This window comes from Algoriphagus sp. AK58, assembly GCF_014324365.1.
Lineage (GTDB): Bacteria > Bacteroidota > Bacteroidia > Cytophagales > Cyclobacteriaceae > Algoriphagus.
Genome location: NZ_QEIG01000027.1, coordinates 1 through 42072 on the forward strand (window position 1 = coordinate 1; position 42072 = coordinate 42072).

Below are 42072 nucleotides of genomic sequence, written 5' to 3' on the forward strand. Positions count from 1 at the left end.
TTAGCTCTTTTAGAACTTCATTCCTTTATTCTTCGATTGAGCTTTTCAAGGTCGCAAAGAAAAAAAGCTGAAGCTTTTTTTGAGTAATAAGGATCAGAGGTTGTCATGTTGTCACGCTGTCGGGTTGTTGTAGGATAGGGTCCGGCTTCTGGAGAAGCAGAACAACTGTGACTTACGCCAAATCGGGCATACGACCCAGCGAAGGTAGTTTGCCGTGAGTGAGGACACTCACGGAGGCGAAGGACAACAGGAATACCGTGCTCAGTACCACCGTATTGGAAAAGAGGCATGGAGGTATGGGGGTTGGGGAGTATGGGAGTTAGGAAGTATGGAGGTTTTCGGGTTGTCCAGTTGTCGACAGATAGGGTCCAGCTTCTGGAGAAGCAGGACAACTGTGACTTGCGCCAAATCGGGAATACGACCCAGCGAAGGTAGTTTGCCGTAAGTGAGGACACTCACGGCGGCGAAGAGACAAACAGGTATGGGGGTAGGGAAGTATGGGAGTTAGGAAGTATGAAGGTTTTCGGGTTGTCCAGTTGTCGAAAGATAGGGTCCAGCTTCTGGAGAGGCGGGACAACTGGCGCCAAATCGGCACACTTGCGCCAAACCAGGAAGGTAGTTTGCCATGAGTGAGGACACTCACGGAGGCGAAGAGACAAACAGGTATGGGGGTTGGGAAGTATGGGAGTTAGGAAGTATGGAGGTTGTCGGGTTGTCGGAATGTCGAAAGATAGGGTCCGGCTTCTGGAGAAGCAGGACAACTTGCGCCAAATCGGGAATACGACCCGGCGAAGGTAGTTTGCCGTGAGTGAGGACACTCATGGAGGCGAAACTTCTGGAGAAGCACTCCGGTTAAAAATTATATCTCGCTGACAACAGAATGATTCGGGTTTCTTGCTTGGAATAAAATTCCTGTGAAAACCGGTTGGTTAAGGCATTTCCCGCAAAACGTCGGGTATCGAAAATATCCCGAACTGACAGAGAGAAATTCGCCCGATCTTCCAAGAAGCTTTTCTGAATCGTCCCGTCGATAAAATACTGCGAAAGATCTCTTCCCTGAGCTTCCACTTCCGGTGAGTCATAGTTGGCGGCCAACTGGAAATTAAACCCAAACGGCAACTTAAAATCCTGTGTTACCTTAGCATTCCAAGAAAATCCGGAATTGGTAAACTCCTCAGAAATATTCGATCCATCTACCGCAATCCGGAATACCGTCACGCTACCATTAAGCGAATACCACTCGTTTACCTCGCCGGTTCCAATCCACTCTACCCCATACGATTGGGCAGATAGCAAATTATCGGGCTGGGAATACGAAATCCCGTCTTCCACGATGGTAATAAAATCCAACTGCCCATTGACTTTTCTATAAAACAGGTTGGTGGTCAAACTCGCCTTTTCAAAATTGGCCAAGTGCCCAAACTCAAAGGAATTAATCAATTCGGGCTGCAAATTGGGATTTCCACGACGTACATTCAGGCTATCGGTGATGTCCGGGAATGGATTCAATCTCCAAGCCGTTGGCCGATCGATTCGTCGGCTGTAGGTGAATTTGAGTGAATGCTTATCTTTCAGGTGATATAGTCCCTGTACGCTGGGGAAAAGGTTGAAATAATCCTGACGGTTGGCTTCATCCGTATTGGCCAGGTAAGTATCTACGATCGTGTATTCCCCACGAAGGCCAAGTCCGTACTCAAACTTGGGTTTGGTCTGGGAAAACACCACATAGCCCGCATGAATCTGATCTTCGTAGATAAAGCGATTGCTGATTCGTGGATCCTCGACAAATCCCTGTTCCGTCTCGCTGAACCGCTCGTAGCGGTAGTCATTGTCAAACTTTCTGATATTGGACTTGAGTCCGGTTTCAAATTTTCCGCTTTCCAAAGGACGAATGTAATCGACTTGGACTACGGAAATGTTCCTCACTTCATCGGTAAAAGCCCGCTCACGTCCAGTTTGATTTTCGGGTTGTGGATCGAGCGTACCGTTGAAAATGGAGATGTTTTGGGTCTTGAACTGGTTTCGATAGGAATGACTCGCAGTAGCTCGAAGGAGATGGCCTTTATCTTTGAAATTGTGCTCAAAAATCAAGGCGTTATCCAGTCCGTCATCACTTTCGGTCTCATTGTTTCTTCGCACGTAATTGGAAGCTTCTGACGCCAATCCCGGACGGTCTATTTCTGCAAAAAGCGTATTGGTTTGGCGGTCCAAACTGGACTGAAACACCCCCTCATAGCTCAATATATTGTTTCCAAAATAGTAATCCGCTCCGTAATTCAGGTTATGCCCAGCATTTCGTCTGGAATTGGAGGTGTTTTGCCGCAGTGTTTCTTCCTCCTCGAAAAGCACCCGGGTAGATCGTCGATTTCCTACATCTTTCCAGTCCCTATAATTGTATCCTGCATAGGTGTTCCATTGGGCAGTCCGTCGATTGATTCTTCCTCCCAGGTTCATTCGATCCCGGGTGCCATAGGTTGCCTCAAGGCCTCCATGTGTTCCAAGTTCTTGACCTTTTTTCAGAATAATATCAATCACTCCGCCTTCTGCCTCGGCATCAAATCGAGCATTGGGGTTATTGATCACTCGAATTTCTTCCACCGCACTCGCCGGAAGCTGATCCAGATTTTGAGTCAAAGAAGAATTCCGCCCATTGATCAGCACATTGGTGCCTGTACTTCCTCGAAGCGCAATCGCTCCGTCTTCGGAAACGGAAATAGAAGGAGTATTTCGGAGAATGTCCAAAAGTGTACCTCCCAAATTGGCGAGGTTGTTTTCCGGAGTAATGGTAATGCCCTCCATCGTCGTCCTGACGGGGAGTTTGGAGGTGGTTACGACCACTTCTTCTAGATTCTGGTTTTCACTTTTCAAGGAAAGCGTCCCCAGGTCTTTCGGCCCTTCAACTTTCAGAGGGTTGATTTCAAAATCTTTGTAACCAATGAAAAAGGCTCGAAACACATAAGTTCCAGGTTTGACTTTAAGGAGGAAATTTCCCTTGTCATCTGAATCTGAATAGGTAATCGGACTAGTGGTATTCCCGGTTTCAAAGATCGCTACCTGCACAAAACCCAGAGGAGTATTGGTTTCCTCATCGATTAGTTTCCCGCTGACTTGGGCTTCCTGGGCCGTAGATTTGAAAATAATGAAGGAAAAACAAAATAAAATCAATGCTGCACGGATCATCACAATAGTTTGGTTTACTAGCTTTCCCCACAAGAATAAGCGGACAATCTGAATCAATTTTGAAGTAAAAAATCAAAATCGTATCCGCATCACATGCACCTGGGATTCGCTTTCATAACTAAAGTCAAACCCATAAGTTTTGCAAATCTGTTGCACAATGGCCAGACCAAGGCCAACCGAGTCCGGATTTTGAGATTCCTTTTGGAATCTTTCCAGCAAGTCATTTGGTTTTGATTGCAGGGTTTTGCCGGAGTTTTTAACCACCAATTCTTTTTCAGTTAACTCCACCTTGATCCATCCATTGGCTTGATTGTGTTTGATGGCATTGCTGAGGATGTTATTGATCATGATCTCAGCCACATGGGGGTGCATGGGCACGGTGATCGGTTTGCTGATTGCAGACTGAAGCTCGATCCCGCGCAGCTGAATGAGTTCCTGAAGCATCTCTAGGTTGCTTTTGATCAGCTGAGTTAGATTGACGGGTTCAGGCTGTTCAAACTCTTCATTTTCCAATTTGGCAAGCAAAGCAAGGGATTTGACAATCCGATGGATTTTCTCATTGTTTTGGTAGGCAGAATGGATCAGATGTGCTTGTTCTTCGGTAATTTCAAGATTCATCAGATGTTCCAATTTCCCCCGAATCACTGCCGAAGGGGTATGGATTTCATGGGAGATATTTTCCGAAAACTCCTTGATCTGCCGGTAATCTTTTAGCAGTTTGGCTGACATCCGCTCCAGAAATTGATTGAGCTGTGCAAATTCCCGAATGTTGGTTTGCTCTAGGACCAAGGGTTGATTTTTTTGGAAACTGAACTGTTGGATTTTTCCCAAGGTATGTTGAAAAGGTCTAAGGATGCGGTTGGAGATGCTTCGAAAGAAAAAGACTACTGCCAAAAGCTGGACAAGCAATACAATCAGCATGGTATAAACCACCGTTTCGGTGATGTCCTCCGTTTCGACAACAAGGTTGAAATAGGAGATTCGGTAATGCCTTCCGTCGATTTTTACCGATTTGCTGGCTTTAAGCTGCTTTTCCGCCCGATTCATGGGATCATGGTAGGCAATAGTGTCCCGAAGGCTGAGACTTTCCTCTTCCATCTCGGAGGGTAAGACTTTGATCTCCAATCGCTCGCTTTGTAAGGCTTCCGGATCGATCCCTTGGGCAATCCTTCCTGCAAAGGCATCGATTTGTCTCTCCAGCTCCATGCCCAGCTCAAAGTCAATTTCAGATTCAAGCTTTTGGTAAATAAATACTCCACCTACCAGCAGGGTGGCAAGGGTCAGCAGGAGGTAAAGTGTAGTCAGTAGGTTCAGCAGCTTCATGAGGCATTGGAGTCAAATTTGTAACCCAACCCATATACCGTGGTCAGGTAATCCTTCCCTCCTGCGGCACAGATTTTTTTCCGTAGGTTTTTGATATGCTGATAGACAAAGTCAAAATTGGCCAAATCATCGGTGTAGTCACCCCAAAGGTGGGTGGCAATGGCCTGCTTGCTGAGTACTTTGTTTTTATTGGTCAGGAGGAAAACCAACAGGTCAAATTCCTTTTTGGTCAGATCCAGAAGTTTGCCGAGTACGGTCACTTCAAGACTTTGATGGTTGATCTGAATCTCATTAAACTCCAACATATCCGATCCTCCGAGTTTGGAACGCCTAAAAATTGCCCGGATACGAGCCAGCAACTCTGCCAAGTGGAAGGGTTTGGGTAAGTAATCGTCAGCTCCCAAATCCAAGCCTTTCAGCCTGTCGTCGAGTGCATCTTTGGCAGAGATGATCAGCACATTCCATTGGGGATGAGCGGTTTTGATAGTCTGAAGGAGTTGAAGCCCATTGCCATCCGGCAGCATCAAATCCAATAGGATACAGTCATAATCAAAGGAGAGAATCCGGTCCTCGGCCTCATAAAGCGTGGCTACCGCCTCACAGAGAAGGCCCTGCTGGGATAGGTATTGACAGATGTTTTGGGTGAGTTCGGGATTGTCTTCGACTAGAAGGATTTTCATAGGATTCAATTTCCTTTTATTCCTGTAAAAATGTAGGTGTTTAGCGCTAAAAATACCGGTTAACCTTGAAGCAAGTTTGAAGACTACTTGAAAAGGGGAAGTTGGGGGGGGGTCAGCTTCGCGTTGTCCGGTTGCCTGTGCTGAGCCTAGTCGAAGCATCGGGTTGTCAGGTTGTCCTGTTGTCGAGTTGTCCAGTTGTCGAGTTGTCCAGTTGTCCAGTTGTCGGGTTGGCGACAGATGGGGTCCAGCTTTTGGAGAAATAGGACAACTTGGTAGTTTGCCGTGAGTGGTGACACTCACGGAGGCGAGGCTTCTGAAGAAGCAGGATAACCGTTGTCTGCTGTGAGTGGTGAAACTCATAGCGGCGAAAAATCCGTCCCGGCAATTGGGGTAGGCCTGAAGTCCAATTAATTGATAATTAAAAAGTTTGATAATGAGTAGATATCCACGGCACAATGCCCCCCATACAATGGTTGCCATTGGGTTTTCACTCCTTTCGAAACTGCCAGGTTGGCCAGCGCTTCGGAACCCTCGTAGTTGCCAAATTTATCATAAAGTCCACAAGACAGGTAGAGTTCGGGGTATTGACTATTGGCTTTTTTGATTAATTCAATCGGTGAAATTTTCTTCCATTCTTCCTCATTTGATATATATTTTTTAGCCATCAAGTAAATTCCAAGTGCCACTTTGGGGTCTGCTCCTGTACGTTTCATTGCTGCCATTATTTTATCTAAATCTGAAAATGGAGAGTCTACATAAACACCCGGACATAATGATGCCACTCTGGAAAACAATTCGGGATGACTAAGTCCTAAGATTAAAACATTGAGTCCGCCCATGGACTCGCCGATTAAAATTCTGTTTCTGGGTTTACCGATTTTGGACTCAATAAACGGTAGATTGGAAATGAAGTCATCCATTAAGCCACTTTCTTCTTTAGAATTTTTAGCTGTAAGTAACCATTCAGGACCATAGGAAATTAAAACAACTGTGGGAGGTTTTAATTCTGTTTTTTGCCAATGGGACTGAATTAAAGCCGTAAAATACGTGTCATCATTCCAGATTGTATGATCCAGGTTTCTTCCGTGAAAATGGTAAATGACATCTTGATTAACCCCATTGCTTGCTCTGTATATAGAAAAATTCAATTTTCCTTTTGTAAACGTTTCCGATTTTGATGGAATGAAGCTGACTTTCTGCACTCCATAAGGACTTGTTAGTTTTCCCCAAACAAAATATCCAATCAAAAAAGCAGCTAGGAAAACGCAAAGGATTTTAATTTTTCTTATGGATATTATCATTGATTTGAATATTGATTTTAAGCTATCCTGATTATTCGTTATTCTGCCCGCAGACGAATACCCCCTAATTATGGGCTAGAAGACCGAAGAAGTCCAAGAATTGGCTTTTACTAGTCCTTTTACCCTTGAAGTAAGCTACTTTCAAAGTACCGTGCATCCTTTCCGCAATTACAACACCATCCAAATATTCATTGAATTAAGGGCTGGATGCTTCGAACTTCCCGACTCTCGTCGGTGAGGTGTTCAGCACAGGCTACCGATAACGGATACATTGACAAGCTAATTACAGTCCCTCATCAAAAGTGGTTTGGCCGAAAGTAAGGAGTGCCGGAAATATAGGCAAAGATTTGCCATAGCGTTAATTCAATTGCTATTTTGAGAAAAAGGGTTTTCAGTCAAAAGGAGTTTCCAAACTATATCCGACTGGATCTTTCAAAGGAATCCTCTCGAACAAGGGATAATCAAAGATGTCGTCTAGATGTCATAGTCTTGGCGTTTTAATCGAAGTCTGTACTAGTCAAATTTGTCCAGTGAACTACACCACTCAAATCAAGTCCCGTCGTATTGCCATGGGATGGACCCAAAGTGAACTCGCAGATCGATGCGGGGTAACCTTAAGGACCATTCAGCGCATTGAAAAAGGAGAAGTGCAACCCAGTCTATATACCAAGACCAGACTGATGGAAGTGCTCCAGATTGAAGTTGGAGATTTTGAGTCAAGTGTGGAAATCACGGAAAAAGAATCCCTTAAATCCAAACCTTTGACAGTTATGCAGACCTTCTTTGCCCTTCTTCATTCCAAGAAATTTCTCTGGATTGCCACTTCCCTGATTTTGATTACAACCTCCGTATGGAAAGGCAGCGGGCTTTTTTCAGAGCCAGAATTTTCACGGTCCTCCCCTCCCAAAGGATTTGAAATCCAAACGATCAATTGCGGGTCGAATACAGAATGCGACATTGAATTGACCCGAAAAGATGATAACGGAACGATCCTTTGGCAGAAAACCTATGGGGGAAGCAGTTATGACAAGGCAGCCGGTGTGATCGCTGTACCTGGTGGTGGATTTCTCATTTTGGGTTCAACGAGTTCCTTTGGAAATGGTAATTATGACATTTTATTGATCCGTACCGACGAAATGGGCGAGGTCATCTGGCAAAAAACATACGGAGGATTTTTCAATGAATACGGTGAGTCTATTTCACTGGATGAGAACAAATCACTTTTCAGGATTTCCGGGGTTCAACAGGTGTGCACCACTCCCAATGTTTCCCAGGATTGCCATTTGAAAGATTGGAGTTTTTTGGTAGATCTTGAAGGTCAGGAACTTGGTCAATCCTAAAGGAAAAGAGTCAATTGACCTTGTGACAAATCGGGTTGTCGGGTTGTCCTGTTGTCGAGTTGTCTGGTTATCCAGTTGTCCTGTTGTCGAGTTGTCGGCTTCGCGTTGTCCGGTTGCCAGTGCTGAGCCTAGTCGAAGCATCGGGTTGTCAGGTTGTCCTGTTGTCGAGTTGTCTGGTTATCCAGTTGTCCTGTTGTCGAGTTGTCAGCTTCGCGCTGTCCGGTTGCCAGTGCTGAGCCTAGTCGAAGCATCGGGTTGTCAGGTTGTCGGGTTGTCTAGTTGTCTGGTTATCCAGTTGTCGGGTTGGCAGCTTCGCGCCTGCCTGCCGAAGGTAGGTTGTCCTGTTGTCTGTGCTGAGCCTAGTCGAAGCATCGGGTTGTCGGGATGGCGGCTGATGGGGTCCAGCTTCTGGAGAAGCAGGAAAACAGGAGTATGGGAGTTGGGGGGTATGGGAGCAATGAGGTATGGGAGTTGGGGAGCAATGAGGCTGGGAAGTTTGGGAGTGGTAAGCTGTAAAGAGTAAGTGGTTGTCCTGTTGTCGAGTTGTCGGGTTATCCAGTTGTCCAGTTGTCGGGTTGTCAGCTTCGCGCTGTCCGGTTGCCAGTGCTGAGCCTAGTCGAAGCATCGGGTTGTCAGGTTGTCCTGTTGTCGAATTGTCTGGTTATCCAGTTATCCAGTTGTCTGGATGTCGACAGATAGGGTCCAGCTTCTGGAGAAGGAGGACAACTTGGTAGGTTGCCGTGAGTGGTGACACTCACGGCGGCGAAGCTTCTGGAGAAGCAGGACAACTGGCGCCAAATCGGCAGAATTGCGCCGAGTTAGGTCTTGATCCAATCCGGAAAATGAAAAAACCCGAACAGGAAGCCTGTCCGGGTTAATGATTTACTAAACATTTTGACTAGTTCTTGATGCCCGAGAGGAGCTTATCCTCGAGTCGGGATTCATCCACGGTCAACTGACAAATGCTGACCAGGATGGTTCCTGCCGTGATGGCGTAGCCTGCGATGGACTGCACCAGCTCGGGAACGAATCCCGGAGCAGTGACCACGGCTATTCCTACGGCCGCGATTATCAATCCCACTCTCTTCAACTTTTGGAAGAAAGGAGGCGTGGGCGCAACGGCCCGGTATTGGAGTTCTTGAAGTGTGTTCATTGTTTTGATTTGAAATTACTAGTTTGAAATTAGAGGCTAGAGACAAGAAACAAGAGATTAGACAGAACCTTATGAATCCTTCATTCTTGGCTCTTGTATCTCGCTTCTTGCTTCTTGCATCTAGATTATAAATACTAGCTACCAGCCGTATAAGAGACAAGAGATTAGAAACAAGAGACTAGACAGAACATTATGAATCTTCATTCTTGGCTCTTGTATCTCGCTTCTTGCTTATTGCATCTAGATAATAGATACTAGCTACCAGTCGTATAAGAGACAAGAGATTAGAAACAAGAGACTAGACAGAACATTATGAATCTTCATTCCTAGCTCTTGTCTCTTGCTTCTTGCATCTTGTTTTTAGCTACCCGGTTACCACTCTTTTAGACTGGCTGGCAACTCGTCACCTATTTTGCTTACTCGGGCCACGGGGGGATTTTTCGGGTTTTGCTGCCGGCGGCTTGTTGGAGCAGTGTTTTGATCAGCGCTTGTTCGCTTTGTAGGCGAACGACCACTTCCTTGAGTTTGCCCAATTCTTTACCCATCTGCCTTAGGTCCTCGATCAGGAGCTTAAGGAAATAAGCGATGGTAGAAAGGAGGAGCGCGATGACTCCTCCCCCAACTGCCCAAACGTTTAATCCATCCATGCGATTTGGCAACAGGCCAGGTTCAGGGCTTTGTCCGGACAGCTCCTTATCTCCAGACGAAAGGTATCCTGAGGCTGATTCGCATTTGTCAAGGCCTGCATCAGTTTGTAGAAGGCCTTCGGGGAACAGGTTCCCACGCCTTCAGACTGAATTTTTTGGACAGGAATAATCATTTGGGGCATATCCACCCTAACCACACCTTTAGGACACAGGATACTGAGAAAGTCTCCTTTATGGTCTTTTTTTAAGGATAGAAAGGGCATCTGATCCTCCTTCAGGAGAAGGTATGAACCTTCGGGAAGGCAGGAGTTTTTTGGATCTCCGGGAATTTTGGGGCTTTCCAGGGTATGGCAGATGAGTTTATCATTGATCAAGAGGCTGCCATGTGTGCTGGTGGGCCAATATTCCCTTTCCAGGATGATCTTCATGGCTTTATCAGGAAACCACCAGGATTGTGGCGGGGTTCTGAGTAAGGTCGTAGAGGTCATACTTTGATCCATTTTCCAGCACTTGGAGGTACTCCAATGCGAGTGCAAAGAAGTGGTGTGTATCCGGAGCGGCGGGCTTTGGCAGTGTGAGTGTCAATGCCGGTTGTTCTTCGACCGAGATTGGAAGTTCGCCCGATGTCACTGCATCTGCGGAGTAGGTTGCCTCCACGAAGTTGATGCTGGCCCGGATCAGAGAAATCCTGTAATGGGTCGTATTGACCAATGTGCGCAGGAAAGTTGCCGGTACCATTGCCGGGAAGGAAACGGTCACCTGATCAGGTCCATCCACAATTGCCGGTTGCTTGAATATTGTGTTTTCGATGGTGGACTGCTTGGAAAACTGGAACCCTTTCATGAGTTGCATGTTTCCGAGTTCGAATTTGCGTTCTCCCCTATTGCTTTGGGCATCGGAGTAGATCACCTTGGTAGCCATGGAGTACAGTCTGTTGTGCAGACTGCCGTCGCTGGATTTGAGGGCGATGACGCGGAACGCATCTTTGAGGAATTTGGCAGCGTTTGCAGCCCGTGAGAATTCCTGGAGGTTTTCGCGGGTACGTCTGAACCGAGGGTCATTCAGGATTTTGTTTTTGGAGACACCGCCTTTTTGGCGGGCTTTGAAACCGTTTCGTCCTTTATAGAAGGTCACATCACCGATGGTCCCTTCGAGTTTTAGAAAACTTGATTGTCTTGCCATTGCATGTTTGTTTTAGCGTGAAACATGTCCAAATCTGAAGGCAAGGGACTGAAAATCAAACTGAATGTAGAATTGGTGGAATCTGTGGATTCTATGAAAAAATGGAGAAAATATAGACTATATGGACTCTGTACATTCTGTGGACTTGACACCTATCGCGGGCCATCCTAAAAGTCAGCTTTACTGCAGCTTTGATGTAGCTTTGATGCAGCTTTGATATGGCTTTGGTAGTGGGTAAGTGGGAAGAAAGGGGGTATCGGAGTTTGGAGGTTTGGGAGATTGGAAGTATGGAGGTTGGCGGGTTGTCCGGTTGTCCGGTTGTCGGGGTTCCAGGATAGTTTAGAGACTGTGGGCACAAGCAGGCGGAGTGTTTTTTACCGCAAAGAACTCCAAGATTTAAGTTGATCAGAGGTTTAGCTCTTTCGGAACTTCATTCCTTGATTCTTTGATTGAGCTTTTCAAGGCCGCAAAGAAAAAAGCTGAAGCTTTTTTGAGTAACAGATAGCGGAGGTTGTCGGGTTGTCCAGTTGTCGAAAGATCCAGTCCAGCTTTTGGAGAAGCAGGACAACTTGGTGGGTTGCCGTTAGTGGTGACACTCACGGAGACGAAAAGTGTCTGGAAGTCAATGTTTTCGCGTTGTCAAGTTGTCGGGTTGTCGACAGATTGAGTCCAGCTTCTGGAGAAGTAGGACAACTTGGTGAGTTGCTGTGGGTGGTGACACTCACGGAGGCGAAAAAGTGTCTGGAAGTCAATGTTGTCGCGTTGTCAGGTTGTCGGGTTGTCGACAGATTGAGTCCAGCTTCTGGAGAAGTAGGACAACTTGGTGGGTTGCCGTGAGTGATGACACTCCCGGCGGCGAAAAAGTGTCTGGTAGTCAATGTTGTCGGGTTGTCGACAGATAGGGTCCAGCTTCTGGAGAAGCAGGACAACCGTTGCTGATAAAAGCTGTGAGTGGTGACACTCACAGCGGCGAAGTGTGGACAATCACGGAGGCGAAGCCACTAATTTTCCTCAAGTTTTTATGGGACAAAGTGGGACTGGTTGGGACAAACTATCAGGGGAAATGGGGTTGGCAAGGAGTATGGAGGTTTGGGAGTTTGGAGGTTGTCGGGTTGTCCAGTTGTCGGGTTTTCAAGTTGTTCTGGTGTCCAGTTGCCGACAGATAGGGTCCAGCTTCTGGAGAAGCAGGACAACTAGGTGAGTTGCCGTGAGTGATGACACTCACGGAGGCGAAGAAGCAGGACAACTGGCATTCCAAATGTCGAGGAACGGAAAATCGTTATGACCCTGTAGGGGTCCAACATTTCAATAGCCGGGGGTTTTAACCCCCGGATTTTAGAATGCGATTGATTTCAGCGCTGGTATAAGGTCATGATTTGGAAAACAATGCATGGTACCAGCGCAATGGAAAAGAGGTATGGGAGTTAGGAAGAATGGGAGTTAGGAAGTATGGAGGTTGTCGGGTTGTCGAGTTGTCCAGTTGTCGGGTTGTAGACGGATAGGGTCCAGCTTCTGGAGAAGCAGGACAACTTGGTGAGTTGCCATGAGTGGTGACACTCACGGAGGCGAAAAGTGTCTGGAAGTCAATGTTGTCGCGTTGTCAGGTTGTCGGGTTGTCGACAGATAGGGTCCAGCTTCTGGAGAAGCAGGACAACCGTTGCTGATAAAAGCTGTGAGTGGTGACACTCACAGCGGCGAAGTGTGGACAATCACGGAGGCGAAGTGTGGACAATCACGGAGGCGAAGCCACTAATTTTCCTCAAGTTCTTATGGGACAAAGTGGGACTGGTTGGGACAAACTATCAGGGGAAATGGGATTGGCAAGGAGTATGGAGGTTTGGGAGTTTGGAGGTTGTCGGGTTGTCCAGTTGTCGGGTTGTAGACGGATAGGGTCCAGCTTCTGGAGAAGTAGGACAACTTGGTGGGTTGCCGTGAGTGATGTCACTCCCGGCGGCGAAAAAGTGTCTGGTAGTCAATGTTGTCGGGTTGTCGACAGATAGGGTCCAGCTTCTGGAGAAGCAGGACAAGCGTTGCTGATAAAAGCTGTGAGTGGTGACACTCACAGCGGCGAAGTGTGGACAATCACGGAGGCGAAGCCACTAATTTTCCTCAAGTTTTTATGGGACAAAGTGGGACTGGTTGGGACAAACTATCATGGGAAATGGGGTTGGCAAGGAGTATGGAGGTTTGGGAGTTTGGAGGTTGTCGGGTTGTCCAGTTGTCGGGTTGGCGACAGATGGGGTCCAGCTTCTGGAGAAGTAGGACAACTTGGTGAGTTGCCGTGAGTGATGACACTCACGGAGGCGAAAAGTGTCTGGAAGTCAATGTTGTCGCGTTGTCAGGTTGTCGGGTTGTCGACAGATAGGGTCCAGCTTCTGGAGAAGCAGGACAACCGTTGCTGATAAAAGCTGTGAGTGGTGACACTCACGGAGGTGAAAAGTGTCTGGAAGTCAATGTTTTCGCGTTGTCAGGTTGTCGGGTTGTCGACAGATTGAGTCCAGCTTCTGGAGAAGCAGGACAACAGTGACTTACGGCAAATGGCGCAAAACGGTGGACTTGCTCCAAAACGGGCAACAAGCATTCGTTTACCACCTACTTCAAAAAAATCAACTCCAGGAATCAGTTCATCCAGATAGAATTGATGTTGGTCATTTTTCTTGGCAGAAGAGAATTTATCCTGTTAGGATTCGGAAAAAAAGCTATGGGATTTCTTGTTCGCCTTCCGCTAGTTCAATTCTCTATAAGTGATGAATCTGATATTTATTCAAATTGGAATTATATCCTAGAAGCAATTTCATTATCCAGCGATTCATTTTACAAATCAATTAGGAATAAATATCCCGATCAATTGAGCAAGCGGGAAAGAATCACCTTATACAAATACCTTTTACGAGGAAAGTATAGACCCACTCCATTCGGCCTATGGGCAGGAACTGGAATTGGCAAATGGGAAGAGGGAAAACTTGAATCCCTATATGAAAATAAAACCCTGATCCAGAAAGAGATCAAAAAAGAAAGTATAAGTGAAACTGAACTCAAGGTTTGTCTAAATCCAAGTTTGGAAAAATGGGGGGATGGATGGAAATTCTGGAATTTTGATTTTGAAAAGGAAGTATGGAGGTACTCTAAAGTTATTGACAACCTATTAGTTCAACGAATCAGAGAATTATCTCTAAAGGAAATATTTTTTGAGAAAATAGATTTCAAGAAAGCTTTTCCTGAATTAGCATGTAATCAGGTTGATGAACTTTGGGAATACATAGTTAATACACAACTTGTCATACCATGCAAGGGGAATGTCCATATCTTAAGGAAACAGCAAAATAAGATTAGCCATAAAGATGTTTTTATTACTAATAGGTTCAAGCTTGAAAAACAGATAAAAAATCAGCTAGATAATTTCTTAGATGAAATTGACAGTATCGCTGTATTTCAAAAGCGTGAATTGTTGGAAGAACTTAAAGCACTACTTTTTGAATACTTTGATGACAGGTTTGTCCCTCTTCAATTCTTATGGACTATTATTCCTTATCTTAATTTAGATGGAAATAATCCGAAAACAAAAAATGAAAATAATATACCTAAAAAGAACTGGAATGGGATTTCTCATATTGATTTGAAGAAGGAATATTTTAACCTAGAAATTAAAAATAAAGAAATCCAGCATAAGCAGGTCTTATTTCGATGTTTGAAGGATGGGAGGATTCTGATCGACAATATTGTGTACAACAGACCTTTTGTGTATTCGGGAAGATTTAGCTATCAAAAAGAAATACAATCCTTTTTTCAAGAACAAAAATCAAAAGCCGATGGTGTAATCTATGCAGACGTGCTACTATTTGAAGGAGAAAAGGAAAATTTTATCAGTAATCATATCAATCTATTCTCCTATTGTATTAATGTACTGTCGGAATCTAGTTCTGAATATGAATTTGATTTAAAAAACCTCCACATAGGGATCGTAGATGACCAAATAAAGTTATACTCTTCAAGATTAGAGAAAGAGGTAATCCCAGTAATTCAACATCCCCTAAATCCGGATTTTATCAGTCATCCCCTTTGTAGAATCTTATGGGAAGTTTCGCATCAATACTCCTATAAACCCATTTTCTATGTTGATTCCATGTATGTTACTGCTGACTATTTGCCACAGATCAATTGGGGGCAAATTATCATTCAGCCGAAAAGGTGGCTTATCCGAAAAACAGAAAATGACAAAAGCCAGCCAAGCCTCAGGGAATATCTTGAGCAAAAGAAAGTCCCAAATCGGGTACTTATCGGTAACCTGGATCAAGAGCTTCTTTTGGATTTAGGTAATCCTACTGATTTTGAGATATTGGAAAAAGAATTGGAGAAAAAAAGAGTATTAACCCTAACGGAATGCTTATGGATAAATGATGAAGATAAAACTTCAGAAAACCTTGAAAAAATTTTTCCCCAATATATTTGGGGCAAGCCGTCTGGTGAAAATAAAGAAATTGAAACTTTAAAATTGCCTGTTAACCTAGCCTGTATCGATGAGGGAGGAAACTGGGTCTATTTCAGGATCTTTTTAATCCCTGATTTCCATAGGAAAAGGCTAACTGTATTCCTTCAATCTCTTTCTAAGGTATTAGAGAAAGACGCACTTGATTTTTTTTACCTGTACTATTTCTGTGATAGACCAGAAATAAGACTTCGAATCAAATGTTTAAGAGTTTTAGACAAGGAGAAAATCCGCAAAATTATTTATGAAATATTTTTTGATTTCTCAGAAAGTACCGGGATTAAGGAGTCCCAGTATTTTCCGGAAATAGGAAAATTCAGTTCAGAAGGATTAGAAATTTCTGAACACCTATTTTGCCTTGAATCAAAATTAGTTGCCAACTTAATACCCGAGGGTATAAACGAAAAACTAAGCTTGGTTGTGGGAATTGGGCTTGAGATTTTCCGTGGATTGAAAATTGAAAGGACATTACTTAAAAAATCAAAAACCTCAAGTTTAAAGGAAAATAGGTTCCCTGTTTTTAAAGAGGGAAATAAATTCAATATGAATTACTTCGAGACGCATGTCTCTGAGGAATGGAGATTTCATTATTATTCCAAAATAAAAACCCACCCTTGGTCAGCGAATACCGATAAGGCTTCCTTTTTGGGCGGAAACCACTTTCATCTATTGATTAACCGGGTATTTTTAGATCAGGCTTCTGAATTTGAAGAATTGGCTTTTGACCTCTTAAGCAAGCAGCTTAGGAAAACGATTTTTAAGTTAAGAGAAGATCTGTAATCAAAGTAATGACCTCCCTTTCAAAATTTTATTCAGGTCATTATAGAAAGTCCTACCAATGGGAATTGGAGTGCCCGATTTCAACACTACTCTATCGGTAAACATGCTTTTTAATTCATTAATGTTGACGGCATAAGATTTATGCGTGCGCTGAAAGTCTAAGGCGGGAAGTACTTCTAAAAGAGATTTCAAGGAAACTTGGTATAGGTATTTTCTATCCGCAGTATGAATTTCGGAGTAATTTCCCTCCTGTTTGATGAATTGAATGTCATAAATATCTACAATTGAGAAAGAGTTACTTCCATTTTCAGGAATGAATAATAGGTTCTTCTTGATTACAATTTCATTTACCGCAGCAATTGCCACATTGGAATCTCTTGTTTTATTCAATGCTGTAATTAATTCGGGATAATTCACGGGCTTTCTAACAAAATCGATGGCATTTACTTTAAAGCTCTCATAACCATATTTATCATGGGCAGAGCAAATAATTACCGGAATGCCCAATGATTCTACCAGTGACGCCAATTGTAACCCATTCATTTTATCCATAATGATATCCGTGATTAAAATATCGGCGGATTTATTTCTAAGAAGATCCAAGCCTTTGATGGGATCAGTTTCTGCGAAACCCACATCAAAAAATTCCGTCATTTCTATCCAAAATTTTAGAACATTCAACCCATCCGGGTCATCGTCGATTATTCCAACTTTAATTCTTTCCATAGTATATTATTAAAAAGGTTGAAAATTCATGATTTGAGCTGGAATAGGTTAAACTTGCTTTATCGCCATATTTATGTTTTAGGATTTTCAATAGTGTTGATAATCCATGGCCTGATCTTGGCAAGTTTTTAGCTAAATCAATTTTATTAACCGTATAGCAGACTAAAATTTTTTCTCCCCCAGGTGATTCTTCAAGATTGACATGAAACACAGGTTGTTCATTTTTTGAATTACATACCCCGTATTTCAGGATGTTTTCCATCAGGGTTCCAAGTAAAAGCCTTGGAACTTCCACGAGTTCAAAAGGGAGGTTTTGCTTTAGTTCGAGGTTGATGAAACATTTCTTTTTGCTTCGGTGAAGGCATGCCAAAAAGTTTTTAAGGAATTCGATCTCATCGGAGAGAAAATGGGGTTCTTCCACATTTTTGTAGGATTGTTTCATCAAATTTGAAAATGCACCTATTTGATGAAATAGATCGGTAGAAAAAAGGATAGACTGGCCGGCGATACTATTTAGGGTATTCAATACAAAATGTGGACTTAAGGTAAGCTGTTCATGAGCAATTTTCAGATGTGACAAAGACATATCCGTCTCATGAATTTTTTTCATGGCTATTACTATTTCACGTAACATCCATAAAATAAAAATGAAGAATCCAAACTGGAGGGTTCGAAGGATCTCGAATATTATTTCTTCACGAAAACCACTATAAATCGACCCCCAAAAGAAAATGATCAACAAATGTTTGATTGACGCAATCATTACAAAGATGGTGATCAATTCGACCTGAACCTCAAAAAATGAACCTCTTGATTTTATTCCCGGGAAATATCGGAAAAACAAAAAAGTAATGAGCGGAACTCCCCCTATAAAATTAAAAACAGGAAAGAAGAAATCGGATATTTCCTGAAATAAGAAAAGGGTAGCAATCAGATCGAACAGGAAATAAACTGACCAAAAGATAAAAATATACCATCTGGGTTTCTCAAAAATCAACTGGATCAGATCAGAAATCCTTTCAAACTTGTAGTTGGTCAATCTTTTTTGAAATGGGGTGATGCTTATCATAGCTTTAAAAGAAAAAAAAGAACATGGCACAGGTACAAACGATGAAGCCGGATATCGAGCACTTTGAGGTAAAAAGAAGTGTCAATCCGGACCAGAAGAGGGGAAAAACCACCACAAGTTTTTTCCGAGAGTGCTTACCTCCTTTTACCAGAGTCAGGTAAGCTAAAATTGGATGATGGCTAACCATCAAGGTACAGACGGCACAGTCTGTTTTTAAAAGACTAGATTAAGAAACACTTATACCGGATCGACATTCCGGTGGGCAAAAACCCAAAATCAAAACGGATTCAATCCTTGGATCCGTTTTCATTTTTGAATCCAAATACAGATGATTTCACATCTGCCACCTTAATACCATGAAATTCGGCATATTCTTCTATTGTGATCATATGGTGTTTTGATTTGCCTAACCACACCCTAATTTTCTGAAGAATCTTGTAAGCATATGATTTACTTCTGCCAGTAACAATCATGATATCCTGGGCATAGATAATTCTACGTTCCATCTTTATCATAGCATTTCCAACAAGTAAACTAAAACTATTGCACAAACTAAAATTAAGTCTAAATAACTCCTTTGCTATAGCGATTCTAAAATATCATTTTTTAATTCAAATCAACTACCTTTTTTATAAAATCATAATTTAGTAGTTTAAACTGTCGAAATTCAAGGAGGAATTAGTTTTTTATTTTGATCCAAAAAATGGTCAAAATTCACATCCATTTGAAAAGGTGATTTTGAAACCACCGCCTTCTAATCCCCTACCAAACGAAAATCATTAAACAACTGACACATCTCCTTTTGAATCTGTCGTTCGTCATTTTTTTTAGGTTTTTGAAGATGTATCAAAGAACTTCCCCATCAAGATATCGGAACACAAATAACTGAAAACCTAACATTTATAATCTATTTAGTAAAAAACAAGGTATCAAATGAAGGATTTTAAAGGACAGATAATGAGTGGACCATCCGTATTGGTGGATCATGGCAGCAGGACAGATCGGTCAAAATCCGAATGGACGACATTTATTTTAGGTTTAATCTTAATGATCATGTGGTTTTATGTCGGCATTGATAAATACTTTGATTGGGAGACGCACTACAGAGCATTTTTAAATCAACCCTTACCTAAGGATTGGGCTATCTATTTAGCTTATTCGCTCCCCTTCTTTGAGCTTCTTTTGGGGCTTTTACTCTTTTTCCCAAAGTCAAGATGGTTTGGATTCCTATGTTCATCCATCTTATTAAGTTCATTCAGCACTTATGTGGGATTAGTTTGGATTGGGGCATTTCCCGTTGTGCCTTGCAGTTGTGCAGGATTATTCAGACGACTGCTGTGGGGAGAACATCTACTCCTCAACCTTGCCTTTCTTTTGATTTCGATGGTAGGTCTCTATCAGGGATATCCCACCAATGAATTTAAGCATTTAAAAAAGTAAAGGACTATCCGACCCAGAAGTAAGCTGATGTTGTTTGGGTCCAGAAGCTTACAGGTGGCCTTTGCCGGGGGAAACTGAAAACCCGAAATAGAGTAAGTCAACAACCAAAACGGTTTTGCCGACTTTTTTGAAATGTTAAAAAAAGTGGCCAAGAATGAGACGAACACAATTTAGTATTTCCCTTTTGGTATTGGGCTTGGTTGCCTTTGCGACTTTTGCCTTTACTCCAGCCAAGGTGCAAACAGGGATGTTTGCTCAGGATCCTCAGAATCCTTCGATTTGGTATGATTTGACGGAAGTGGAACCGGGAGATGATACCTACCGCTGTATCAATACCGGAAACTGTCTGAGATCAGAACCAAACTCCGGGGCACAAGTGATTCAAGTCGGAACCTTTGTGAAATATGCAGAGGAACTGCCAATTGCAGATTGAGAAAAGTTGCCTAACCCTAAGCCCATCGGTTTTGCCGATGGGTTTTATTTTTTTATGATTGTCAGCTATTGCACCACCAGCCAAATTCTCTTTGTTTAATGGGTCGGAAGACCGAGGACCGATACTTCGACAAGCTCAGTACAAGTGACCGAAGGATTCTTGATTTCTGCCTTTTTGAGAAATTTCATAAGCCAGCTAAGGCTACTGGTATAAAAGCGGAAATACAGAATAAAAATATAGGCCACAATTCGAAGGCTGGATCATATAGCTCAAATCTTGCTTTACCAACAAAACCATTCGGGAAATCACTCCCTTAGATGAAAGAAATCCAGATCTTTTTTATCGGATAAAATGATCATTCAATATGTGTATCCGGAACAATGCACGTAGGTCTTGAACAGCAAATCTTCCTATATGAAAAAACTCCTTAGCCCCCTTGGTAAGGGAATCCGCCTATTTGGAACATCAACACTTAACTTAAATCGGTTAGGTGCAACCATGCGGATACCCATATCATTCAAATTGGAATAGGGATCATGATTGGGAAAATTGAAAAAACAGGGGCAGGAGCTGTGCCACTCCCACCCCCAAAAAATGTACTTCAGATAAGAAGAAGGGTTTAAACCCAAAATATGCATTAGCAATTCTATTGCGGCCCGTAATTGCCTCATAACGAAACCTACTGCATAATCCGGGTTTTAAAATATCCGGACCCTTTCCTTTGATCGGGCCCGGAGGGGGTGATCCGCAACTCTCCTATCTATTATTGGGCTGAAGTCCATTCAGTTTTAACTCATCTTCCGGTATAGGGAATACATATCTCGGTGAATTGGGAAGCAAGGTGTAGGATTCACCTGCCACAGTTCTGGTAAGCGTAGTTGCAGTTGTGGGATTTAGGTTCAACCTTCTAAGGTCTGACCATCTGAGTCCCCGAAAAGCCAGTTCCTTTCTTCGCTCTTTCAAGATTAGGTCCAGTGCCTGTGCTTGGGATAGTCCTGAATAAGGTGTAAACGTACCAGACTTGTATCTGAATTTCAGAAGGGAATTGAGGTATTCTACCCCTTGAGAAGGCCTGCCCAATCTCACCTCAGTTTCTGCTGCTATCAAGTATAATTCTCCTGTGGTAAGTCCTGAAAAAAGTGCAAAGTCTCCAGAATAGCTTCCTCTAAACACGAATCCAGGGGCTGTGGCGGTAGGCCTTCGGTAGAAGAGCGTTTTTCTTAAATCATTCGCTTCATAGGAGTTATAGAGCTGGGGATCTACAAAGGTCAAGTTACTGAAATGAAAAATCTGCGAGGTCATAACTGAGTAAAAGAGCGTTTCCCTATTGAATACCGTAAATGAGAAGTTTCCTGTAGACGTGGTCTGATTGAAGTCCAGGGGAGGGTTTGCCGCATTCAATGCGATTTTTGCCCAACGGTTCGCATTTTCAAAATCAGACATCGACAGGTAAATCCGGGCAAGTAATGCCTGTGCGGCTGTTCTGGTGGGCCTGGTTGGGAATATCTCCGAATCAGGAAGGTTAGGCTCAGCTGCCTCCACATCTGAAATAATCCGCTGATATGTTTCCCTCAAGGTTGCTCTCCCCTGCTTATCGGTGATTTTGGGTATTGTCCTGATCACCAGACCTAACTCTTGGTCTGCTGTGGAAGCCTGGTAAACCGGGGCAAACTGGCCCGCCAAATCAAATAAGGATTTGCCTCTTAAGAAAAGAGCTCTGGCTTTCAGCTCTTCCAGCTTTTTCAAGGAGACTGAAGACTCAGGTGTGATTCGGGACGCCTCATCCAAGACCACATTGGCATAGAAAATCTGACGGTATGAAACCACCCAGTCCGATGCCTCTGGGGTATCATAGATTTCTTCTTTCCACAAGTAGGCATTTTGATCAGGAATGGAGTTGAAGGCGACAAATCCGGGATCTGTTGTCCAAAAGTCATCCGTTCCGGTAAAAATCAGGGAAGGAGAATTGTTCATTTGGAAATTCACATTATCGAGCAATCCTTCCAGTTCGGACACCGTCTGGGGTATCACCAACGACTTGGTTGGCTTTTGATCCAGAAAACCTTCACATCCGTAGATCGTGAGCAAGAGTGCCAGCATGGGTATTGACAGTTTTTTCATGTTTAGTGTATGTTTTGGAAAACCCGGCAGATCAGATGGTCAGTCTAAACCAAACCAATATGAGTATTACCACCCGACTGCCGGGAAGATTTAAAGATTATTACTATCAGAAGTCTGCTTTGAAACCTATCGAAAGAGAGGTCAAAGCCTGAACTGTTCTAAAGTCCGGGTCTTTGAATTCATCGGTTTTCTTCCAAAGGATTCCCAGGTTGTTGGCATAGGCATACATTTCCAAGCCTGCGAACGGCAATCCCAGAAGCCTTTGGCCCTGAAGCGTGTATGAAACCCTGATATCCTGAAGACGGATGTGGTCTCCTTTGACTACCATGATTTCTGAGCGGTTGTAGAAATTATCCCGGTTGGACACCTGGCTCATCGGAAATGAAGGCACTTGGGTAATGAGTTCGTCTCCGGGCTTCTGCCAGCGTCGGGAATAATCTTCGTGGACCGTACCCCCTTGGTACAAACTGTTGTAGATCAAGGGTTGTCTCCTTACAAAATATCCCAGTCGATAAGAGATATTGGCAGAGAAAGACCAGCCCTTCCAGCTTATCGTATTCATCCACGATCCGAACACATTAGGACGGGCAGGACCCATGTACACCAATTCTTCTATCGGCGTTGAGTTGATAATAGCATTATAGTTTGTCGTTGGCTGCCCCTCGACCAGTCCTAATGGATTTCCATTGGCTGGGTCCAGACCTGCCCAAGGGTAAGCAAAAACAGAAAAAAGCGGGTACCCTTTCAGTGGGGCTGGAAATGTTCCCGACCCTCCAAAGCCATAGTTGGTATATTGGACCGGCAGTGCCTGAACCTCATAGGAAGTCACCTCTTCCTTCAACCAATTGAACAACAGGGTCTGGTTCCAGCGGACTCCTCTGTTGATTACCCTGTATCTAAGCAGGAGATCCAATCCTTGGGTCCGGGTATTGGCAAAGTTTCCGCGAAACAGTGTCACTCCGGTAGAGGATGGAAAGGGCTGGTCGCCGATGAGATCGAGTCCCTGCTTGAAGTAATAATCCATGCTTCCGGAAAGTCCACCGTCTTTGGTTTCAAAATCAAGTGCAAAGTTGACTGTCTTCACCCTCTCCCATCTCAGTTCGGGGTTTGGGGGATTTTGGATCGCATAGCTAGACAGCCGGGTAAGGTTATTGGATGAACCCGGCAGCAGATATGCCGTGGTATAGGCAGAGACACCTCTGTCCACGTTTCCGTTGTATCCAAAGGTAGTTCTCAACCTCAGGTAAGGCAGTGCCCCTGAACTATAAAAGGATTCTTCACTCAAGGTCCAACTGCCTCCAATTGACCATAGGGGCACGCCCTTTTGGTTGGATTCTACCCCAAATAAGTTAGAAGCATCCTTTCGGGCACTGGCCGAGAGGGTGTACTTTTTATCCAAAGTATAGGAGGCATTGGCATAGTAAGAGAGGAACCTGTCGGATAAACCGGTGTGATTGTTTCGATAGGGTATATTGACCAGAGAAGCATTGTGGTACCTTCTAAACCGGGTCACGTAGTCCACGCCCAGGGAGGCCCCCAATTCCTCATCATATCCATAAAATCTGGACGAATTCGTTTCGGTATCCAGACTTTTGATTTCCAATCCTGCTATTGCTGCCCAATCGTGACGCTGATTGACCGTGCGGTTGAATGAGGTCTGAATTCGCAGATGGTCACTTTGGGATCGGGACTCACCAAGATCTGCAATGGAGCCTCGTGGGATGGCCAGTGTCTGGGCCCCATTTGCGGCTACTTGGGTAAATGTATTGATCAGGTCCCGGGTATAGAAGGAATTTTCAGTCTGCAATTCCCAAGTTCTCCCTGTATTCGTCCAATATTGGTAAAGGGCATCCATGGTCCATCCTTCCAGAATCTTGAAACTCAGGTTGAAATTCGCTCTCAGGTCCAGAAATTCCCGCTCGTTGGTTTCCTGACCCAACTCAGCCAGGGGGTAATATTTCCAGTCCAATAATCCATTGGATTCGGCCTGGTTCAAAAACGGCTCTCGGTAAGATCTCGCCAAAGCAGCCGGATTCCCATTCAGGTCGGCCAATCGGACATAGGGAGCGGAAAGCCCTTGAGGCAGACTGGTCCGCTGGTTGTTTTTTCCATTGGCCAGGTATAGGCCCGTCTTGATTTGCAGTCTGTTTTGGATGAGGTTCCAGTCATTTTTCAGATTTGCCGTCCAGCGGGAATTGTCATTGCCTTCGATGCCACTCAGGTTTTTGTCGTATCCCAACGAGATGGAATACCGATGCCGATCCGCTCCACCACGTATTCCAAGAGCGTATTGCTGCTGGAATGCCGGGCGGTAGTAATACTTGGCCAGTTCATCGCGATAGTTGTGGGACGAATAGGCTGCCAGCCGGCTATCTGCCTCCTGTTGGGTGATTTTCCCATCTCTGAGCAGGATCAGCGTCTCGATGGCCGGGGATAGCAAAGGGAGATTTCTCGAGTTTTCCCTTGCGGTGTAGATTCCTCTGGAGAACATCTCCTTTTCGACAGCTACGAGATCCTTTGAGGAGATTTCGGGAAGGTAGTAGGGGTCTGTTTCCTGAATTCCGGTGAAGTTGGACGTGAAGGATACTCTCGGCCTCTCTCCTGCCCTGCCAGACTTGGTGGTAATGACGATCACTCCATTTCCGGCTCTGGCGCCCCAGATCGAGGCAGCGGCGGCATCTTTAAGCACTGTGATGGATTCCACATCGTTGGGATTGATACTTTCGATGGGGCCGTCATAGGGAAACTGATCAACGACGATGAGCGGGCGGGATTCGGCAAAGATGGTGGAAGTCCCCCGGATAGAAATGTCATTGGGGGTGGTGCGGTCCCTGTTGAATATCAGGCCCGGCGTGATATCTTCCAGTCTATCGAGGATCCCCGTACTTACTCTTCGGGTGATGATGGGCTCATCCAGGTAGGCAAAGGAGCCTGTGGCCCGCTCTCGGGGAAGTTGCTGATATCCCGTGGAAAGCACCTCTACTCCGTCCAGCTGAATGTTGTCCGGGCTGAGCCTCAGGGTAATCAAATCCGCGTTGAGGCTTTCGGTACGAAGCTCCTGTAAGACAAAGCCCACAAAGCTGACCATCAACACCTGATCTCCAACTACTGGAACTGTAATGGAAAACATTCCATCTGCATCGGTGACAGTACCTTTGGTGGTTCCTTTCAGGACAATGGCCGCACCCGGCAGGGGGCTTTGATCTTCCGCTGAGATGATCTGCCCTCGGATGGTCTTTTCCTGAGCGATTTGGGCATGGAGGCTTTCTGCTATCCAAAGCAGGAAAAGCCCGATAAGTAAGGTTTTCTTCATGGTTAAGGAATATTTGGGTTGGAATGGTTAGAAGTGGGATGGAGCTGTGAAGCGATGAGGTCAATCAGTCCCTCTGCCTGGGATGGCATTTTAAGCGAGCGGATCAGATTCCCCTCTGCGTCGATGAGCATCAGGGCCGGATAGGCCTGAATATCATAATGGGTCAAAAAGGGATGCACATCTCTCCCACCCAAAAACAGGTGCAGGTTGCCAAAGGAATAACCCGGGTTTTCTTTCAGATAGGTTTTCCAGAGCTCCGGGTCCGGGTCGGTGTTTACGGAGATGAGTCTGAAATCCGGATGATCCCTGAAGCGGTCCATGACTTTGGTCAGCTGGCGTTCGTGCATGAGCTTGCTGGGGGTGCAGCCCGGGAACCAGAAAGCCAGAAGCAGGGTCTTGCCTTTGAAGTTTTGGAGTGAAACCGGATTGCCCTGCAGGTCTGTCATATTCAAGGCCTCCGCGGGCAATCCCGGCTGATGGGCCTGTGCCAGTGCCTGAAGTCTAATCTTCAGGTAATCTGCCTGCATTCTTTCCAAGGCCGACGCTACAGCACCTCTGAAGTCCGGCAGTCTTTGGTAATTGGCAAAGAGAAATCGTGCTGCCAGTTCGTCGAAGAGTAACTGCCCGTAATTGGATTCCAGTCTGGAAAAAAGACTTTCTTTAGTCTGTAGGGCCAAAAGGCTTTCCTTATCGATCAGGAATTGGGGGAAGTATGCGGATTTGACCGCGATGGAATCAGGAACCGAAAGCTCTCCTACACGCTGAAGGTATTCCCTGATCAGCAAGTTGGTCTGCTCAGGAGAATCCAGCGGCAAATTTTTGATGAGTGACAGGGACCTGGAGGCAGCTTCACCCAGTATATCAGCCTGAAGGATTTGCAAAAACTCCCCGGAAATGCCTGAGGAAGGGTCAGGAGTCCACTTTTCCAATTCTCGTAATCTGGGATCCTGCCGGGGAAGGGACTGAAGCTGCCGGATCATCCACCGGTAGCGAGGTTCGCCAGGCTGGACAAAGACCATGTTTCTCGGGGAAAAGGTGAAGGAAGGAGGGGATTTGAGCAAGAACTCCTGTTGCTGAGCTTGGGGGTCTTGTCCTGCTCTCAGGTGAAAGGAAGGAGTCTCGGCGCTCATTTCTGCGGCCCGAATCAGTGCCAGCCGATGCTGGAGGGTGAACTTGTCAGCCTGTGGACCGAGGAAGATCAGTTTTCCCAACCTGAGGTCCAGGGAAAAGAGGAGTGAATCTCCCGGCTCCACCAGGAATCGGTCGAGGTAGAAGTCGCCCAAGATGGAGGAAATGGAGAGGTAGGCTGGCTGGGATATCGGAGCTGTAGACAGCTGGATTACCCCACTTTCCGAATTACCCTGAAGGATAGAGCCGGGCAGGATGGGGACATAGGTCATGGACTTGCCAGCAAAAGAGACGAACTGGCCTAAATAATGATCCCAAAAGATCAGACGGAGTGAATCCTGAGGGATGGCTTGTCGGATTTCGCCATGGACGAAAACGGGCTTCTCTGGAGGGCTTTGAGCCTTGAGGAAAAGGCATGGCAGTGCCAGGAAGCATGTGAGTAGGATTTTTTGCATGCTTGTAATGAGTTGGAAGACCGGCACTTCGACTACGCTCAGTGCAAGCGACGGAAGACGGGAGAGAAGTCAGAAGTATAAATTCTGAATTCTGAAATCAGGAGCCTGAAATACTCCATTGAGCTTACCAATTGATTGTAGACGTGAAGCCTGAACTTGTATTCTCAATGGGCATAGCTTTCCCGTTCTGCCGAAAATCGGTCAGTAAGTGGTTAATAATTAAAGGATTTGGTGATAAGCGAAAATTTCCCTGCAGTGGAAAGGGCTTATCGGTTTTCGTCACTCCCGAAATTCTTCGGGATAGGTGCGAGCGGAGGCACGGAGCGAAGCAGTCACACCAATCGGAGACGTCACTGCGAGGAGGAACGACGAAGCAGTCTCATCCTATGCAGTACTCCCTTCTGTGAGATTGCTTCGGCGGTCTTAGTCCTTATTAGATCTTTTGGCCATAAAGAGACCTCCTCGCAATGACGGTAACATCACTCCCGGATCATCGGTGGTATGCCAACCGGAGGGTACAAAGTCCTGGTCGGGCAATCGGGGAGAAAAAGTGTACGCTGTACTGAATCTTCAAATCGGGTTTTTCGGCTTTAGGGGATAGAGCCAATCAGAGGCGATGATCCCGGCTGGAGCCATAGGCGGACTGAGGAAATGTGGTCTAATAGGTCCGGGGTGAACCCGGCAAGAGCGGAATGACCCGTAATACCTGAGCGGATGCATAGGGAGGCACAGGGATACTGAGATCCCCCACTCCCTTAGGGCTAGATAAAGCAACTTTTTCCAAACGCTCGCTTTCATAATGAAAAGTGGTAAAACGAGTCTTTTTCGATAAAAATGGAGCACCATAGCCTGGGCACCAATCTACCGCACTGCAGGTTCCGACGCCTTTAGGAACGGAATTACGATAGGGCCCAAGAGCTATAGTGCATACGAAAGTACGCATAATAATCTCTTGAGCATTAACCTACCGTCTCGTCCTAGTACAAATTGTCGGAATTGCAGTCGAGACTCTTTTTGATTAATGCTAAGAAGATGGACTTCATCAGTCCATATTTTCAACTGGTTAAATGTAAATAGAAGTAAGATTAATTCAAAAATATTTGACCACTTTTTAGACTATTTTATTTGATCCATTTGGTCATGGAAGAGAATTTAAATCAGACCCTTGACCAAAGATCCGCTCAAAGATTTAAAGAATTTTTAACTTTTCTAGAGCTAACTCCTCTTGGGATGGCTGCTTTTCTAGAATTGTCTTCTGACCATATCTATTCTTTACGAAGAGGGAGAAGATCAATAAGTGATGCTATAGCTGCTTCACTCTCGGAAAAACTTGGAATTACCACCGCAGATGTATACAACCCAAATTTTAAACTTCGAAAGACCAAAAAGGGGATTCAACACATGAACCAGTTTAAAGATGCCAACAGAAACAATCCAAGTTTTTTCATAAATCTTAAGAATGAAAACAGTCTCACATTCAGGATTCGAATATTACTGGTGGAAAATGGGTACTTCGAATCTGAAAAACAAGTAAACCAGGTAGTCAAAGAACTGGCCAAATATCAAATTAAAGTCATTAGCGAAAAAGCAACGAAAAGCCTTCTATATCTTGTCGATACTGGATATTTAACTTTCCAAAAAAAGACATTCATGAAAAAAGATGGTACAGAAAGTAAACAAAAAATAAACCATTATTATGAACCATAAATCGCTATCAAAAAAAGCCCTTCCAAAACGGGTCTGGAAGGGCTGTAAATGCTTTGATTAGATGACTTTTTAACCGCCACGAACAATTCTGAGGAGACATTTTCAGCTGTAAGAAAATACAAATCCAACTGAAATTCCGACTCAATCCCCATAGGCACCTCACCGGTTTTCCCGAAATAATCGGGACAGGCAGTGCAACAGTGGTTTCATGCGTGGCTTTGCAAGCAGCACGAAAACCTAGTTGTTACCTGTAGTTTTTTATTTATTTCGTCTTAAGAAGTCGTCGAACAAAGGAACAGTAAAGTCTATATATCCAAATTCAGGTGTATATATGAAACCTTTACTTATCAATGTCGCTCTTGTTGGACTTAATGAACTTACTTTTATTCCAACTTTTTTTGCAACATCAGCCATTAAATATGGACCTTGTCCTAATTCAGCCATTCCATACATTAGTCTTTTCTCACGTCCTGCTGCCCTATCTAATCTTACTTTGAAAAAACTATTGTCTAATTCCTTTAACGTTGTTGCCGTTGCATTTTTCACATCGTCAACTGTTATTGGTGAACTATGTGCTAAGTCCCAAGTGTGTTTTCCTAATTCTTGAATAAAGTATGGATAACCCCTTGTTACCTTTATAAATTCTAGTACAGCATCGCTTTCATATGTTACATTTTTTTTCTTGGCTGGTTCTGTAATTGCAAGCGCGTCCTGTGGTGATTCCAAATATTTGATTGGGATAAACTCAAAAAGCCTCTCTGCATATGATTTAGCGTCTCCAGATAATGCAGCAATAGAAGGAAGTCCGGCACATACAACAACTAATGGAAGTTCTTTTTGGGAAATCTTATGGCAAGAGGCAATAAGTGCCGCCATATCCTTTTCTTTTAAATATTGTGTCTCATCAATTAATATACAAACACATTTTCCTTCTTCTTTTGCAGCTTGTCCAATGTTTACGAATAGGTCAGTTAAGTCTGATTCAAAATCACCAGAGTCCGCTTCACCTGAAATAGCATCAACGTCAATTTTAAATTCTGGTCCATCTGGCATTGATATTGAAAACGCCTTAAACACGCCTAATGCTTTCAATAGTTTCTCTTTTGCATTTTCTATGCGATTAATTTTTAGTAGTATTTTTCGAATAAATCCTGCAATTACTTTTCTGAAATCGTCATTTTCAGACATTTCAATTTGTTCAACAATATAATTTTCTGTTTCAGCAAGTTCACTTATTTTGTTAAGCAAAACAGTCTTGCCAACACCACGTAGACCGTATAACATAAGTGAACGTTGAGGGTTACCAATTTTTACTCGTTTTATTAAAGTGTCAGCTTTACTAATAATTTCATCACGACCTGCCAAGAAAACTGGTTTTGTTCCTGCGCCTGGTCTGTATGGATTTTCAATTGGATTCATATTTCCTAATTAGATTTTATTGTCAGTTTTTAAAATTACAGGTAACAATTGGCGGTATGGCCAGTAAGGGATTGCGGGCGATTTCCTATCAAGCTACACGAAAAGTTGAAGCGGGCTACAACCCTTTGCATACCATCGAAACCCTTATTGGCTATACCGCGTGTTGGCAATAGTTATTTTATCAAATCAATTACGTCAATCGGAATTAGTCCATGTTTTTCAGTTTCATGTGCTTTAGACATTCTTTCCGCTCCTGTAACTGCAATCCCAACCACTAAATTGTCTTTATTAATTGCAGGTCCTCCGCTATTTCCTGAAATCAATGGAGTGTTAACTAATATATGTCTAATTCCAGAATAAACTCTAAATCCCACAATTAATCCAGGTGAAAAAATTCCGTTATCACCATAATTATAATTAGGAAATCCTGAAATTGCAACATGTTCCATTTGTTTCAAGTTATCAGTAGACCCTCGTTCAAGTCCATCATTTAAAAAATCTTTATCAACATCAAGTAGAGCTATATCAATACTAGAATTTGAGGATTTTACCTTAACATCTATTTTCTTTGAAATATCATGTCCTCTGTAAAGTTTTAAATCCTTTAAAATCTCATTAGTGTCTTCATTACGTACACAATGGTCGCAAGTAATAACGCCAATTCCTTTTAAATGAAATGCAGTTCCCTGTAAAATCCCCTCTTCACTTTCAATCACGTATATGTTGTTCAATACTTTCTGCATATCATAATTTGGTGGAGTTGGAATAGCATCTTTTACTCTTTTTACATTCATTTCCATTACACGAGGAACAACAATGTGATTTAACCAGGCTATTACATTTTCAGCAATATGAGGCCATGATAACTTGTTCCCATCTTTTTGACCAATGTAGGTAAAGGTATCAAATGAAAATCCTTTGTTATTAATTATCTTATAGGATTCTTCGAATGAAGGAAATGGATTTATGTCATAAATCTGCTTTGAAAGGTCTATTATTGATTGGTCTTTTAAATCTCCAACATGAGGCATTTGACTAATTATTTCCTTAATTTGTAAACAGTAAAAATCTCCCTCTGAATACGAATTACTGCTATAACCGACTTTAAACGGAAAGAATTCTGAATACTCAGGTAATTGTTCTTTTATAACTTGTTGAATATAACTTGAAATATTCATTCCAGCTGTATTCAAATTTCCTTTTAAATCCCAATCCTGTTTATACATGCAGTTTTTGTTTTTATAATTATTGCCAACTTATTTATCTGTACACCTTTGGTGAACTTATCCCCCCAAAATTTGTCATGTATGTGCACCTTTTGGATTCATTTAGTTCGTTAAATACCTTTTCCGCAATTTTTTCAATCGGGATCATGGGCTTAAAAGTTTCGCTTCAAAAGTGGGCGACGGGGTGCCTTCCTGCTCTACCCGACCACCTTTCCGACCATATATCGCTGCACTTCATAGACATCGATGCTTTTGTTAAACTTTTTACTGACTGATGGGAGGGACTCGCTGGAGATCCAGATCTTCAGTTCGGCGTCCAGGTCAAAGGTTCCCGCCGTTTCCAGCGAGAATCTGGAAATATTCTTATAGGGCATGGACTTGTACTCTATCTTACTCCCCGTCAGCCCCTGCACATCGATCAGAATCAAGCGCTTGTTGGTAAACATAAAGGTGTCCCGAATCAGCTGAAATCCAAGTTCGATCCGTTCATCCTCGCAGAGAAGTCTGCCGTACTTATCCAGCAATTTCTCGGAGGAAACCTCGCTGGAATTGCCCAGTATTTTGTTAAAAAAGCCCATAATCTATAAAATGACTAAACTCTAAAATTTGACTAGGAGTATCCGTTAATCCCTCTTCTACCTTGGAACTGGTACAGACCAAAAATCCTTAAAATCGCTTCCGAAAAGCATTAGCCTTTGACCCACTGATCAACTTAAACTTCGTATCGCTAAGAAAGGGAATTTTTGGGGAGAAAAAATACCCACTACTGGGTATATTTGGTATCAAAAGGAAAAAATTGAGGGGGAATGGAGGTTTTTCTCGTGCTAAATGATAAAATCCAGAAAATACTCACTTACACTGATCAGTTGAAGGCTTTGAAAGCAAATTCCGGTCAACCAATCACGAAAATAGGGGCTAACTTCTCCCAATCACTTAAATTTAAATAAAAGATTACCCAATAATGGCCAAAACCAATACCCTAAAGAATACCAAATCCATGGAGGAAACCCTCTGGGACTCCGCCAATAAATTAAGAGGAACGGTGGAGAGTTGTCACTTTGCACCTGTAAAAATTAATCCTAGTTGGACTTCAATTTATCAATTCCCTAAAACCCATTTTATAAAAAGTCAATGACTCAACGGCCTTATGCGATCAGCTCGAACTAGAAATCGAAACCCATCACATCAACCTAGAACCCTGGTTGCAGAGTTGTTTGAGGGAGGTGGTGTAATTTATCGTTAAGGAAAATAATTTAATTTGAAAGGAGGCTTTTAATGCTTGGAAATTATAAGATGCCAGATTTCGGAGGAGTAATGAATAGGTCAGTTCCTGAAATTGATCATTCATTTTTTGATAAGTACAAAGAAGTTAACAGACTTATAATTATTGGAAATGGATTTGATCTTGCTCATGGATTGAAAACCAGTTTTAAGGATTTTATAGAGGATTATTCAAAAAAAATATTAAATGAGTTAAAGAAAAACAATAAATATGAAGACGAGCTTATTTCAATCATATGCCATGTTATTCACCATGATTTAAAAATTAACTTAGACACTCTTGATGAATTTGAAATTTATAAAAAATTCATAAATATAATCAACCGAGATCGAGTCTCAATTAATTATAAATCAGAATTTTTAAAAAGCATAATTCTTTCAATTGAAAAAAAATCTTGGGTTGATATTGAGTTAGTTTTTTTTGATCTCCTAAGGATAGCGAGTAAATCAAATGATTCGAAAGAAATAGAAAAAGTGAATAAAGAACTTGAGATTCTAAAAAATAAATTGAAATCTTATCTTCAAGAAGAAGTTAAAAGATATAACATTGATCCTTTCCAGAAATTACTAAATCAATTTACTCAAAAAATCTCTAGGATAGAAACAATGCCAAATACAGTAGAAAAGGATATTTCTCCCAATACAATCTGTATTTTAAACTTTAATTATACTCAAATAGCATTAGAATATTCAAAAAAAATAAACGGATTTCCTATAATGTATATTCCGATTCATGGAGAGTTAGATGGTGATGACATTACAATACAGGGCTTAGTTTTTGGCTACGGGGATGAATTAGACAAGGACTATATTGAATTTGAAAACATGAATAATGATGCTTTATTCGAACACATTAAATCTTTCAAGTATCTCCACTTTGACAATTATAGAAAACTCCTAGAATTCATTAATAGCGACCCTTTTCAAGTTCATATTTATGGGCATTCTTGTGGATTATCCGACCGCACTATGTTGAATACGATCTTCGAAAATCAAAACTGCATATCGATTAAAAATTTCTATTATTCAAACAATGGAAATGACGATTACGAACAAAAGACCTACGCAATTGCTAGACATTTTAAAAGCAAATCTGATTTGAGAGCCAAAGTTGTGAATAAGACAAAATGTGAACCTATGGTTCAGCCGAAAGATGAGAAATAAAATTTTCAAATATACCTCTCCACCTCCACCTCAGGCATCTCATCAAAGGTCTGCCCATTGAGTTCTCGTCCTGCCTTCTTTTTGTTTTTGCCACCCCACTGTTTGAAAAAGAAAGCGACTTTAGCGGCTTGGCATTGCTCCTGAATATCCAAGACCCATTCCGGGTCCATGGGCCGAGGTTTGTGTCCACTCTCTCCTCCGACGATGACCCAGTCGATTCCGTCCAAGTTCATATTTGTTAATGGTCCGATCAGCGGTTCACAGGAGAGGAATTTGACCTTCGCTCCGGTCTGACGCAAAAAATCAATCCGATCCAGTACCCGATCATCTTCGACAGAGACCCCCATCCAGATATTATGCGCCCAAGGCAGTAGATGGCTGATTTCAGCAAGTCGATCTGCCCGTTTGGTCAGGACTTGGAAGACATGCTGTCCATTGTCCTTCATGACCTGAAATACCTTTTGGATAAATTCCAGCGGCACATCCTTGTGAAACAGATCGGACATGGAATTGACAAAGACCACTTTGGATTTCTTCCAAGTGTAAGGAATCCTTAAAGTATCCTCATGGATTCGAACTTTTTTAAAACCTTCCTTATATTTCTCCTGCCCCATAGCCTTTAACCTCCTTGTCATGATTTCTGCATAACAAAATTTACATCCTGAAGAAATCTTAGTACATCCTGTTGTAGGATTCCATGTTAATTCAGTCCATTCTATGGTTGAGTTTGCCATTATTTAAATTTTAATATACAATCTTTAGAAATTAATAGTGGAACTTTATGACTTTTATTGTCAGTGAAAAAAGATTCAAGTTTTCTTTCATTAAATAAACGCCTTAACGCTTCAGTGTAATGACTCCTACTATATAAACCATTTATATGATCTTCATCAAACAATTTGTCTGCGGTGAGGGATTTTCCAGCATATTTCTCAGACAATTGATTTGCAAGGATATCAATATTTGTCGATTTAAGATCAAAAAGCTCTATCACTTCCTTTCCATATCTTTTAGCGTCAAATGTATAAGTATTTACTCCATCAAAAACTGTTCCTACATTTGCGAAATCATTATAAATAGTTTTAATTAAATCGTATCCTCTTGGACCTTTGGTAAGATGTAATATATAGTGACTAGTACCTTCAGAATCTTCCTCTTGAAATTTGAATGCAGTATAAAACACATTAGCCTTTAAAATATTTCTGTATTCCAATCCTAAGCAATCAATAATAAGACGAAGTCTTTGCGGAACAGTAGCTTTAAATCTCCTATCATTTTTAAGTTTCAAATAGGTAGTTGGAAACAAGTCAATCATTAAATCTTCAAATTTATCATTTTCTAAAGCAGGATGAATTCTTTTCGTATTCACGAATATAAATATCTCGTTTCCCCAATTTTTTAAAAATTCTGCAAGGACTACTGTCTCAATACCTTTATAACCAAAGGGATCAATAAAAAGTAATGATGGTTTTGAATTTAATTTCCCAGCATGAGTGTTCTTTTTTAGAAATTCAGTGATATCTAAATTCTCACCTACTGTACTTTTTCCAAAATGAGGAGCTTTATTAAAAGTTCCTAAAGGAAACTTGCTATTGAAATTTTGTTCAAGCTCTTTATAGTATACGTTATCATTAAAAATAAATTTAACGTTTTTCCGCAAGAAATCATCTTCAAAACATCTTTGCCCAATTAATAGAGGAGTAGACGGATTTCCATCTGCATAATTTCCAGGTCCTGCAAACAAATCAATATATCTTAATTCTTGAGGTTGATTTTTTCGTGCAATAATTTTGCAATAGCTCGGAAAATACTCAGAAACTATGCTGGCTTTTATCCGTGAAGAGATTGTTTGAGTGTCAAAAAACTTATTTTCCTTTATTTCCATTTTTTTCAAAATCTAAAGTTGTATCATAATCTTAGTTGACTAAAGTCTAATGAATTCATTCTCCTTGTTTTCTTACCTTGCATGCAGTATTTTTTCTTTCTGCGTGTTTATTAAGGATTGCTTCACACTCCGTCGGTGCATATCGGCAGTTGGATCGATGGTACTTGGCACCTGTCTTTGTGATGTAGACCTTGGATTCGGATTGGGCAAAAGCTCCAGCGCATATCAGCAGTAGAACTCCTAATAGGAAAAACTTCTTCTGATTTGACAACTGACTTATACCCATTTACTTCCAAAGATTTAGTAATGGCAAGAAAGTGAATTTCTTAAAAGAAAAAATACCCACTAGTGGGTATTTTTTGGGGATGAAAAGGAAAAAAATGGGTAGAAACTGAGGATTTTTGGGTGGGAAGAGGTGGGTTTGGGATTTGGATAGTTCTAGAAAAGTTCTAAGTAATCATCGAACAACCAAACCTCACCCCCAATTCCTCTAAAAATTCAAAGTCATGAATGCATCGGACGGACATGGCTTCGCAAACGTTAGGGATTTTGATCCGCTTGGCATTTGCTGCGTTGACTTTCTCCTCTTTGGTGACGACGACGGCATTATCTGCCATGGCATGGGCAATTACCCAGGGGTCAGCTAGAGATCTACCTTTGGTGTTGTCAACCAAGGTTTGGTGACTAGGATGTGCGCCATAAATCTCCCCAAGACATTGGGTCACTTTCGTATTGATTGGCTTAACAGGAATTGAGCTTGTTTTGAGCCAATCGGCCAATTCATCTTCGGTACGAAGGATTTCCCGTTGCACTTCTCCTGGAATAAATACTACTCCTTGAGCACCAAGTTGGCTTAATAAGTTCCAATAATCGGGACATAATCTTGGATTGTAGTATTTCTGCCAGCTTTGTATCAGCACATTGGCATCCAGGCAATATGTGCTTCCGGTACTCATCCGTAAATAAGGGATTCGAGTTTGGGAAATTTATTGACCTGAACGTTGAGCAAGTAGCTGGCTTGAGTTGGTTCTATTACCCCACCACGAAAAGCATCCAATACAGTCTGGGTAAAAAGTCGGCTGTTTTTGTTGAGCTTAATCAGGTAAGGATTTGGCCCCCCTTCGCTATCTTTTTGTTTTGCTTTTCGTTGTTCTTCTTTTAACAAGAATTGCTGAAATCCCAGATCAGCCTGTTCTTTTAGTATTCCATATTGAGACAGCGTAAGCATTCCCAACTTATACAATCTTACCAATAATGCGTAAGCACTTACTCCCAGTCTCCTAGCTAATGAAAACACATCCTCATAGCGGTAACTGAAATCAGCTGAAACTTCACGATGCAATAAATCCATTGGCATCAATGCGGAAGCAGCCACCTCATTGCAAAAGAGTTCGACAGGGTGAAACTTAGCCCTATCTGGAGTAACTGGCTCCACTTCATTGGAGATCCCTGACTTGGCAATCCAAAGGTGAGCCAATTCATGGACCAAGGTAAAGAGCTGCGGCGCTGCCCAATCGTCGGAGTTAACAAAAACAAATGGAGCGAATGGGTCAGCAATAGCAAAACCTTGAAGTTCGTTACTGCCCAGAGTAAGCTTGGAATGGATAAAGCTTGTTCTTGATACAAATATCCCTTGTCTTTCGGCCGCTGAGATCCAGTCCTTGATCACATTGGAAGATGAATAGTTGGAAGGATCAATTTGCAGCGTATGGAGGATATCGACTGCCACTTCCTCTGGCTTATCTTTGGAGGAGAATTTACCCACAAAAGGAAGCGGCTTTTCCCCATTCTCCTGATTCAATTCAGATATCCAGGCTTGTTTTTGTTGGATTTCGCGGATGATAAATGCAGAGCCAGTTCCCAATTCTACAGATCCGAGCCTTCTGAAATCCTGAAGGGGCTGAAAATCACGTGGTACATCGGGAAGAAAAAACAAGGCAAATGGCCTTCTGAAATCATGTGCTAGCTTTTGAGCTTTGCTGATTGTCGGAAAATCATCTCCCCGTTCCCAAGCTTGGTAGCGTTCCAGGCTCACCCCTGCTTTGGCAGCAGCCTGTTCCTCAGTAATTTTGGCTGTTTTTCTAGCCCACTGGAGGATGGATGGATTGATTTTAACTTTTTCCGCCATAAGAATCAAAGTTAATATTAATGAAAGTAAAGCTCTAAAATGAGATTGAGTCCGACAAAAACTGTCAGTTTTTTTTAAAGAACCTGAGCAGAAAAAGCATCTTAAGTTACCGGAGACTTATCACGCTTACTCATGCTGATTATCAAAAGCTTTGTTGTGCTAAGAAAGGGAATTTTTTGGGATTTCCCAGCGCTACAGTCCGGCCCTTCACTAAAACAGTCCACTGGACTGTTTCTTAACGCTCAGTCCTCAGGTAGTGGGTATTTTTTGGGGTAAATAAGGAAAAAGTGAGGGAGAAGGGAGGATTTTTGGGTGGGAAGGGATGATTTTTAGGATTTAACTCACCCTTTTGTCACAATCTTATCAAAGATATTTCCAGGCATGGTGGGTGATCCCTCGTCTTTCAAAAGTCCTGTGTCTGCCCGGCTAAACAGCGATTGCATAATCAAATGGCGTTCTGTTGGGTCTATAGCTTGTTCTTTTTGCATGGATAAAAACACAATGGTCAAATGCTCCCGCTCCTCCGCATCGCGCACCAAATGGAAGGCACTAAAGGTAAGCTTGGAAAATGTTTTGATCAAAAATGCCAAAAAAGAAACAAACGTTAGGAAGATAACCGACCACTTAATTGCTGATGGAGTGTCACTGAATATATCCTCCAAAACCCCATCCGAGAGAAGCTGCAATGAAAATACCAGTAACCCAACTCCGACCAAAATTGAAACGACTAAACTCCCAAGCCACCAATAACCTTCCTTTCTTAAACTTGCCGATCGCTCTCTCCAATACTGGGCAGGAGCCTCTAGTTTCAATTTGTCACGGTAAAGAGTTTCTAGTTCTGTGACTTTCTTTTTGGCGGCTTCGTCAAATTTGGAAAATTCATTTGTGGTATTCTCCAACCATTCTTCGAAAAATTTACTTCTTTCCAATCGATAACTCTCTATCTCATCAGTGGTAGCCTTAACGCTGGCCTCTTGGCTTTTGGAAAGTAAAATAAATTGATTTTCTGCTTCTGAAATATATTTATCAACTTGGTTTCGAAGCTGGGTCAACGAAGACTTTTCTTTCTTTCTCCTTTTTTCAATCTCAGTTTGCCCTTGCTGATAGTATTCATAGGCTAGGATTACACCATTTAAGTAATCTCTTGCCTGTAATTCATTAACTACTATGCTTTGTGATATATAGTGCAGAGCACCTTTGTAATTTTTAGGTTTATTTTGGAAAACATCAATCAGAAATTTTGTAACAGGAGCATTGTACTCAAAAATTGAAAGCGTCCGATTTCCGTTTGTGTATTGCTTTACACCTCTATTCCAGTCTCTAGAAAAGTCATTTGGTTGAATATTTTGATAAGTGGAAAAAAATGAAATAATCTTTGATCGCAAATCTTTAAAATAAGCAAAGGAAGTATCGATTTCCTGGGGCTTATCCCCTTCGATATTTCGAAACCCTTCAATTTGATCAAGCACATATTCATAAAAAGCTGACACCCCTGTAAACTTCCTCCTCAATCCTATACTAGGAAAATCTAAATGGGTTTCTTCATTGACAAAAAGTTCCCAACTGGGTGAATCTTTTATTTTTTGACGAAGTTCTTTTAATTCCATGATCGATCTTTCAATAGAGTTTTTTCAACTTTCCGTTTAAATGCACCTCATATCCGAATGGTCTCTTTTCATTGACTGCAATTCCAACTAAATCAGGCCAAGTCTTCGCCAACATTTCCACCATTTGCCAGACACTGAGTCCTGTCTTTTTGGTTTGGGATTTCAAGAAAAACACACCCAGCTTGTGATTTTTCAACAGTTCGACTTCATGTTTTCGCCGATTCAGATGGATATCCCGGGTAATCACACAGGCATTTAATTTCCCCAGTTCAGGTATCCAGTCTTCGTCTTTACAACCTCTGCCAAATACCTCTGGAATATGTTTGACTTCAACAGGTATTCCTGTTCTAAGAGACTCGGGTCCTTGGATTTGTTGAAATCCTGGTGCTAGGTGCGGAGGGATATTATCATCCGTAAAGATGATCATGCCGCCAGCTTACAGTAGTTGATGGCATCCTCCGCTTCCTTTTCTGTAATCTGGTAGATATGGGCAATGTAGGGAATCGGATCTCCTGCTTTGAAGTGTTCAAAAATCGTTTCCGGGTAGATGTTTTTCCCATCGATGATTGGATGACCAAACTTCCTGGCAGGATCGATCACTATAGCCTTATCTTTTCCCATAGGCCAGAGTCTCGATACCACATCCTCCTCACCGAAATCCAGCATTTTGAAAAATATTTTGATGATGTTCAGATTAAACTGATCTGATCCATTGAGTGAAACAATATCCTCACCCCGCTTCCAAAATATTCGCTTGCCATCGGTCTGTATTTCTTCCAGAACCTGCTTTTGAGCAAAAGGAAAATGGGTTTTGTAAATCCGGGAAAGCTTCTGATGAGCAAGCAACACTTCAGAGGTCTTCACTCCTTTCTCTGCCAGTTGGATCATCACATACAGCTCCACTACGGTATGAAAACTTACCGCACGGGAACCTTCCGTCATCCAAGAATATTGGGTTTGAAAAAGTTTACCCAGCCTCCCATCCCAATATTCCTTTACCCAGCGAAGCACCTTTGGATACGGAATACGCAGAATGGAAGCCACTTCCCGAATGGTGAAGATCCCGGTGCCGAGTTGAGGTATGTTTTCGAAAGGTTTCATGGTTTAGCTTTTAAAGATATCCAATTAACCGATTGGGAAGTAATTCTGGTCCAAAAAGTGACAGGAGTTGGGGTACTTTGGGTTTGCCTTAGTAATTATTTACCTAGTTCAAGATCGGATTTTTCATGGAAGTTTTGCCATTGGAGGGCTGGCCGGTTTTGTGACAGAACTTCTCCGGGTAATTCTCATTGGAAAATTTACTCCATGATTTCCAAGCCTCCGGGCTCATGGGTTGCTTGGGGTTGAATTTGATCTGGATACCGGTTCGGATGCAATAACCGTGGGCGGGTTCTGCTAGAGCCTGAACTTGTCTAACAGGACGTTCAACATGGCTATTGTTGGAATCCAATTCTTCCGGATAGTCAAATAAGCGAACTGTGCTAGGTATGTCTTTTTTGAATGTTCCGTAGAATTTTTCGGTGGAATCGAAGAGTACCTTTGATCCCTTGTAATCTTTGCTGCTACTCAGCAATCCTTTTTTATTTTCAAAAATGGGCCTATTGATAAATACTACTTCATTCGTATCTGCTATTTCCATGCATTTTTCCCAAGCTTCATCATCACTGCTTGTTGATCTGGTGATCGACTTCAACAGACTTTGCTCAGAAAGGACACCAAACTCTATATTATTGATAAAGGAATAATCATACAGGTTGATGGAGGTAATAATTCCCTGGAATTCGTTGCCATAATACTTTGCATGAAGGTTTGGGACATATACGATGCTTATATTTGGAAATTCTTTGAAGTAGTCAAAATCTCCTTTGTTTAGGCTCTTCTGTACTGAATTTTCGTTCTTGCCAAAAACCAGGATTAAATGGAGTTCGGGATTGTCTTTATGCTTATTGAATAATTTTTTGAAGTGCTCATCGAGTTTGATGTATGGCGAAACGATCAAGAGGGTCTTTTGGGCCTCCCAAATAATGGCCTCTATAGCTTCACTTAAAGCATTGCCAGTCAAAAATTTACTCATGCTATTTTATGATTTTGGGGTTTATGGTTTGTTTTGGAGGAGATTTTTAAAATAACGGAGCGTAATAACCTAAAAAATTCTTTAACAGAAAATACCCAGCAGTTGGTATTTCTGATATAAAAGCAAAAAAACGAGTAGGAATAGAGGATTTTAAGGTAAGAATGGAGGGATTTAAGTCTAAAGACTAATGGTTCTTTTTTAGAATTATCACAAAAAAAGCTTGGTTAGCTGGCCTCAAACGTTAGATTTATTGACATAAAATTGTCAATAAAATCAACATTCATGAAACTGACGGAGGAAGAGCTCAGCAGTTTACTGGCTGAACTGGAGCGGTTGGAGGCACGGGTAAGGGCCAAGATAAAACATTTGAAGGATGATATGGGCATGTCCAGAAAGTATAAGATGCGTATCCATCAAGGGAGGTTAATTCAAGGGGAAATCCAAAGTGCGATTGGGGAAATTCGGGAAGGAAAGCAGGAAAATGCACTGGATCGGGTTTGGGATTTGATCCAAATGGGATTAAAAATCAAGTCTGTTTACTTTCCACCAGGTCACAAGACCTTTCGTGAGTTGCGCAAGGAAAGTATCCGGAAAAATCCGGAGCAATTGATCAGGCGGTCCCGATCGCATGGGGGTGGGTATAGGAGTTAAAAGGAAGAGGTCAGAAGGCTGAATAAGGAGTTCTGTGTCCAAAAAGTACAGCTTCTGGAGAAGCAGGACAACTTGGTGGGTTGCCGTGGGTTAGGACACTCAAGGCGGCGAGAGAACGGCCTTAGTTAGTCGTAAATTGTAAGAAGTAAGTGGTTGTCCTGTTGTCGGGTTGT

Annotated in this window: 35 protein-coding genes; 8 read left to right on the forward strand and 27 right to left on the reverse strand. The window is 42.5% G+C overall.

Going from position 1 to position 42072, the window contains the following annotated elements:
• Window positions 1-17: 17 nt before the first annotated feature.
• The 5 genes from DDT91_RS19380 to DDT91_RS19400 all read right to left on the reverse strand — a co-directional run bounded on the left by DDT91_RS19380 (window position 18) and on the right by DDT91_RS19400 (window position 6484).
• Window positions 18-290: a hypothetical protein gene (locus DDT91_RS19380; RefSeq protein ID WP_187177854.1), complete on the reverse strand. Its 273-nt coding sequence runs from the start codon at window positions 288-290 to the stop codon at window positions 18-20.
• Between the two features lie 562 nt (window positions 291-852).
• Window positions 853-3180: an outer membrane beta-barrel family protein gene (locus DDT91_RS19385; RefSeq protein WP_187177855.1), complete on the reverse strand. Its 2328-nt coding sequence runs from the start codon at window positions 3178-3180 to the stop codon at window positions 853-855.
• A gap of 72 nt (window positions 3181-3252) precedes the next feature.
• Window positions 3253-4503, reverse strand: coding sequence for a HAMP domain-containing sensor histidine kinase (locus tag DDT91_RS19390; RefSeq protein WP_187177856.1), 1251 nt, complete (start codon window positions 4501-4503; stop codon window positions 3253-3255).
• Complete coding sequence (locus DDT91_RS19395) at window positions 4500-5183, reverse strand: response regulator transcription factor (RefSeq protein ID WP_187177857.1); 684 nt, start codon at window positions 5181-5183, stop codon at window positions 4500-4502. The genes DDT91_RS19390 and DDT91_RS19395 overlap by 4 nt, the downstream gene beginning before the upstream one ends.
• Before the next feature lie 407 nt (window positions 5184-5590).
• Complete coding sequence (locus DDT91_RS19400) at window positions 5591-6484, reverse strand: esterase family protein (protein ID WP_187177858.1); 894 nt, start codon at window positions 6482-6484, stop codon at window positions 5591-5593.
• A gap of 530 nt (window positions 6485-7014) precedes the next feature.
• Here DDT91_RS19400 and DDT91_RS19405 point away from each other — a divergent pair.
• A complete protein-coding gene (locus tag DDT91_RS19405; protein WP_187177859.1) occupies window positions 7015-7824 on the forward strand; it encodes a helix-turn-helix transcriptional regulator in 810 nt (269 codons plus the stop codon).
• Window positions 7825-8062: 238 nt separating this feature from the next.
• On the opposite strand, the gene DDT91_RS19410 is transcribed toward DDT91_RS19405, so the two are convergent.
• From DDT91_RS19410 to DDT91_RS19430, 5 genes are all read right to left on the reverse strand, one after another.
• Complete coding sequence (locus DDT91_RS19410; protein WP_187177860.1) at window positions 8063-8449, reverse strand: hypothetical protein; 387 nt, start codon at window positions 8447-8449, stop codon at window positions 8063-8065.
• A 273-nt stretch (window positions 8450-8722) separates the two neighbouring features.
• Entirely contained in the window at window positions 8723-8977 is a 255-nt protein-coding gene (locus DDT91_RS19415; RefSeq protein WP_187177861.1) for a hypothetical protein, read from the reverse strand.
• A 416-nt stretch (window positions 8978-9393) separates the two neighbouring features.
• Window positions 9394-9624, reverse strand: a complete 231-nt coding sequence (locus DDT91_RS19420; protein ID WP_187177862.1) for a hypothetical protein — start codon at window positions 9622-9624, stop codon at window positions 9394-9396.
• Window positions 9612-10052, reverse strand: coding sequence for a DUF5675 family protein (locus tag DDT91_RS19425; protein ID WP_187177863.1), 441 nt, complete (start codon window positions 10050-10052; stop codon window positions 9612-9614). Before DDT91_RS19425 ends, DDT91_RS19420 begins: the two co-directional genes overlap by 13 nt.
• Before the next feature lie 7 nt (window positions 10053-10059).
• Window positions 10060-10806, reverse strand: coding sequence for a hypothetical protein (locus tag DDT91_RS19430; protein ID WP_187177864.1), 747 nt, complete (start codon window positions 10804-10806; stop codon window positions 10060-10062).
• Between the two features lie 24 nt (window positions 10807-10830).
• Between DDT91_RS19430 and DDT91_RS19435 the strand changes: the two genes are divergently transcribed.
• The gene (locus tag DDT91_RS19435) at window positions 10831-10977 is read left to right on the forward strand and encodes a hypothetical protein (RefSeq protein ID WP_187177865.1); all 147 of its coding nucleotides are present in this window, start codon (window positions 10831-10833) and stop codon (window positions 10975-10977) included.
• A gap of 2470 nt (window positions 10978-13447) precedes the next feature.
• Window positions 13448-16072, forward strand: coding sequence for a lantibiotic dehydratase (locus DDT91_RS19440; RefSeq protein WP_187177866.1), 2625 nt, complete (start codon window positions 13448-13450; stop codon window positions 16070-16072).
• Here the strand turns inward: DDT91_RS19440 and DDT91_RS19445 are convergent, their stop codons facing one another.
• The gene (locus DDT91_RS19445) at window positions 16073-16798 is read right to left on the reverse strand and encodes a LytTR family DNA-binding domain-containing protein (protein WP_187177867.1); all 726 of its coding nucleotides are present in this window, start codon (window positions 16796-16798) and stop codon (window positions 16073-16075) included. It abuts the gene before it with no gap.
• On the reverse strand, window positions 16785-17408 hold the full coding sequence (locus DDT91_RS19450; RefSeq protein ID WP_187177868.1) for a histidine kinase: 624 nt from the start codon (window positions 17406-17408) through the stop codon (window positions 16785-16787). The genes DDT91_RS19445 and DDT91_RS19450 overlap by 14 nt, the downstream gene beginning before the upstream one ends.
• A gap of 1392 nt (window positions 17409-18800) precedes the next feature.
• Between DDT91_RS19450 and DDT91_RS19455 the strand changes: the two genes are divergently transcribed.
• Window positions 18801-19307, forward strand: a complete 507-nt coding sequence (locus tag DDT91_RS19455) for a MauE/DoxX family redox-associated membrane protein (protein WP_187177869.1) — start codon at window positions 18801-18803, stop codon at window positions 19305-19307.
• A 154-nt stretch (window positions 19308-19461) separates the two neighbouring features.
• Window positions 19462-19740, forward strand: coding sequence for a hypothetical protein (locus DDT91_RS19460; RefSeq protein ID WP_187177870.1), 279 nt, complete (start codon window positions 19462-19464; stop codon window positions 19738-19740).
• A 756-nt stretch (window positions 19741-20496) separates the two neighbouring features.
• Here DDT91_RS19460 and DDT91_RS19465 read toward each other — a convergent pair.
• The 4 genes from DDT91_RS19465 to DDT91_RS19480 all read right to left on the reverse strand — a co-directional run bounded on the left by DDT91_RS19465 (window position 20497) and on the right by DDT91_RS19480 (window position 27700).
• Complete coding sequence (locus tag DDT91_RS19465) at window positions 20497-21861, reverse strand: RagB/SusD family nutrient uptake outer membrane protein (protein ID WP_187177871.1); 1365 nt, start codon at window positions 21859-21861, stop codon at window positions 20497-20499.
• Window positions 21862-21967: 106 nt separating this feature from the next.
• Window positions 21968-25174 carry a SusC/RagA family TonB-linked outer membrane protein gene (locus tag DDT91_RS19470; protein WP_187177872.1) on the reverse strand — a complete coding sequence of 1069 codons (3207 nt, stop codon included), beginning with the start codon at window positions 25172-25174 and terminating at the stop codon, window positions 21968-21970.
• Window positions 25175-25176: 2 nt separating this feature from the next.
• Complete coding sequence (locus tag DDT91_RS19475; protein WP_187177873.1) at window positions 25177-26757, reverse strand: TlpA disulfide reductase family protein; 1581 nt, start codon at window positions 26755-26757, stop codon at window positions 25177-25179.
• A 658-nt stretch (window positions 26758-27415) separates the two neighbouring features.
• Window positions 27416-27700 (reverse strand): hypothetical protein, encoded by a 285-nt coding sequence (locus tag DDT91_RS19480; RefSeq protein WP_187177874.1) that lies wholly within the window; start codon window positions 27698-27700, stop codon window positions 27416-27418.
• 197 nt (window positions 27701-27897) lie between these two features.
• Here DDT91_RS19480 and DDT91_RS19485 point away from each other — a divergent pair, with 197 nt between their 5' ends.
• Window positions 27898-28464, forward strand: coding sequence for a hypothetical protein (locus tag DDT91_RS19485; protein ID WP_187177875.1), 567 nt, complete (start codon window positions 27898-27900; stop codon window positions 28462-28464).
• Between the two features lie 258 nt (window positions 28465-28722).
• On the opposite strand, the gene DDT91_RS19490 is transcribed toward DDT91_RS19485, so the two are convergent.
• The 3 genes from DDT91_RS19490 to DDT91_RS19500 all read right to left on the reverse strand — a co-directional run bounded on the left by DDT91_RS19490 (window position 28723) and on the right by DDT91_RS19500 (window position 31687).
• On the reverse strand, window positions 28723-29883 hold the full coding sequence (locus DDT91_RS19490) for an ATP-binding protein (RefSeq protein ID WP_187177876.1): 1161 nt from the start codon (window positions 29881-29883) through the stop codon (window positions 28723-28725).
• Between the two features lie 173 nt (window positions 29884-30056).
• Entirely contained in the window at window positions 30057-31109 is a 1053-nt protein-coding gene (locus DDT91_RS19495) for a serine protease (protein WP_187177877.1), read from the reverse strand.
• A gap of 197 nt (window positions 31110-31306) precedes the next feature.
• Window positions 31307-31687 (reverse strand): PH domain-containing protein, encoded by a 381-nt coding sequence (locus DDT91_RS19500; RefSeq protein ID WP_187177878.1) that lies wholly within the window; start codon window positions 31685-31687, stop codon window positions 31307-31309.
• Between the two features lie 715 nt (window positions 31688-32402).
• Between DDT91_RS19500 and DDT91_RS19505 the strand changes: the two genes are divergently transcribed.
• Window positions 32403-33554 carry an AbiH family protein gene (locus DDT91_RS19505; protein WP_187177879.1) on the forward strand — a complete coding sequence of 384 codons (1152 nt, stop codon included), beginning with the start codon at window positions 32403-32405 and terminating at the stop codon, window positions 33552-33554.
• 5 nt (window positions 33555-33559) lie between these two features.
• On the opposite strand, the gene DDT91_RS19510 is transcribed toward DDT91_RS19505, so the two are convergent.
• From DDT91_RS19510 to DDT91_RS19545, 8 genes are all read right to left on the reverse strand, one after another.
• Window positions 33560-34288, reverse strand: a complete 729-nt coding sequence (locus tag DDT91_RS19510; RefSeq protein ID WP_187177880.1) for a DUF5131 family protein — start codon at window positions 34286-34288, stop codon at window positions 33560-33562.
• Window positions 34288-35439, reverse strand: a complete 1152-nt coding sequence (tcmP, locus tag DDT91_RS19515; protein WP_187177881.1) for a three-Cys-motif partner protein TcmP — start codon at window positions 35437-35439, stop codon at window positions 34288-34290. The genes DDT91_RS19510 and tcmP overlap by 1 nt, the downstream gene beginning before the upstream one ends.
• 449 nt (window positions 35440-35888) lie before the next feature.
• Window positions 35889-36395, reverse strand: a complete 507-nt coding sequence (locus tag DDT91_RS19520; RefSeq protein ID WP_187177882.1) for a DUF4411 family protein — start codon at window positions 36393-36395, stop codon at window positions 35889-35891.
• Entirely contained in the window at window positions 36392-37567 is a 1176-nt protein-coding gene (locus DDT91_RS19525; RefSeq protein ID WP_187177883.1) for an XRE family transcriptional regulator, read from the reverse strand. The genes DDT91_RS19520 and DDT91_RS19525 overlap by 4 nt, the downstream gene beginning before the upstream one ends.
• Before the next feature lie 341 nt (window positions 37568-37908).
• A complete protein-coding gene (locus DDT91_RS19530; protein ID WP_187177884.1) occupies window positions 37909-39174 on the reverse strand; it encodes a DUF6161 domain-containing protein in 1266 nt (421 codons plus the stop codon).
• Between the two features lie 10 nt (window positions 39175-39184).
• A complete protein-coding gene (locus DDT91_RS19535; protein ID WP_187177885.1) occupies window positions 39185-39601 on the reverse strand; it encodes a hypothetical protein in 417 nt (138 codons plus the stop codon).
• Window positions 39598-40275 carry a DUF433 domain-containing protein gene (locus DDT91_RS19540; protein ID WP_187177886.1) on the reverse strand — a complete coding sequence of 226 codons (678 nt, stop codon included), beginning with the start codon at window positions 40273-40275 and terminating at the stop codon, window positions 39598-39600. The genes DDT91_RS19535 and DDT91_RS19540 overlap by 4 nt, the downstream gene beginning before the upstream one ends.
• Before the next feature lie 103 nt (window positions 40276-40378).
• Entirely contained in the window at window positions 40379-41248 is an 870-nt protein-coding gene (locus tag DDT91_RS19545; protein ID WP_187177887.1) for a phospholipase D family protein, read from the reverse strand.
• 282 nt (window positions 41249-41530) lie between these two features.
• On the opposite strand from DDT91_RS19545, the gene DDT91_RS19550 reads away from it, so the two are divergent.
• Window positions 41531-41899, forward strand: a complete 369-nt coding sequence (locus tag DDT91_RS19550) for a hypothetical protein (protein ID WP_187177888.1) — start codon at window positions 41531-41533, stop codon at window positions 41897-41899.
• Window positions 41900-42072: the final 173 nt, after the last annotated feature.

Excerpts from the sequence above, each read along its gene's own strand:
- DDT91_RS19380 (WP_187177854.1), bottom strand. The coding sequence starts at position 290 with ATGCCTCTTTTCCAATACGGTGGTACTGAGCACGGTATTCCTGTTGTC.
- DDT91_RS19385 (WP_187177855.1), bottom strand. The coding sequence starts at position 3,180 with ATGATCCGTGCAGCATTGATTTTATTTTGTTTTTCCTTCATTATTTTC.
- DDT91_RS19390 (WP_187177856.1), bottom strand. The coding sequence starts at position 4,503 with ATGAAGCTGCTGAACCTACTGACTACACTTTACCTCCTGCTGACCCTT.
- DDT91_RS19395 (WP_187177857.1), bottom strand. The coding sequence starts at position 5,183 with ATGAAAATCCTTCTAGTCGAAGACAATCCCGAACTCACCCAAAACATC.
- DDT91_RS19400 (WP_187177858.1), bottom strand. The coding sequence starts at position 6,484 with ATGATAATATCCATAAGAAAAATTAAAATCCTTTGCGTTTTCCTAGCT.
- DDT91_RS19410 (WP_187177860.1), bottom strand. The coding sequence starts at position 8,449 with ATGCTTCGACTAGGCTCAGCACTGGCAACCGGACAGCGCGAAGCTGAC.
- DDT91_RS19415 (WP_187177861.1), bottom strand. The coding sequence starts at position 8,977 with ATGAACACACTTCAAGAACTCCAATACCGGGCCGTTGCGCCCACGCCT.
- DDT91_RS19420 (WP_187177862.1), bottom strand. The coding sequence starts at position 9,624 with ATGGATGGATTAAACGTTTGGGCAGTTGGGGGAGGAGTCATCGCGCTC.
- DDT91_RS19425 (WP_187177863.1), bottom strand. The coding sequence starts at position 10,052 with ATGAAGATCATCCTGGAAAGGGAATATTGGCCCACCAGCACACATGGC.
- DDT91_RS19430 (WP_187177864.1), bottom strand. The coding sequence starts at position 10,806 with ATGGCAAGACAATCAAGTTTTCTAAAACTCGAAGGGACCATCGGTGAT.
- DDT91_RS19435 (WP_187177865.1), top strand. The coding sequence starts at position 10,831 with ATGTCCAAATCTGAAGGCAAGGGACTGAAAATCAAACTGAATGTAGAA.
- DDT91_RS19440 (WP_187177866.1), top strand. The coding sequence starts at position 13,448 with ATGTTGGTCATTTTTCTTGGCAGAAGAGAATTTATCCTGTTAGGATTC.
- DDT91_RS19445 (WP_187177867.1), bottom strand. The coding sequence starts at position 16,798 with ATGGAAAGAATTAAAGTTGGAATAATCGACGATGACCCGGATGGGTTG.
- DDT91_RS19450 (WP_187177868.1), bottom strand. The coding sequence starts at position 17,408 with ATGAAAAAAATTCATGAGACGGATATGTCTTTGTCACATCTGAAAATT.
- DDT91_RS19455 (WP_187177869.1), top strand. The coding sequence starts at position 18,801 with ATGAAGGATTTTAAAGGACAGATAATGAGTGGACCATCCGTATTGGTG.
- DDT91_RS19460 (WP_187177870.1), top strand. The coding sequence starts at position 19,462 with ATGAGACGAACACAATTTAGTATTTCCCTTTTGGTATTGGGCTTGGTT.
- DDT91_RS19465 (WP_187177871.1), bottom strand. The coding sequence starts at position 21,861 with ATGAAAAAACTGTCAATACCCATGCTGGCACTCTTGCTCACGATCTAC.
- DDT91_RS19470 (WP_187177872.1), bottom strand. The coding sequence starts at position 25,174 with ATGAAGAAAACCTTACTTATCGGGCTTTTCCTGCTTTGGATAGCAGAA.
- DDT91_RS19475 (WP_187177873.1), bottom strand. The coding sequence starts at position 26,757 with ATGCAAAAAATCCTACTCACATGCTTCCTGGCACTGCCATGCCTTTTC.
- DDT91_RS19480 (WP_187177874.1), bottom strand. The coding sequence starts at position 27,700 with ATGCGTACTTTCGTATGCACTATAGCTCTTGGGCCCTATCGTAATTCC.
- DDT91_RS19485 (WP_187177875.1), top strand. The coding sequence starts at position 27,898 with ATGGAAGAGAATTTAAATCAGACCCTTGACCAAAGATCCGCTCAAAGA.
- DDT91_RS19490 (WP_187177876.1), bottom strand. The coding sequence starts at position 29,883 with ATGAATCCAATTGAAAATCCATACAGACCAGGCGCAGGAACAAAACCA.
- DDT91_RS19495 (WP_187177877.1), bottom strand. The coding sequence starts at position 31,109 with ATGTATAAACAGGATTGGGATTTAAAAGGAAATTTGAATACAGCTGGA.
- DDT91_RS19500 (WP_187177878.1), bottom strand. The coding sequence starts at position 31,687 with ATGGGCTTTTTTAACAAAATACTGGGCAATTCCAGCGAGGTTTCCTCC.
- DDT91_RS19505 (WP_187177879.1), top strand. The coding sequence starts at position 32,403 with ATGCCAGATTTCGGAGGAGTAATGAATAGGTCAGTTCCTGAAATTGAT.
- DDT91_RS19510 (WP_187177880.1), bottom strand. The coding sequence starts at position 34,288 with ATGGCAAACTCAACCATAGAATGGACTGAATTAACATGGAATCCTACA.
- tcmP (WP_187177881.1), bottom strand. The coding sequence starts at position 35,439 with ATGGAAATAAAGGAAAATAAGTTTTTTGACACTCAAACAATCTCTTCA.
- DDT91_RS19520 (WP_187177882.1), bottom strand. The coding sequence starts at position 36,395 with ATGAGTACCGGAAGCACATATTGCCTGGATGCCAATGTGCTGATACAA.
- DDT91_RS19525 (WP_187177883.1), bottom strand. The coding sequence starts at position 37,567 with ATGGCGGAAAAAGTTAAAATCAATCCATCCATCCTCCAGTGGGCTAGA.
- DDT91_RS19530 (WP_187177884.1), bottom strand. The coding sequence starts at position 39,174 with ATGGAATTAAAAGAACTTCGTCAAAAAATAAAAGATTCACCCAGTTGG.
- DDT91_RS19535 (WP_187177885.1), bottom strand. The coding sequence starts at position 39,601 with ATGATCATCTTTACGGATGATAATATCCCTCCGCACCTAGCACCAGGA.
- DDT91_RS19540 (WP_187177886.1), bottom strand. The coding sequence starts at position 40,275 with ATGAAACCTTTCGAAAACATACCTCAACTCGGCACCGGGATCTTCACC.
- DDT91_RS19545 (WP_187177887.1), bottom strand. The coding sequence starts at position 41,248 with ATGAGTAAATTTTTGACTGGCAATGCTTTAAGTGAAGCTATAGAGGCC.
- DDT91_RS19550 (WP_187177888.1), top strand. The coding sequence starts at position 41,531 with ATGAAACTGACGGAGGAAGAGCTCAGCAGTTTACTGGCTGAACTGGAG.